52 protein-coding genes, 1 other RNA gene and 1 riboswitch are annotated in these 56,821 nt (G+C 58.7%); of the genes, 35 read left to right on the forward strand and 18 right to left on the reverse strand.

Annotation, left to right across the window (positions count from 1 at the left end; genetic code table 11):
- Positions 1-209: 209 nt before the first annotated feature.
- Positions 210-1,670 carry a MocR-like pyridoxine biosynthesis transcription factor PdxR gene (pdxR, locus tag ACR0JI_RS18725; RefSeq protein ID WP_480495982.1) on the reverse strand — a complete coding sequence of 487 codons (1,461 nt, stop codon included), beginning with the start codon at positions 1,668-1,670 and terminating at the stop codon, positions 210-212.
- A 133-nt stretch (positions 1,671-1,803) separates the two neighbouring features.
- On the opposite strand from pdxR, the gene ACR0JI_RS18730 reads away from it, so the two are divergent.
- Together ACR0JI_RS18730 and ACR0JI_RS18735 are read left to right on the forward strand one after the other, a co-directional pair.
- Complete coding sequence (locus tag ACR0JI_RS18730; RefSeq protein ID WP_209507696.1) at positions 1,804-2,112, forward strand: ArsR/SmtB family transcription factor; 309 nt, start codon at positions 1,804-1,806, stop codon at positions 2,110-2,112.
- Complete coding sequence (locus ACR0JI_RS18735; protein ID WP_480495980.1) at positions 2,105-3,136, forward strand: permease; 1,032 nt, start codon at positions 2,105-2,107, stop codon at positions 3,134-3,136. The genes ACR0JI_RS18730 and ACR0JI_RS18735 overlap by 8 nt, the downstream gene beginning before the upstream one ends.
- Before the next feature lie 54 nt (positions 3,137-3,190).
- Here the strand turns inward: ACR0JI_RS18735 and ACR0JI_RS18740 are convergent, their stop codons facing one another.
- Entirely contained in the window at positions 3,191-3,580 is a 390-nt protein-coding gene (locus ACR0JI_RS18740) for a hypothetical protein (protein WP_267363610.1), read from the reverse strand.
- A gap of 51 nt (positions 3,581-3,631) precedes the next feature.
- A complete protein-coding gene (locus ACR0JI_RS18745; protein WP_480484669.1) occupies positions 3,632-4,393 on the reverse strand; it encodes a DUF1013 domain-containing protein in 762 nt (253 codons plus the stop codon).
- Positions 4,394-4,523: 130 nt separating this feature from the next.
- On the opposite strand from ACR0JI_RS18745, the gene ACR0JI_RS18750 reads away from it, so the two are divergent.
- On the forward strand, positions 4,524-5,153 hold the full coding sequence (locus ACR0JI_RS18750; protein ID WP_480495978.1) for a ribonuclease T2 family protein: 630 nt from the start codon (positions 4,524-4,526) through the stop codon (positions 5,151-5,153).
- On the opposite strand, the gene ACR0JI_RS18755 is transcribed toward ACR0JI_RS18750, so the two are convergent.
- Positions 5,150-5,638 carry a hypothetical protein gene (locus tag ACR0JI_RS18755; RefSeq protein WP_480612248.1) on the reverse strand — a complete coding sequence of 163 codons (489 nt, stop codon included), beginning with the start codon at positions 5,636-5,638 and terminating at the stop codon, positions 5,150-5,152. The two genes, ACR0JI_RS18750 and ACR0JI_RS18755, sit on opposite strands and share 4 nt — an antisense overlap.
- 89 nt (positions 5,639-5,727) lie before the next feature.
- Here ACR0JI_RS18755 and ACR0JI_RS18760 point away from each other — a divergent pair, with 89 nt between their 5' ends.
- Positions 5,728-6,657, forward strand: coding sequence for a class I SAM-dependent methyltransferase (locus tag ACR0JI_RS18760; protein ID WP_480474100.1), 930 nt, complete (start codon positions 5,728-5,730; stop codon positions 6,655-6,657).
- Between the two features lie 59 nt (positions 6,658-6,716).
- On the opposite strand, the gene recR is transcribed toward ACR0JI_RS18760, so the two are convergent.
- From recR to ACR0JI_RS18775, 3 genes are all read right to left on the reverse strand, one after another.
- Positions 6,717-7,310 (reverse strand): recombination mediator RecR, encoded by a 594-nt coding sequence (gene recR / locus ACR0JI_RS18765; RefSeq protein ID WP_480474099.1) that lies wholly within the window; start codon positions 7,308-7,310, stop codon positions 6,717-6,719.
- A gap of 61 nt (positions 7,311-7,371) precedes the next feature.
- Complete coding sequence (locus tag ACR0JI_RS18770; protein ID WP_209507712.1) at positions 7,372-7,725, reverse strand: YbaB/EbfC family nucleoid-associated protein; 354 nt, start codon at positions 7,723-7,725, stop codon at positions 7,372-7,374.
- Between the two features lie 189 nt (positions 7,726-7,914).
- On the reverse strand, positions 7,915-9,678 hold the full coding sequence (locus ACR0JI_RS18775) for a DNA polymerase III subunit gamma/tau (RefSeq protein ID WP_480495976.1): 1,764 nt from the start codon (positions 9,676-9,678) through the stop codon (positions 7,915-7,917).
- Between the two features lie 172 nt (positions 9,679-9,850).
- Here ACR0JI_RS18775 and ACR0JI_RS18780 point away from each other — a divergent pair, with 172 nt between their 5' ends.
- Positions 9,851-10,363 carry a protein-tyrosine phosphatase family protein gene (locus ACR0JI_RS18780; RefSeq protein WP_480474097.1) on the forward strand — a complete coding sequence of 171 codons (513 nt, stop codon included), beginning with the start codon at positions 9,851-9,853 and terminating at the stop codon, positions 10,361-10,363.
- Here the strand turns inward: ACR0JI_RS18780 and ACR0JI_RS18785 are convergent.
- Complete coding sequence (locus ACR0JI_RS18785) at positions 10,355-10,762, reverse strand: hypothetical protein (protein WP_480474096.1); 408 nt, start codon at positions 10,760-10,762, stop codon at positions 10,355-10,357. The two genes, ACR0JI_RS18780 and ACR0JI_RS18785, sit on opposite strands and share 9 nt — an antisense overlap.
- Before the next feature lie 91 nt (positions 10,763-10,853).
- Positions 10,854-11,072: riboswitch (cobalamin riboswitch) on the reverse strand.
- Between the two features lie 133 nt (positions 11,073-11,205).
- Between ACR0JI_RS18785 and ACR0JI_RS18790 the strand changes: the two genes are divergently transcribed.
- Complete coding sequence (locus ACR0JI_RS18790) at positions 11,206-12,063, forward strand: alpha/beta hydrolase family protein (RefSeq protein WP_480474095.1); 858 nt, start codon at positions 11,206-11,208, stop codon at positions 12,061-12,063.
- A gap of 36 nt (positions 12,064-12,099) precedes the next feature.
- Here ACR0JI_RS18790 and rsgA read toward each other — a convergent pair whose 3' ends face one another.
- The 3 genes from rsgA to ACR0JI_RS18805 form a co-directional block, all read right to left on the reverse strand.
- Positions 12,100-13,128, reverse strand: coding sequence for a ribosome small subunit-dependent GTPase A (gene rsgA, locus ACR0JI_RS18795; protein WP_480474094.1), 1,029 nt, complete (start codon positions 13,126-13,128; stop codon positions 12,100-12,102).
- A 158-nt stretch (positions 13,129-13,286) separates the two neighbouring features.
- Positions 13,287-13,385, reverse strand: an RNA gene (ffs, locus tag ACR0JI_RS18800) — signal recognition particle sRNA small type.
- A gap of 39 nt (positions 13,386-13,424) precedes the next feature.
- Positions 13,425-15,293 (reverse strand): bifunctional 2',3'-cyclic-nucleotide 2'-phosphodiesterase/3'-nucleotidase, encoded by a 1,869-nt coding sequence (locus tag ACR0JI_RS18805; protein WP_480495974.1) that lies wholly within the window; start codon positions 15,291-15,293, stop codon positions 13,425-13,427.
- Positions 15,294-15,476: 183 nt separating this feature from the next.
- Here ACR0JI_RS18805 and nudC point away from each other — a divergent pair, with 183 nt between their 5' ends.
- From nudC to ACR0JI_RS18820, 3 genes are read left to right on the forward strand one after another with little or no spacing between them, the layout of a single operon-like run.
- Positions 15,477-16,460: an NAD(+) diphosphatase gene (gene nudC / locus ACR0JI_RS18810; protein WP_480495972.1), complete on the forward strand. Its 984-nt coding sequence runs from the start codon at positions 15,477-15,479 to the stop codon at positions 16,458-16,460.
- 39 nt (positions 16,461-16,499) lie between these two features.
- Positions 16,500-16,967 (forward strand): SRPBCC family protein, encoded by a 468-nt coding sequence (locus tag ACR0JI_RS18815; protein WP_480495970.1) that lies wholly within the window; start codon positions 16,500-16,502, stop codon positions 16,965-16,967.
- Positions 16,957-17,472 (forward strand): N-acetyltransferase family protein, encoded by a 516-nt coding sequence (locus ACR0JI_RS18820; RefSeq protein WP_480495968.1) that lies wholly within the window; start codon positions 16,957-16,959, stop codon positions 17,470-17,472. The genes ACR0JI_RS18815 and ACR0JI_RS18820 overlap by 11 nt, the downstream gene beginning before the upstream one ends.
- A gap of 120 nt (positions 17,473-17,592) precedes the next feature.
- Here the strand turns inward: ACR0JI_RS18820 and ACR0JI_RS18825 are convergent, their stop codons facing one another.
- Entirely contained in the window at positions 17,593-18,426 is an 834-nt protein-coding gene (locus ACR0JI_RS18825; protein WP_480495966.1) for a prephenate dehydratase, read from the reverse strand.
- A 120-nt stretch (positions 18,427-18,546) separates the two neighbouring features.
- Between ACR0JI_RS18825 and ACR0JI_RS18830 the strand changes: the two genes are divergently transcribed.
- The 5 genes from ACR0JI_RS18830 to ACR0JI_RS18850 all read left to right on the forward strand — a co-directional run bounded on the left by ACR0JI_RS18830 (position 18,547) and on the right by ACR0JI_RS18850 (position 24,911).
- Positions 18,547-19,059 carry a c-type cytochrome gene (locus tag ACR0JI_RS18830; RefSeq protein ID WP_480495984.1) on the forward strand — a complete coding sequence of 171 codons (513 nt, stop codon included), beginning with the start codon at positions 18,547-18,549 and terminating at the stop codon, positions 19,057-19,059.
- Between the two features lie 170 nt (positions 19,060-19,229).
- Positions 19,230-21,134 (forward strand): extracellular solute-binding protein, encoded by a 1,905-nt coding sequence (locus ACR0JI_RS18835; protein ID WP_480495964.1) that lies wholly within the window; start codon positions 19,230-19,232, stop codon positions 21,132-21,134.
- A 1-nt stretch (position 21,135) separates the two neighbouring features.
- Positions 21,136-22,230, forward strand: a complete 1,095-nt coding sequence (locus tag ACR0JI_RS18840) for a microcin C ABC transporter permease YejB (RefSeq protein ID WP_480495962.1) — start codon at positions 21,136-21,138, stop codon at positions 22,228-22,230.
- Positions 22,231-23,337, forward strand: coding sequence for an ABC transporter permease (locus ACR0JI_RS18845; RefSeq protein ID WP_480474086.1), 1,107 nt, complete (start codon positions 22,231-22,233; stop codon positions 23,335-23,337).
- Positions 23,334-24,911, forward strand: a complete 1,578-nt coding sequence (locus ACR0JI_RS18850) for an ABC transporter ATP-binding protein (RefSeq protein ID WP_480474085.1) — start codon at positions 23,334-23,336, stop codon at positions 24,909-24,911. Before ACR0JI_RS18845 ends, ACR0JI_RS18850 begins: the two co-directional genes overlap by 4 nt.
- Positions 24,912-24,935: 24 nt before the next feature.
- On the opposite strand, the gene ACR0JI_RS18855 is transcribed toward ACR0JI_RS18850, so the two are convergent.
- Complete coding sequence (locus ACR0JI_RS18855; RefSeq protein ID WP_480474084.1) at positions 24,936-26,864, reverse strand: elongation factor G; 1,929 nt, start codon at positions 26,862-26,864, stop codon at positions 24,936-24,938.
- 210 nt (positions 26,865-27,074) lie between these two features.
- Positions 27,075-28,430, reverse strand: coding sequence for an oxygen-independent coproporphyrinogen III oxidase (hemN, locus tag ACR0JI_RS18860; RefSeq protein WP_480474083.1), 1,356 nt, complete (start codon positions 28,428-28,430; stop codon positions 27,075-27,077).
- Positions 28,431-28,491: 61 nt separating this feature from the next.
- On the opposite strand from hemN, the gene fnrL reads away from it, so the two are divergent.
- Both fnrL and ACR0JI_RS18870 read left to right on the forward strand, forming a co-directional pair.
- Positions 28,492-29,235 (forward strand): transcriptional regulator FnrL, encoded by a 744-nt coding sequence (gene fnrL / locus ACR0JI_RS18865; RefSeq protein ID WP_480474082.1) that lies wholly within the window; start codon positions 28,492-28,494, stop codon positions 29,233-29,235.
- A 73-nt stretch (positions 29,236-29,308) separates the two neighbouring features.
- Entirely contained in the window at positions 29,309-29,563 is a 255-nt protein-coding gene (locus ACR0JI_RS18870; RefSeq protein ID WP_209507747.1) for a GlsB/YeaQ/YmgE family stress response membrane protein, read from the forward strand.
- Between the two features lie 39 nt (positions 29,564-29,602).
- Here ACR0JI_RS18870 and ACR0JI_RS18875 read toward each other — a convergent pair whose 3' ends face one another.
- Positions 29,603-30,442 carry a universal stress protein gene (locus tag ACR0JI_RS18875; protein ID WP_480495960.1) on the reverse strand — a complete coding sequence of 280 codons (840 nt, stop codon included), beginning with the start codon at positions 30,440-30,442 and terminating at the stop codon, positions 29,603-29,605.
- Positions 30,443-30,643: 201 nt separating this feature from the next.
- Between ACR0JI_RS18875 and ccoN the strand changes: the two genes are divergently transcribed.
- Genes ccoN through ccoP form a run of 4 tightly spaced genes read left to right on the forward strand, consistent with a single transcriptional unit; the run spans position 30,644 to position 34,054 of the window.
- Positions 30,644-32,251: a cytochrome-c oxidase, cbb3-type subunit I gene (ccoN, locus tag ACR0JI_RS18880; RefSeq protein WP_480495957.1), complete on the forward strand. Its 1,608-nt coding sequence runs from the start codon at positions 30,644-30,646 to the stop codon at positions 32,249-32,251.
- Positions 32,252-32,267: 16 nt separating this feature from the next.
- Entirely contained in the window at positions 32,268-32,996 is a 729-nt protein-coding gene (ccoO, locus tag ACR0JI_RS18885; protein ID WP_480474079.1) for a cytochrome-c oxidase, cbb3-type subunit II, read from the forward strand.
- 12 nt (positions 32,997-33,008) lie between these two features.
- Positions 33,009-33,194 carry a cbb3-type cytochrome c oxidase subunit 3 gene (locus ACR0JI_RS18890; protein WP_209507756.1) on the forward strand — a complete coding sequence of 62 codons (186 nt, stop codon included), beginning with the start codon at positions 33,009-33,011 and terminating at the stop codon, positions 33,192-33,194.
- Positions 33,191-34,054, forward strand: coding sequence for a cytochrome-c oxidase, cbb3-type subunit III (gene ccoP, locus ACR0JI_RS18895; RefSeq protein ID WP_480474078.1), 864 nt, complete (start codon positions 33,191-33,193; stop codon positions 34,052-34,054). Before ACR0JI_RS18890 ends, ccoP begins: the two co-directional genes overlap by 4 nt.
- 152 nt (positions 34,055-34,206) lie before the next feature.
- On the opposite strand, the gene ACR0JI_RS18900 is transcribed toward ccoP, so the two are convergent.
- The gene (locus ACR0JI_RS18900) at positions 34,207-34,365 is read right to left on the reverse strand and encodes a hypothetical protein (protein ID WP_480474077.1); all 159 of its coding nucleotides are present in this window, start codon (positions 34,363-34,365) and stop codon (positions 34,207-34,209) included.
- Between the two features lie 100 nt (positions 34,366-34,465).
- On the opposite strand from ACR0JI_RS18900, the gene ACR0JI_RS18905 reads away from it, so the two are divergent.
- The 7 genes from ACR0JI_RS18905 to nusG all read left to right on the forward strand — a co-directional run bounded on the left by ACR0JI_RS18905 (position 34,466) and on the right by nusG (position 40,703).
- Entirely contained in the window at positions 34,466-35,341 is an 876-nt protein-coding gene (locus tag ACR0JI_RS18905) for a LysR family transcriptional regulator (RefSeq protein ID WP_480495955.1), read from the forward strand.
- A gap of 102 nt (positions 35,342-35,443) precedes the next feature.
- On the forward strand, positions 35,444-36,871 hold the full coding sequence (gene ccoG / locus ACR0JI_RS18910; protein WP_480474074.1) for a cytochrome c oxidase accessory protein CcoG: 1,428 nt from the start codon (positions 35,444-35,446) through the stop codon (positions 36,869-36,871).
- A gap of 2 nt (positions 36,872-36,873) precedes the next feature.
- Entirely contained in the window at positions 36,874-37,332 is a 459-nt protein-coding gene (locus ACR0JI_RS18915) for a FixH family protein (protein ID WP_480495953.1), read from the forward strand.
- A gap of 3 nt (positions 37,333-37,335) precedes the next feature.
- Positions 37,336-39,513: a heavy metal translocating P-type ATPase gene (locus ACR0JI_RS18920; protein ID WP_480495952.1), complete on the forward strand. Its 2,178-nt coding sequence runs from the start codon at positions 37,336-37,338 to the stop codon at positions 39,511-39,513.
- Between the two features lie 5 nt (positions 39,514-39,518).
- The gene (ccoS, locus tag ACR0JI_RS18925) at positions 39,519-39,677 is read left to right on the forward strand and encodes a cbb3-type cytochrome oxidase assembly protein CcoS (RefSeq protein WP_209507770.1); all 159 of its coding nucleotides are present in this window, start codon (positions 39,519-39,521) and stop codon (positions 39,675-39,677) included.
- Between the two features lie 99 nt (positions 39,678-39,776).
- Positions 39,777-39,974 (forward strand): preprotein translocase subunit SecE, encoded by a 198-nt coding sequence (gene secE / locus ACR0JI_RS18930; protein ID WP_480474071.1) that lies wholly within the window; start codon positions 39,777-39,779, stop codon positions 39,972-39,974.
- 195 nt (positions 39,975-40,169) lie between these two features.
- Positions 40,170-40,703 carry a transcription termination/antitermination protein NusG gene (gene nusG, locus ACR0JI_RS18935; RefSeq protein WP_209507773.1) on the forward strand — a complete coding sequence of 178 codons (534 nt, stop codon included), beginning with the start codon at positions 40,170-40,172 and terminating at the stop codon, positions 40,701-40,703.
- A gap of 96 nt (positions 40,704-40,799) precedes the next feature.
- Here nusG and ACR0JI_RS18940 read toward each other — a convergent pair whose 3' ends face one another.
- Positions 40,800-42,011: a peptidoglycan-binding domain-containing protein gene (locus ACR0JI_RS18940; protein WP_480474070.1), complete on the reverse strand. Its 1,212-nt coding sequence runs from the start codon at positions 42,009-42,011 to the stop codon at positions 40,800-40,802.
- Between the two features lie 446 nt (positions 42,012-42,457).
- Here ACR0JI_RS18940 and rplK point away from each other — a divergent pair, with 446 nt between their 5' ends.
- Positions 42,458-42,907, forward strand: coding sequence for a 50S ribosomal protein L11 (gene rplK / locus ACR0JI_RS18945; protein ID WP_480474069.1), 450 nt, complete (start codon positions 42,458-42,460; stop codon positions 42,905-42,907).
- A 1-nt stretch (position 42,908) separates the two neighbouring features.
- Positions 42,909-43,607 carry a 50S ribosomal protein L1 gene (gene rplA / locus ACR0JI_RS18950; RefSeq protein ID WP_480495951.1) on the forward strand — a complete coding sequence of 233 codons (699 nt, stop codon included), beginning with the start codon at positions 42,909-42,911 and terminating at the stop codon, positions 43,605-43,607.
- A gap of 57 nt (positions 43,608-43,664) precedes the next feature.
- Here the strand turns inward: rplA and ACR0JI_RS18955 are convergent, their stop codons facing one another.
- Positions 43,665-44,435 carry a class II glutamine amidotransferase gene (locus ACR0JI_RS18955; protein ID WP_480474067.1) on the reverse strand — a complete coding sequence of 257 codons (771 nt, stop codon included), beginning with the start codon at positions 44,433-44,435 and terminating at the stop codon, positions 43,665-43,667.
- Between the two features lie 447 nt (positions 44,436-44,882).
- Between ACR0JI_RS18955 and rplJ the strand changes: the two genes are divergently transcribed.
- The 6 genes from rplJ to ACR0JI_RS18985 all read left to right on the forward strand — a co-directional run bounded on the left by rplJ (position 44,883) and on the right by ACR0JI_RS18985 (position 56,537).
- The gene (rplJ, locus tag ACR0JI_RS18960; protein ID WP_209507785.1) at positions 44,883-45,401 is read left to right on the forward strand and encodes a 50S ribosomal protein L10; all 519 of its coding nucleotides are present in this window, start codon (positions 44,883-44,885) and stop codon (positions 45,399-45,401) included.
- A 79-nt stretch (positions 45,402-45,480) separates the two neighbouring features.
- Positions 45,481-45,858 (forward strand): 50S ribosomal protein L7/L12, encoded by a 378-nt coding sequence (rplL, locus tag ACR0JI_RS18965; RefSeq protein WP_209507787.1) that lies wholly within the window; start codon positions 45,481-45,483, stop codon positions 45,856-45,858.
- Positions 45,859-46,108: 250 nt separating this feature from the next.
- Entirely contained in the window at positions 46,109-50,245 is a 4,137-nt protein-coding gene (rpoB, locus tag ACR0JI_RS18970; RefSeq protein WP_480495950.1) for a DNA-directed RNA polymerase subunit beta, read from the forward strand.
- 51 nt (positions 50,246-50,296) lie between these two features.
- A complete protein-coding gene (gene rpoC, locus ACR0JI_RS18975; RefSeq protein ID WP_480474064.1) occupies positions 50,297-54,538 on the forward strand; it encodes a DNA-directed RNA polymerase subunit beta' in 4,242 nt (1,413 codons plus the stop codon).
- A 211-nt stretch (positions 54,539-54,749) separates the two neighbouring features.
- Entirely contained in the window at positions 54,750-55,529 is a 780-nt protein-coding gene (locus tag ACR0JI_RS18980) for a hypothetical protein (protein WP_480495949.1), read from the forward strand.
- A 138-nt stretch (positions 55,530-55,667) separates the two neighbouring features.
- The gene (locus ACR0JI_RS18985) at positions 55,668-56,537 is read left to right on the forward strand and encodes a DMT family transporter (RefSeq protein ID WP_480495948.1); all 870 of its coding nucleotides are present in this window, start codon (positions 55,668-55,670) and stop codon (positions 56,535-56,537) included.
- Positions 56,538-56,821 lie beyond the last annotated feature (284 nt).

Genomic DNA, 56,821 nt, shown 5'->3' on the forward strand with positions numbered 1-56,821 from the left:
CGCCGAGCCAATGATCCCAAACGCATGCTCAATTCCATGCATCTGCAAAACCTTAACAAAGGCCTCTTCCGTCGTCATCTTCATAGGGGTGCTCTCCAAGCAAGAGTGAGGAAACCGGGCACCGGGGCCCGGGGGTTGATATGGTTTTGGCGTAAGGGTGCGACCTGCGTTAGGGCCAGACGCGTCTGCGGAATATGTCCAGTGCGACCTCAGGCAGCCCGGATGGCATCGGCGATAAGTTCGACACCGGGGGCTATGCGGTTGGTCGAAATAGAAGAGTACCCGAGGCGGTAGAAGTTCTGTGGCCTGTCGGGCCCCGAGAAAAACGGAGCTCCCGGTTCGATATGAACACTCTGGTTCTGCAGCTTTAGCGCAAGTTGCGTTGTGTTGACGTGCTCAGGGGCCGCCATCCACATTGATGAGCCGCCCATGACACCCCGCCCGGCCACTGTCAGCCCGCTTTCCTCGATGGCTTTGTCCATCGCATCGCGCCGCTCTTGCAGGGCTTTCGACATACGTCGGATCTGCGCGTCGTAATGGCCCAATGACAGAAAATACGCTGCCGTGCGTTGAATATGACCCGGCGGGTGGCGCAGGACCAACGAGCGAAGCGCACGTGCTTCGCGGATGAAAGGTTCGGACCCGACCATGTATCCAAGCCGCAATCCCGGAAACAGCGACTTGGAAAAACTGCCCACGTAAATCACGCGCCCATCCCGATCCATTGACTTGAGTGCAGGCGAAGGTGCGCTGCGAAAGGCCATTTCGAATTCATAGTCGTCCTCGACAACCATTGCATCCAGATCGCGTGCCCGATCCAGCAGCTTGTTGCGGCGGTCGATCGGCATCGTCGCGGTTGTCGGGCTTTGATGGCTGGGGGTGGTAAAGATGACATCCGCTTCGTCGGGGATCGCTTCGGGTGGCAAGCCGTCGCGATCGACGCTCAGGGGCGTCACAGCGCAATCCCAGTGGTTCAAAAGACTTCGCAGCGCGTAGTAGCAGGGATCTTCGATTACGGCCGTGCGATTGTGGGTCAGCAAAATGCGTGAGGCCAGCCAAAGCGCGTTCTGCGCGCCCAGGGTGATCAAGATCTCTTCGGGGCGGGCGACGATACCACGGCGCGGCAGGGTGTGGCGCGCGATGAATTCGATCAGCAACGGATCATCCTGATCCACGTAATCCCCTGTCAGCGAATCGAAGTCTTTGTGCCCCAAGGCGCGAACCGCGCATAATCTCCAGTTGGCGTGGTCAAACAAGGTCCGGTCGGCCTGGCCGTAGATGAACGGATAGCGGTATTCGCGCCAGTTGCTGGGTTTCGGCAGGACGTCGCTGTCCAGAAAGCGGCGTGCCAGTGCCTTGTCCCAGTCGACAGATTCCGTGCCGCGCTGCACGGGCGAGTATTTGGGCGGAACCGGCGCGTTTTGCGAGACGTAATACCCTGACCGGCCCTTTGCTGTCAGATAATCATTTGCCAGCAACTCGGTATAGGCCAGCGTCACCGTGATGCGGCTGACACCCAGATGTGCGGCCAGCTTTCGCGAGGATGGCAGTTTTTCCCCGACATGAAAGCGACCGGACAGAATGCCCTCGGCAATCATCTGCTGGATCTGGGCCTGCAACGTGCCCTGACCGTTAAGCTCAAGAAAGAATGTTTCGACCGATATCCCCATGCCTGCTTATAGGCTGGACTTAAGGCAGGGGCAATCTGGACTTACAGCGTCATGGAAAATTTTCCCAAGGTGGGTTGACCAGGGTCCTTTGTGAAACTACAAAACTAGAAATCTAGTTTAATGGAGGCAACTCATGTGGGAAACTGCTGCTGCCGGATTTTCCGCAATGGGCTCGGAAGCCCGGCTGAAAGTCCTCAAGACACTGGTGCGGGCAGGTGAGGCCGGTCTGACCGTTGGCGAAATCCAGAACCGGACGGGGATTGCCCCGTCGACTTTGGCGCACCATCTGCGGTTTCTTGCAGCCGGAGGTGTGGTTGAACAGGAAAAGATAGGTCGCACCACGATCAACCGGGCCTGTTATGACGAATTGAAGACGCTGGCGCAGTTCATTCTTAGCGAATGCTGCGCTGACGCGGTTGGAAAGGCGGCCAACGATGGCTGAATTGACGCAATCCCCCCGACTGACCGCAAAAGGTGCGATGGAGATGATCAAGACGCCCTGGGCATTGATCGCCGTCATTCTTGTGGCGGTGGCCGTTCTCGACCCCGGCAACCTGCGTGAGGTTGCGAGTTTTGCAGTCAGGGCCTTGGCGCATACAGGACAATACATCCTGTTTGCCGTGCTTCTGTTGTCATATCTCAAGGCAACCGGGGCCGAGGTGATGGTGGCGCGCGCCTTTGAAGGGCGCGAGACCCGGATGATCTTTCTGGCCGCCCTGTTCGGCGGCCTCGCACCGTTTTGTTCTTGCGAAGTCATTCCCTTTATTGCGGGCTTGCTTGCACTCGGAGCGCCGCTGTCGGCCGTGATGGCGTTCTGGCTCAGCTCGCCATTGATCGACCCGCCGACGCTTTTGATTACGGCTGCCGCGCTGGGATGGCCCTTTGCCATCGGTAAGACGGTTGCCGCCGTTGCGCTTGGCCTGTTCGGCGGGTTCGCGGTTCGGTTACTGATGCGGCAGGGGGCATTTGCCCAGCCCTTGCGCGAATACAAACCTGCCGGGTGTTGCGGATGTGGTCCGAAAGCGGATGACAAGCCGGTCTGGAAGTTCTGGCAAGAGCCCGAGCGTCGCGTTCGGTTTCGTTCGGAATTCGTACACAACGGGCTGTTCCTGCTGAAGTGGCTGGCACTGGCCTATGTGCTCGAAGCTTTGTTGGTCAACTATGTGCCTGCGGACCTGATCGCTGGCGTCGTTGGCGGAGAAGGCGTGCTGCCGATCATCGTTGCTTCTCTGGTGGGGATGCCGGCCTATCTGAACTCTTACGTCGCGCCGCCGCTGCTGGCGGGTCTGATCGATCAGGGCATGACCGCGGGGGCTGCGATGTCGTTCATGGTTGCCGGTGCCGTCAGTTCCATACCGGCGATGGCCGCAGTCTGGTCATTGGTCAAACCGCGCGTGTTTGCGACTTACCTGAGCCTTGGTGTGGGGGGCGCAATAATCGCAGGCATCATCTTTCAGGTGGTATGAACGAAAAAGCCGCCCGGTGTCAGCATCGGGCGGCTTTTTCGTTGGATATCTCGATCAACCGGATTCGCAGAGACGGGGCAGTTTGAACCGATACCGGGCTTCGCCGCTTTTGACGTAAATGCGTTTTTCCACGCAGGCCGTCGTTCCAACGGTTTGTGAAATCTGCGACTCGGTCGACGTAATCGACGTGGCCGATCCATCGGGCAGGCGAACCGAGGCTACGACGCCGTTCTTCAGGTCCCCGTTCACCGGGGTTGCGGACAGAACCGGTACGATCAGGAAAGCCTCGTGTTCGTGTTCGCCTTCGTCCCCCAGCAGAAACAAGGTGGTGACGATGGCGATCATGACAACACCACCCGCCAGACCCAGCCCCCATGTCCTGAGAAAGGCGTAGATCGTTACGGCGCGGTGCGGGCCGAAAATCGCAGAAAGAATGCTCAGCATGACAAGTCCGTCAAAAAAGCCCCAGCCGTTCCGACCGGGGCTGATTGTCTGTTACAGACGAGGATCATCCTCGTCTTCATCATCCGCCCCGCCTTTGGGCAGGTTGAAGAAACTGTCGGCGTCGATGATAGGCTCGTCGTCTTTTTCATCCGACCGATCATCGGACAGCGAGAAGGTTTCCAGACCTTCGATCGCGGTCGGGATTTTCGGCGCAGCGTCCATTTCCAGCGACTGCTCGGTCGAAACCAGCTTGCGACGCTCGTCATCGCTCATCACGCCGCCTTCGGCCGCTTTCTTGGCAGCGGCCTTCTGCACGATCGCATCCAGTTCGGACTGTTTGCACAGGCCCAACGCAACCGGGTCGATCGGCTGCATGTTTGAGATGTTCCAGTGCGTGCGCTCGCGGATCGACTGGATGGTCGGCTTGGTGGTGCCAACCAGCTTGGCGATCTGGCCGTCGCTGAGTTCGGGGTGGAACTTGACCAGCCACAGGATCGAGTTCGGACGGTCCTGACGCTTGGACAGCGGGGTATACCGCGGGCCACGGCGCTTTTCTTCGCCGGATGCCGCCGGGTTGAACTTGAGCTTCAGCTTGTGCAGCGGGTTGTTCTGCGCGGCGTCGATCTCATCCTGAGTCAGCTGGTTGTTTGCGATCGGGTCAAAGCCCTTTACGCCTGCGGCCACATCGCCATCGGCGATGCCCTGCACTTCCAGTTCGTGCATCCCTACGAAATCCGCGATCTGCTTGAAGCTGATCGTGGTGTTGTCCACCAGCCATACGGCGGTTGCCTTGGCCATAAGCGGTTTTGCCATCAGCCCGTCTCCTATACATACATCTTTCCCGTCGCCGGAATTCGGCGGCCCCTTGGTCTTGGGGCAGGTTTCCGTTGTCGGGGAACTTGGCCCGTATATAGTCGCCACGCAGCAAGAAGGGAAGAGGCGAATGCGCTGGGTCGTATTGTGTGTCTTCAGCGCGATGACAGCGCTGGCCGAAGGTGAAAAAGCAGGTGAGTTCGACTATTACGTCCTGTCTCTCAGCTGGTCGCCCAACTGGTGCGCCCGTGAAGGGGACGCGCGCGGGTCAGACCAATGTGACGACCGGCACGACCACGGATGGATCCTGCACGGGCTCTGGCCGCAATTTCATCAGGGCTGGCCATCCTTCTGCCGCTCGCCCGAGGCGCCGCCAACACGCCGCATGACGCGGGAAATGGAAGATATTCAGGGTAGTGCGGGCCTTGCATGGCATCAGTGGAAGAAACACGGCACCTGTTCGGGGCTATCTGCGCCCGACTATTTCGCCCTGTCCCGGCGTGCCTATGACGCTGTCGAACGCCCGCAGGTCTTCCGCAAGCTGGACGCATCCGTCAAACTGCCGGCTTCGGTGGTCGAGGATGCGTTTTTGAAAGCCAATCCGGAACTGGAGCGCGATATGATCACGGTCACCTGCAAACAGGGCTATATCGAAGAGGTCCGCCTATGCCTGTCGCGCGACCTTGATCCGGTGCCATGCGGCCGCGATGTAATTCGCGACTGCACCGCCAAGGACGCGCTGTTCGATCCGATTCGTTAAAGTTTTTTGTTCTGGCAGTCCCGCGCATAGTCCAGCGCCTTGGCGGTGCCTTTCAGATTAATCGCCATCACCACCTCGCCTGCGGGATTGTAAACCGTCATCGTCTTGTTCTGGGCAATCGCGGTGACGAAATTCCGGTCGGTGAAAAAAACCGTCGCACCGGGCACTTTGCGTTCATTGAACCCGATAGCGGTGGCATCAAAGCTCTTGCCGTCCAGTTCGAACCGGATGGGATAGCTTTTACCCTGTTCAATATTGCCCCAGGCCTTGTTGTAAACGGCGAAGTACCCGCGATTATCCAATGCGTCATAGCCCAGCCGCACGACCGAGAGGTCCTGATAGACCGTCTGGATCAGACACCCGTTCCCAAGCGCGGGGTCCATCATGATGTTCCAGCCTTCGACAAAGCCCTTGTCGACCAGCTCCTGCGACAGGGCAGCGGTTGCGGTGAAGGCGGCGAAGGTAAAGGCGAGAAGGCGGGTCAAGTTAAGCACTCCCATCTAAAAAACGTGGTTGGCTGTATCTAACTGTAACTCTGTTTCAGGCAAACAGTATTCTCTGAAACCTGGTCCAGATGCTTCAGCAGTTTCAAAGTACGACAGTTTTGCGCGGCAACTATGCTACAGTGATTGCGTTCAAGAATGTGAGAAACGCTATGACTGCCAACAAAGCGCAGGCGGATTACTGGAGTTCAGCTCCGGGACTTCAGTGGATCAGGTTCGAAGAAGAACTGGACGCTGTTTTTGAAGCGGTGGACCAAGAACTCATCCGGCGAGCGGGTGATATCCATGATGCGGATGTACTTGATGTTGGTTGCGGAACCGGCGCCACGAGCCGTGCTTTTGCGAAAAAGCTGACCCCAAATGGAACACTGACGGCGTTGGATATTTCCAAACCGCTGTTAGAGCACGCTCAAGAGAAAGCTGGTAAGCTTCCCGTAAAATCAAGGTATTTTTTGATGGACGCGCAACAAGGTGCGATCCCAAGCGCGCCATTCGATCTTGTGATTTCGCGCTTTGGCGTCATGTTCTTTTCCGATCCGAACGCTGCGTTTGCCAATATACGAAAACACATGCGGGCACAGGGGCGTTTGATTGCAGCGGCTTGGGCTCCAATGGCAATAAACCCTTGGTTCGATGCTCCATGCAAAGCGGCAGTTTCACGTTTGGGGCCACCTGATCCTGCTGATCCCAACGCACCGGGACCTCTGGGTTTTCAGGATATCGACTACGTTGTCGATGTGTTGAAAAAAGCAGGGTTCAGAAATGTGAAAGGAGAGGTTTCGGCGATCACACTAAAACATCAAGGACCGCTCAAGAAAGTTTCTGATTTGGCTTCCAACATAGGACCAGCAGCGCGAATTCTAAAAAAGTATTGTGGAACGGATGCGGATGTCGCGGCAATACAAGAAGCCGTTATGGAAAAATTCAGGGTATTCGAGAATCCGGAGGGCGTTGGTATTCCCGCAAAGTTAAACTTTTTTGAAGCAGTTAACCCTGAATAAGCTTACAAATGACAGCCAGGTGACAGACTCGTGCAGCTGGTATATCATCCTTCGTTAGGCTACATTTCCTTGCGCGCCCTGAGCGCCGCCGTAATCGTCCCATCATCCAGATAATCCAACTCTCCGCCGATGGGCACGCCTTGCGCCAGTGAGGTCAGGCGCACCTGACCTTCCAGCTGGTCCGCGATGTAATGGGCGGTGGTCTGGCCGTCGACAGTGGCGTTCAGGGCAAGTATCACTTCGGTGATCCCTTCGGCCAGAACCCGATCCCTGAGGCGGGGAATACGCAGCTCGTCCGGGCCGATGCCGTCCAGTGCAGACAGTGTGCCACCCAGCACGTGATAGCGGCCTTTGAAGACGCCTGACCGCTCCATCGCCCAGAGGTCGGCGACGTCCTCAACCACGCAGAGTTCGCCGTTCGCTCGGGCCTCGCTATTGCAGATATCGCAGATATCGGTGGTGCCCACGTTGCCGCAATTCAGGCATTCGCGAGCGGTGATGGCCACTTGCTGCATGGCGTCTGACAGGGGCGTCAGAAGCAGAGCGCGTTTGCGGATCAGATGCAGCACCGCACGGCGGGCCGAGCGCGGGCCCAACCCCGGCAGTTTGGCCATCAGGTCGATCAGATTGTCGATTTCGCTGTTCGTGCCCATGGCCTGCCCTGCTTTGCGCCGGAGGGAGCCTCCGGCGGGAGTATTTGGGAAAAGATGAAGCTCAGAACGGTAGCTTGATGTCCTTCGGCAGGCCCATGCTTTCGGTCAGCTTGCCCATCTCTTCCTGTGAACGTTCGGCAGCTTTGGCCTGAGCGTCCTTGATGGCGGCCAGGATCAGGTCTTCGACCACTTCCTTGTCGTCGCCGTTGAAGATCGACGGATCGATGTCCAGCCCCTTGAGTTCACCCTTGGCTGTGGCCGTTGCCTTGACCAGCCCCGCACCGGATTCGCCGACAACCATCATGTTGTTCAGCTCTTCCTGCATTTCGGTCATCTTGGTTTGCAGGTCTTGTGCGGATTTCATCATCTTGGCCATGTCGCCCAGTCCGCCAAGCCCGCCGAGTCCTTTCAGCATCAGTCGTCTCCTGTGTTTCTGTTTGGTTCTAAATACGGACCGCAGGCAGGCGGCACAAGAGGTCTCCCGCCTGTCCAGATCAGAGCGTCGCCGACCGATCAGTCATGCGCCTGCATTCCCACCCTCAGTTGTATCGTGGAGGGGCGTGAGTATGCCGGTTTCTTGAAACTTGGACCCACAAGCTTAGGGCTAATCCTCTTCGAAGGGGTCCCATTCATCTTCGACTTCGGGAAGGGCCTCGGTCTCAACCTTGGCGGCGCGCTGTTCAGGTGTTTCGATCCTAATGATCTTTGCCTTGGGGAATTGCGTCAGCACGGCCTGAACCAGCGGGTGTTCTTCGGCCTCGGCTTTCAGGGCCAGCTCGGCCCGGTCCCGCACTTCCGCGATGGTCGCGGCATCCCCGTCCGAGACAATGGAGACGGCCCATCGATTGCCGGTCCAGCGTTGCAGGGCAGAGCCCAATCGCGACGCCAGATCCGACGGTGCCTGAGGTGTCGGGGTGAATTCGATCCGGCCGGGCTGGTACGACACAAGGCGCACGCCGCTTTCCACCTCGACAAGCAGTTTCACATCGCGGTTTGTGCGGATCAGTTCCACCACATGCCCGAAGGTTGGATAGCGGGCCAGGGCCGTCTGTGCATCCTGCGACAGTGCGGCAACCGGTGCGCCACCCGCTCCGCGCGGGGGCGATGTATAAGCAGGCGGCGGGGTCGCGTTGGATTGCGTTGCCACCGGGGCCTGTCGCGACATTGACATGCCTCCGCCCGGCCCGCCGGGAGGCGGAGGTGGGGTGTCTTGCAGCCGTTTGATCAGTTCTTCGGGGCTGGGCAAATCAGCGACATGCGTCAGCCGGATAACAGCCATTTCGGCGGCCATCATCGCGTTGGGCGCGGCAGAGACTTCCTCCAGCGCCTTCAGCAGCATTTGCCACATCCGGGTCAGAACCCGCATCGGCAAGGCCTCGGCCATGTGCTGGCCCCGTGTGCGTTCGTCGGGGGAAACCGTCGGGTCCTGGGCCGCGTCAGGTGTGATCTTTACGACGGACACCCAATGCGTGATTTCGGCCAGATCGCGCAGCACGGCCAGAGGGTCTGCGCCTTCCGCATATTGACCGCTCAGTTCAGTGAGCGCCCCTGCCGCGTCACCGCGCAGGATCATGTCCATCAGGTCCAGAACCCGTCCACGATCGGCCAGACCCAGCATCGCACGGACCTGATCTGCCGTCGTCTCACCGGCCCCGTGCGAGATTGCCTGATCGAGCAATGAGGTCGCGTCGCGGGCCGACCCTTCTGCAGCGCGGGTGATCAGCGCCAGTGCGTCGTCGGCAATCTGCGCGCCCTCGGCCCCGGCGATCTTGCGCAGCAGACCGATCATGTCTTCGGGCTCAATCCGGCGCAGGTCAAAGCGCTGACACCGCGACAGAACCGTGACCGGCACTTTGCGAATCTCGGTGGTCGCGAAGATGAATTTCACATGTGCGGGCGGTTCCTCGAGCGTCTTGAGCAGCGCGTTGAATGCGCTGGTCGAGAGCATGTGAACCTCGTCGATGATGTAGATCTTGTAGCGCGCGCTGGCGGCGCGATAGCGGACACTGTCGATGATCTCGCGGATATCGTTGACGCCGGTACGGCTGGCCGCATCCATTTCCATCACATCGACATGGCGACCTTCCATGATTGCGACGCAATGCTCGCACTGACCGCAAGGCTCTGTTGTCGGCCCTCCGGTTCCATCCGGTCCAATGCAGTTCATGCCCTTGGCGATGATCCGCGCCGTGGTGGTTTTTCCCGTTCCGCGAATGCCGGTCATGATAAAGGCCTGCGCAATCCGGTCGGCCTCAAAAGCGTTTTTTAGGGTGCGCACCATAGCATCTTGACCCACCAGGTCGGCAAAGGTTTCCGGGCGGTATTTGCGGGCGAGAACCTGATAGGCGGGGCTGGGCGTGTCTGTCATGTCTACTCGCTCGGATTCGGTGCTTCGGCACAGCGTAGTGGCGGCGGCAGTCCGCGTCCACTGTGGGGCGAGATGATTTTTTGTTTCAGAAACGGACTGGTTTCCAACTAAACTGGACCAGCGGATTTAATGACTCATTTTGTAAAGAGTACCTTGGGGGAGGACGCACTTCATGTCGCAGCTGGTCATTTTTGCTCTGCAGGTCGGAGGCGGAACGCTTGCCCTTACTTCAATGCCAGGGCGTGGCGGGGATTACGCCACCGATCTGGATACGATTGCGGCGTGGAAACCAGGCCTTGTGATTTCAATGACGACGGATGTCGAAATGCTTCAGGATGGCGCGCAGCACTTTGGCAGTGACATCCAAAGCCGGGCCAGCCGGTGGGTTCACCTGCCGATCGAAGATTTTGGAGCACCGACGCAAGCGGTTCGGAAGGCCTGGCCAGAGGTCAGCGCCACGGCCCGACACGCACTGTCGGGCGGTGGCCGGGTCCTTGTACACTGCCGTGGGGGGTGTGGCAGATCCGGGATGATTGTTCTGCGACTGATGGTTGAATGCGGTGAACGCGCCAGCGACGCACTGGACCGCTTGCGGGCCGTGCGCCCCTGCGCTGTCGAAACCGATGCGCAGCTGGCCTGGGCGTCCCGGATCACCCCGGCACAGGTGGAAGTGGGATCAAGCTGAAAGCTGCTGTGGCGCGTAGCCGGTTTTTTGGGGGCGGATCGTCGAAACCTCGATCATGGCGCAAGGCAGGTTCGCGATGGTGCCCGAGGGCAGCGTGCTGAATGTAGGTCCAAAGATCAAATCAGCATAGGCATCCAGATCCCGAGTTGCCGTGTCAGGGTGTGTTCCACAGAAAATGCGAACGCTGCCGGATCGCGCTCTGATCGTTGCCATGCACCCTTCTGCGCAATGTGACAGCGCGCTGCTGCCTTCAAATTCGAAATCCTCGCTGGTGGCCGAAACCGCCTGCGCCATGGCTTCCGAAATCGAGCGGGCCAGTCGCGCCAAAGCCGGGCAGGTTTTCCCTGTCCGCTGGCACACCGTTGCGCTGTATTCGTGTGATTTTGTCTTCCAGATCATCCTGCGCCCTCCGCGCGTGGTGGGCTGGAATATTGGGGCAGGTGGGACAGCATTTCGCCGTCAGGACCTGCCCGGACACCCCGCCCGAGTTTCGGTTTCAGTTCCGATGGCAGGTCTCCTGACTTGCGGGTCATTGCTCTGCCGACCTTCCCAGCCCATAGGCCAGTGGTATTTCGGCATTGCTTACCGCTTACAGTTGCGGGGGCAGTCGCGGACTTGGTTGATGTCTGTGTGACCAGACAAACCGCACCGTGTTCCCTTTTCATCCCGACCTCTTGTAGGGGCCGGAAACCATCACACAACCGCTAGCGTCTGATCGCGTTCCGAGTCAAGCCGATCTTTAGGCCGGACGTTTGGTCATGCTGGATGCGGATTATGTTCCGGCCTAGTGTCGTCGGCATTGAAGGCAGGCAAACCGATTGTTTCAGTGAAAGCCGGGGATCATGTTGGATACGGAACAGACGGTGTTGATCGAAGATTTCAGCTTTCCGTCAGGGTCCGTGACCTTGTCGGCGCGGTTGTACCGGCCTGTGGGTGAGCCGGAAACCGTTGTTGTGCTGAACAGTGCTACAGGTGTGCCGCGTGACTATTATCGCCATTTTGCGCGATGGCTGACTACCAAGCGGGGGATGGCTTGCCTGACCTATGACTATCGGGACTACGGGCTTTCGTTGGTCGGCCGCCTGAAAGACGCGCGTGCAACAATGGCGGATTGGGCGTTGATCGATATGCCTGCGGCACGGGCCGAGATGCGCAGGCGGTTTCCAAAGGCGCAGCACTGGACCATTGGTCATTCGGTCGGTGCGATGCTGGGGCCGGTGCAGCCGGATATCAATCAGATCGACCGTATGATCTGTGTGTGTTCGGGGCTGGTGACTTTGAAAGATCACCCATGGCCCTATCGGGGGTTGGCGGGGCTGTTCTGGTATGGCCATGCACCGCTGATGGTGCGGGTGCTTGGCTATCTGCCTGGCAAAGCAATCGGGTTTGGCTCGGACCTGCCAGCCTCGGTATACTGGCAATGGCGCAAATGGTGCACAGCTCCTCTTAGCTACGTTCCCGAGATCGGGCAGAATTTGCCTGATGCGCATTGGGGCAGTTCTGGAACACCTGTGGATCTGTTCACGTTCGAAGACGACCAGATGGTTCCGCCCGAGGCGGTTTGGCGCCTTGCCGATCTGTATGGCCCCGGGGCCAGACGCTACCTTCTGAAGCCTGCCGAATTTGGGCTGCCGGAGATTGGTCACATAGGCGCATTTGCCCGGCGCAATGCAGCGGTCTGGCCGCGCCTGATCGCCTGATCAGACGCGACGCAGGTTTTCCATAACACCTTGCAGCTATGGCCGTTTGCGAAGCTTCTTGTCCTGCATGACACCGCGGACCATCTTGCCGAACGCCTTGTCCCGCGCCCGCGATTGCGCAACGGTTTCCGAGTTTCGTTGATCTTCGCGCCGCAGCTTGCGCCAACGGTCCAGCCGCGCCGGATCAAGAACGCCTTTGCCGATTGCGTTCTGCACGGCACAGCCGGGCTCGGTCTCGTGCTGACAATCCGAAAAGCGGCAGCTTTGGCCAAGCTCTGTGATGTCCGAGAACACGTTGTCGATTCCGTTCTGAGCGTCCAGCAAACGCAATGCGCGCATTCCCGGCGTGTCGATCAGCCAGCCACCGTTACCCATCCGGTGCAACGCGCGCACCGTTGTCGTGTGCCTGCCCCGTGCGTCGTCTTCGCGAATTCCAGAGGTGGCGAGGTTTTGATCCGTCATGGCGTTGCTGAGCGTCGTTTTACCCACGCCCGACGACCCGACCAGCGCGCCGGTCTGGCCTTTGGGGCACCATGCCAGAACCTTTTCGATATCTGCCGGGTCCAGCGCATTGATCGCCAGTACCGACAAAAAAGGGTCCAGAGATTGCACTTGTCCCGAGAAACTGCCGGGGTCATCCGACTGGTCAGCTTTCGTCAGGACAACGACAGGATAACATCCGGCCTGATGTGCCAGCGCCAGATAACGTTCCAGCCGGGGCAGGTTGAAATCGGCGTTGCACGAGCTGACGATGAACAACACATCGACATTGGCTGCAATCAGTTGTGTTGCGGCACCTGTACCGGCAGCCCTGCGTTGCAGCAGGCTGCGCCGGTCCAGAATGTGACGCACGCGGTTTTCGGCGTCGGCAAGGACCCAATCCCCAACGGCATATGAACCGGTCGGATTATCCGGTGTCAGCAAAGGGATATCACCATCCGGGCTCAGCCCGATCAGACGGTCCCGATGTACCGATGCGATACGAAAGGGCGTGTCAGAAGGAAAAACCGCATGCTGCGCGGCAAAGTAAGAGGACCATCCCAGGTCCGAAAGCGTATAAGACATTTATCTGCCTGTTTTCAGAAACAGCAATGCCAACGGATGGCATGCGCGCATCCGCAGGTCGTGTGTTCAGGCAGTCCGGTGATTCCGGTGAATCAGAACCAGTCTGCCCGAAGGGTTTTCACTACAATCATAAAGCCCTCCTGTGGCTGTGGTTCACGAAGTGAGAGGTTGGACATCGACCCAAGCGGGGCTCGTTGTGGCTGCTTCCTTCCGGACCTGACCAGGTTGGCGAGGCGCTCGCCCGCGCCAACCTCTCGAGTCCGGATATAGGGAAGGCAACGGGAAAAGACAACCCGTCAGAGCGTCAGGCGGATGCGTTCAAATCCCCTGCCATCCGAGCCCAGCAACACGGGATCGAACCTGCGCAACTCATCCAAATATTTCGGGGCGCCCGGACCTGTGCGAAGAATTGTTGTCACGCCCCGCTGCGGTATCAGCGAGAACGGGTAGGGCTGCGTGACGATCGGATCGGGCGGAAGGTGCTGCGCCAGGTAATCCCGCACAAGGTCCTTGATGCTCAGCGGTGGCAGGCTGATGAACTCAGACGTTGTCGCATGCGGGAAATGCCCGCCTCCGCTGGCGCGGTAATTGTTCAGCGCCATAACGAACATCTGCTCCGGTCGTACGGGGCGGCCTGCATATGTCAGATCGCTGATCCGCCTGTGGTCTGGATGGATCATTTTCCCCTGCGCATCGTATCGAGGCGGCTGAGTAGGGTCGATCTGATAAGACAGTCCAAACACGATGTCGAAATTGTACCCGGCCCGTTCAGGGTTGATCAGTTCGGGCTCGGAACCGGGCTTTAACTGGTTGAATACGCTGGCCGACATCTCCAACCAGTCCAGCAGATGCGCACCGCTGATCCGGATTGCGCGCAGCTCGTTGGGAAACACATGCAGATCTGCGACATGGCGCAAACATATTTCTCCGGCGGGTACCTCGGTATAATGGCGGGGGCCTGAGCGCCCGCCGGATTTGGCAGGCGAAACAACCGACAGAATCGGCAGATCCGCCAGGTCTGTTCCCTGCAAAAGCGGGCGCAGTGCGGCGGCTTGCGCCGCAGCTACAAGGTTCAGCCCGCGATCCGGCGCACAGCAACTGAAATAGCTGTGCAATGTATCCGGGATATGTGCCACCGGTGCCGCAACGGATTGACGGGTCATAGGATGCGCCACCTCACACAGACCCGCAATTTCACGGTCTTCCCCGACGGCTGTGCCGTTGCTGATAACCGGGCGCAGTTCGACGCGGCTATCCCGGATTCGCACTTTGCCGTCCGGCCCGGCGGTCACGGCCAAATCGATAACCCCCAGGTAAGAGCCCGCTGATCCCGGCATGACAACGGGCGTCCCATGTACCAGCCCCGTCAGGTGATCGACCATCGGGGTATTGGCGTGGCTCTCTCCTGGAAGTGTCAGGTGGGTGTGCCCGGCCACAACGGCATCGATGCCTTTGATCGCGGCCAAGGGTATCACGGCGTTTTCCATCCCCGCTACCGGCTCGCTGCCCCCAAGGCCGGAATGGGCAAGCGCCACGATGATATCACAACCCTCGTCGCGCAATGTCTGCGTCCGGGATTTAGCCGCAAGCAGGATATCCTCGACGACGATATCGTCATCCAGATTATGCGCCTCCCAACAGGCCGTTTGCGGCGGAAGAACCGAGAAGATGCCGATGCGAACGGGAATGTCTTCACCGTTCAAAGACACGGTGCGGTCCAAAACGATGTGCCGCTGCCAGGGCTGAGGTCCGCGCGTGCGATACAGGTTGCTACAAATAACTGGGCAGGGGGCTTGCGTCAGGATGTTGCCCAATGTCGCCAGCCCGAACCCGAAATCATGGTTGCCCAGCCCGATCGCGTCATAACCCAGGGCTTCGAACGCCGTCATCATCGGATGGGCAGTGCCACTTTTGGCGGCCCAATCGCCCATTGGGGTTCCCTGCAACGAATCCCCGTTGTCAAACATCAGCACCAGCGCGCGTTCGGCCTCTTGCCGGGCAGCGCGGATCAGGCTGGCGGTGCGCGTCAATCCAACCGTCTGGTCTGGCGTGTCGGTGTAATAGTCAAAACCGGTCAGGTTCATATGCAGGTCGGTTGTGGCCAGAATGCGAATTTTCCCAATGTCACCAATGGGCTGTACCTGCGTCGAGGAGGGGATCTTCACTTTGAGTATTCTGCTATTGAATGTGGGTATTGATTAAATCCATCAAAATTCACTCTAAATGATTTTTCCGAGGCCACCATGCGGCTTTTCAGCGGCAGGGAGGTGGATTTTCTATCCCTGAATAGCCATTGCAACACGGGCCGAGACGTGGCAGCCCTGTGCGCAAGACCAAAAGGAAATCCAATGAAAAACGCAGAGCAGGTAACCTTCGGGGGTTCGGGCCTTGATCGGGCGGCGCAGTATCGCGGAGATGCGGACAAGCTGGCCGAGGCGATGCACAACCCGGCCGCCCGCTGTGTCTTGCTGTGGCGTGGAAAGCTGCTGGTACAGGGTGAGGGGCTGGACCAGCTTGCCATGATCCCGATGACGCATCCGCTGATCAGCAGTGGTCCCGGTGGCGTCATTGAATCCCCGGTGTTTTTGGGTCTGAGCGCTGACAGCGCCCCCGTGTTTGCCGTTGATATTTCCGCATGGGCAGCCGAGGGGCTGGATCTGACCAGTCTGGGCGCCTTCGTGGACAAGTCCGAACAACAACACCCGGATTTACCGCAAGGCCACGTGTTTGCCGAACTGCGCCGGATCATGACACGGCTGTCGGCACGCGACGCGGAACTGGCGGCCACGTCTAAGGCAATAATCGGCTGGCATGAAACACATCGCTATTGCGCACGATGCGGTGCCGCCAGCGAGGTGTCGCAAGGGGGATGGCAGCGCAGTTGCCCATCCTGTGGCGGGCAGCACTTTCCGCGCACCGATCCGGTTGTGATCATGTTGATCACGCATGGTGACAGCGTGCTGATGGGCCGGTCTCCGGGCTGGCCTGACGGGATGTTCTCCTTGCTGGCGGGATTTGTTGAGCCCGGCGAAACGCTTGAGGCAGCAGTGCGCCGCGAAGTGATGGAAGAGGCGGGCGTGCCGGTGGGTGCGGTTTCGTACCTGTCCAGCCAGCCCTGGCCGTTTCCGGCCTCATTGATGTTTGGGTGTGCAGGTGAGGCGTTGTCACGCGACATCGTGATCGATCCGGTCGAAATAGAAGAGGCGATGTGGGTCAGCAAATCCGAAATGATGCAGGCCTTTGCAGGCGATCATCCTAGGCTATTGCCAGCGCGCAAGGGGGCAGTCGCTCATTTTCTGCTTCAGAACTGGCTTGCAGATACTCTGGACTGAGGAAACATTGGCTCAGTAATTACGACAGCAAAGGTCAGTATGCAGTTTTCAGCGCGCGAAGATATCGAAGCCCCCATCCAATCGGTATTCGACATGGTGTCGGATTTCGAACGGTTCGAGCGTATGGCAATGCGCCGCGGCATCGATGTGCGCCGTTTGGGCGGTGGCGCAGCGGTGACTGCCGGAACCGAGTGGAATACGGAGTTCAAACTGCGCGGAAAGCCGCGTCAGATGTCAGTGGTTATGACAGATTTCGACAGGCCTTCGCAAATGCGATTTGACGCTGCCAGCAAGGGCATTACCGGGTTCACGACCGTGGATTTTCTGGCCCTGTCCCCGCGCCGGACACGCCTGAGCGTTGAAATGTCACTCGCCGCCAGGTCCCTGCCGGCACGGTTGCTGTTGCAATCCATGAAGCTGGGGCAATCCAGATTTCGCAAACAGTTCCAGGTGCGTCTCAGCGAATTCGCACGCGAGTTGGAGCAAAGGCACCTGCATGGCGGGTAAGACACAAGATCGCACGGCAGGTGCGATGGGCCCGGACCACCTGAGTTTCAAACCCGCATCCGAAAGCGATGCCGAAGGGGTCGCTGGCGTTCTTCACGATCTGGTCTTGGTTGGCAAGCGGCGCAAAGCCCACGATGTCGATTTTGCCCTAAGGCACTATGTTCGCCACCCGGATCAATTGCGGTGTACAATCGCCACGGACCCGAATGGTCACGTGCTTGGGTTCCAATCCCTGAAATATGCGGTCGAAAACAACCCTTACGGCGTGTCAGTCGGGTGGGGCGTGATTGGAACCCATATCCGACCATCAGCCGCCCGGCTTGGGATCGGGCGCGCACTTTTCGCGCACACTCTGGACGCGGCCCTAGCGCAGGGTCTCCCTGCTATCGATGCAACAATTGGCGCAGGCAATACTGAAGGTCTGGCCTATTACGAAGCCATGGATTTCCGGACGTACCGCACACAAGATGGGTCTGTGTCAAAGGTCTACCGGATTAACCGCTAGAGAGCGACGATTCTAGGCGCAGCGGCGCGAAGAGTGAACAGGCCACCGGCATTGCCAAACAGCTTCGAAAAAACGGGCAACAACGCATCAAGCCCAAAGGAATGCCGTCGCGAACCGAGATTATCCGCGCGGATGTGCTGCCGGATAGACGCCCAGAACCTCGACATTGGTCGTGAAATGCTCAAGCTCGTCCATGGCCAGCTGCACGTTGCGGTCTTCGGGATGCCCGACAATATCCGCGTAAAACTGCGTCGCGGTGAAGGAGCCGTCGACCATATAGCTTTCCAGCTTGGTCATGTTGATCCCATTGGTAGCAAACCCGCCCATCGCTTTGTAAAGCGCGGCAGGGATGTTGCGGACCTGAAACACAAAGCTGGTGATCATTCCATGATCGCCCCGGCGGGACAAATCCGTTTCGCGCGACATGACAAGAAAGCGGGTCGTGTTGTCGTCATTATCCTCGATATGGCGGGCCAGAACGTTCAGGTTATAGATCTCAGCGGCCAGCTCGCTGGCCAGCGCGGCTGAATGCGGATTGCCTTCCTCAGCCACTTCGCGGGCGGCGCGGGCGTTATCGGGGCTGACGCGGCCGCGAATGCCGTGTTCCTTCAGAAAGCCCGCGCATTGCGGCAGCAGTACCAGATGCGAATGCGCCTCGGTGATGTCTTCCAGTTTTGCACCCGGTACGGCAAGAAGGTTGATATGAACCCGGACAAAGGCCTCATCGATGATATGCAGCCCGCTGTGAGGTAACAGCCGGTGAATATCGGCCACCCGCCCATAGGTCGTGTTCTCGACCGGAAGCATTGCCAGATCCGCAGCACCCGAGCGGACCGATTCGATCACATCCTCGAAAGTGCGGCAGGGCAGGGCTTCCATATCTGGCCGAGCGTTGCGGCAGGCCTCGTGACTGTAGGCGCCGGGTTCCCCCTGAAAGGCAATGCGATTGGTCATTTGGTCGATTCCATGCAACAAGTTCGCGATTTGGTCGTTTCGTCGCGGTGTCTATACCTTGCCTCTCGCAAGGGGAAGCCTTAGACAGCTGCCCAGACAGCTGAAATGGACTCGCGATCAATGTTCGACACGATGACAGTAACCAAGGCCGCCGCAGGCCTGTTCGGCACATTCCTGGTGCTGCTTCTGGCCAAGTGGGGGGCAGATGTCCTCTATTCTTCCGGTGGCCATGGCTCGGCTGAGGCCGCCTACATTATCGAAACCGAAAGCTCGGGCGAAAGCGCCGACGGTGAAGAAGTGGTCTTTGAAGACCTGCTGGCCGCCGCAGACATCGAGAGCGGCGCAAAAGTGTTCCGCAAATGCACCGCGTGCCACAAGCTGGAAGACGGCGCAAACGGCACCGGCCCCTACCTGTACGGTGTGGTTAATCGCCCGGTCGCCTCGGCCCACGGTTTCACCGGGTACTCGGCCGGTATGCAGGCGCATGGCGGCAACTGGACACCCGAAGCGCTGGATGCCTTCCTGACCAAGCCCGGCAATTATATCTCGGGCACTTCGATGAGCTTTGCCGGCCTGAAAAAGCCGCAGGATCGCGCCGACGTGATTGCCTATCTGCAGACAATCGGCAACTGATTGCCTGAGCGATCAGAACCATTCAAAGCCGCTGCCGCAACGCAGCGGCTTTTTTGTCTGAAGAAACCTTCACAAAGTGCTCACGCATTCTAAACTTGTATCTGCACGTGCTGGCACTTTAGCTAGCGGTTACGACATTGACGGTGACAATGACCGAGAGGATGAGCCACATGAAATCCCTGATGCCTGCTGCACGTGATCTCGAGGTAAGGCCATGGGTTGGCATATTGGGGCTCTGTGCCGCGCTGATTGCTCCGCATACAGCCCAGGCGCTGGATGAGGGTGTCACCCGCAGCCACGGGTATTCGTATTTCGGAAATCTGGATTACCCGGCGGACTATGCGCATCTGAATTATGTGAATCCCGACGCCCCCAAAGGCGGCGAGCTTTCGCTGGCAGCTTCGGGAACGTTCGATTCCCTCAACCCCTATTCGCGAAAGGGGCGTGCCGGTGCGCTGACCACATTGCAATATGACCGTCTGTTTGAAAGTGCCGAAGACAGTGTCGGGCAGTATTACGGCGTAGTTGCGGAAAGTCTGGAATATGACGAAGGGCGCAATTACGTCATTTTCCATTTGCGCCCCGAAGCAACTTTTTGGGATGGCACGCCTGTCACGGCGGAAGATGTTGTCTACAGCCACCGTTTGTTCATCGAACAGGGCCTGCCATCTTACGCGCAGGCCGTTGGCCGTATGGTGACAGGAGCCGAGGCGTTGGATGACCATACAGTAAAATTTACATTCAATCCCGAAGTCACTCGCCGCAGCCTGATCGAAACCGTCGGCTCAACTCCTGTTTTCTCAAAAGCATGGTTCGAGGCAGATGAGACACGGCGCCTGGATGAACCACGGCTGGAAGTGGCGGTGGGCTCTGGCCCCTACAAGCTCGACAGCTACGACATCAATCGCCGCATCGTTTACAAACGCCGGGACGATTATTGGGGCAAGGACCTGCCTTTCAATGTCGGACGCAACAACTTCGATACAATTCGGGTCGAGTATTTCGCCGATCAGACGGCAGCGTTCGAAGGTTTCAAGGCGGGTGAATATACATTTCGGATTGAAAGTGATCCCAAGCTTTGGGCGACCGGGTATGATTTCCCGAAGCTGGATGAAGGCACCGTTATTCGGGATGAGATCGCAGATGGCAGCCCGCCGACACCTTCGGGCTTTGTCTTCAACCTTGGAAAACCGCAATTCGCCGACAAGAATGTCCGCAAGGGCCTGGCCTTGGCCTTCAATTTCGAATGGACGAACGAGTCATTGTTGTTCGGCCTGAACACGCCGCGGAATTCTTTCACGCAAGGAACCCCGATCGAGGCGCAAGGCCTGCCCGAAGGGGCTGAGCTGGCGTTCCTGCAGGCGTTGGGCGACGTCGTTCCCGAAGATGTCCTGACGGAACCCGCTGTAGTGGCGCACGAATCAAACCCTGCACGCCTGAATGACCGACAAAACCTGCGCAAAGCTGCCAGGTTATTGGACGAGGCAGGCTGGACCGTCGGCGAAGGCAATATCCGCCGCAATACCGAAGGGCAGACTTTGAAGGTGAATATTCCATATCCTTCAAACCTGCCGACCTCGACCGCAACGATGATCGAAACCTATGTCCAAAACCTGCAATCCATCGGGGTGGATGCCTCGACCGAGAAAGTTGACCCGGCGCAATACACGTTGCGCAGCCGCGAGCGGGATTATGACATGGTCTATTCCACGCGCTACGGGTCGTTTTTGTCTACCGGGGGCGGTCTGAGCCAGATGTACGGATCGGAAGAAGCGGCTTTTAGCCTGTTCAATCCGGCAGGTCTGGCCAGCCCCTTGGTCGACGCGATCATCGAGGCGTCCTTTGAAACGGACAATCAGGCCGATCAGGACACGGCGTTAATGGCTTTGGATCGCGCCTTGCGGTACGAGTTTTTCGTAATCCCCGTGGGGTACATCGCAGAATACTGGACAGCATATTACGATATGTACGAATACCCGGAAAACCTGCCGCCCTATTCGCTGGGTTATCTGGATTTGTGGTGGATCAATCCGGAAAAACAGGCTGCGTTGAAAGCGAAAGGCGCGCTGCGATAACATGGGCGCCTATATTCTAAGACGCTTATTGCTGATCATTCCGACTCTTCTGGGTATCATGATCGTCAACTTCACGCTGGTCCAGTTCGTACCTGGTGGGCCGGTCGAACAGATCATCGCGCAAATCGAAGGTCAAGGTGACGTATTCGCCGGGTTTGCCGGAGGGGGCGACGCCGGAGCGGGTTCCGAACCGGCGGGCGGTGTCTTCGACGACAAATATGTCGGCGCACGCGGCCTTCCGCCCGAGTTTATTGCCGAGCTGGAAAAAGAATTCGGCTTCGACAAGCCTCCGCTTGAACGGTTCCTGAATATGATGGGCAACTATCTGACGTTTGATTTCGGCGAGAGTTATTTCCGCTCGATCAGCGTGATCGATCTGGTGCTTGAAAAGATGCCGGTCTCGATCTCGCTGGGGCTGTGGTCGACCCTGATTGCCTATCTGGTCTCGATCCCGCTGGGTATTCGAAAGGCGGTCAAGGATGGATCGCAATTCGATACCTGGACAAGCGGGGCGATTATTGTGGCCTATGCCATTCCGGGCTTTTTGTTTGCGATCCTGCTGCTGGTGCTCTTCGCTGGCGGATCATATTGGCAAATCTTCCCGCTGCGCGGTCTGACGTCGGACAATTGGGACAGCCTGAGTTTCTTTGGCAAGATCACGGATTATTTCTGGCACATAGCGCTGCCGACGATTGCGTTGACGATCTCGGCCTTTGCGACGCTGACCCTGCTGACCAAGAACTCGTTTCTGGACGAGATCAAGAAACAGTACGTCATGACAGCCCGCGCCAAAGGGTTGAGCGAGCGCAAGGTGCTCTATAATCATGTCTTCCGAAACGCGATGCTGATCGTGATCGCAGGGTTCCCGGCCGTGTTCATCGGTGTGTTCTTCGGGGGGTCGATCATTATCGAGACGATCTTTTCGCTGGATGGTCTGGGCCGATTAGGGTTCGAGGCTGCCGTTGCGCGCGATTATCCGGTGATCTTCGGCACGCTGTTCATCTTCGGTCTGATGGGGCTGGTCGTCGGCATCATCAGCGACCTGATGTATGTGCTGGTCGACCCGCGCATCGATTTCGAAAAGCGGGAGGGGTAAATGGCTTTGTCCCCGCTGAACCAGCGCCGCTGGAGCAACTTCCGCCGCAACAGACGGGCCTTCTGGTCGCTGATCATCTTCTCGATCCTGTTTGGCCTGTCGCTCTTTGCCGAGTTTATCGCAAGCGACAAACCCATCCTTGTGAAATATCGGGGAGAGTACTTTACGCCGATCTTCAACTTCTACGCCGAAACCGAATTTGGCGGCGATTTCCAGACCGAAGCGATCTATCGCGACCCCGAAGTTCAGTGCCTGATCGACAGCGGTGGATTGGAAGACTGTTTCGATGATCCCGAAGGCATCATCGAACAGATCGACGCCGGAACGTTCCAGGCTGAGGGTTTTGAACGCGGCTGGTCGCTCTGGCCGTTGATCCCCTATTCCTTCAATACCTCGGTGGACCGGCCCGGCGCGGCGCCCCTGCCGCCCAACGGCCAGAACCTGCTGGGTACCGATGATACCAAGCGCGACGTGCTGGCCCGCGTGATTTACGGCTTTCGTTTGTCGATCCTGTTCACGCTGCTTGTGACGGGCGCGGCAAGCCTGATCGGGATTTTCGCCGGGGCCATACAAGGGTTCTTTGGTGGGTGGCTGGACCTGATCTTTCAGCGGATCATCGAAATCTGGTCCGCAACCCCGTCGCTTTACGTCATCATCATCATGTTTGCGGTGCTGGGGCGAAGTTTCTGGTTGCTGGTCGCGCTGATGATCCTGTTCAGTTGGACCGGGCTGGTCGGAGTGGTCCGCGCCGAGTTCCTGCGGGCGCGGAACCTTGAATATGTGCGCGCCGCGCGGGCGCTGGGCGTGGGCAACATGACGATCATGTTCCGTCATATGCTGCCCAATGCGATGGTGGCCACGCTGACCTTCATGCCGTTCATCGTCACCGGAACCATCGGCGGGCTGGCTTCGCTGGATTATCTGGGCTTTGGCCTGCCGTCCTCGGCCCCCTCGCTGGGAGAGCTGACCTTGCAGGCCAAGCAGAACCTTCAGGCCCCGTGGCTGGCCTTCACCGCCTTCTTCACCTTTGCCATTATGCTGTCGCTGCTGGTCTTCATCTTCGAAGGCGTTCGCGATGCGTTTGATCCCAGAAAGACCTTCTCATGAGCTTGCTGGATGTGAAAAACCTCAAGGTCTCGTTCCGTCAGGATGGGCAGGTCAACGCGGCGGTCAAAGGCGTGTCCTTCACTGTGGACCGGGGTGAAACCGTCGCGCTGGTGGGCGAATCCGGATCAGGAAAATCCGTGACGGCGTTATCGACCGTTTCCCTGCTGGGCGACAGCGCGTTGGTCGACGGCTCGGTCACCTATGACGGGCAAGAGATGATTGGCGCCTCGGAACAGCGTCTGATGGATGTGCGGGGCAACGACATCAGCTTTATCTTTCAGGAGCCGATGACCTCGCTGAACCCGTTGCACACGATCCAGAAACAGATGGCTGAATCGCTGGCCCTGCATCAGGGGGTGGCGGGCGATGTGGCGAGAGACAGGATTGTCGAGTTGCTGACCAAGGTCGGTATCCGCGATCCTCAAGACCGGCTGGACAGCTATCCGCATCAGTTGTCGGGCGGTCAGCGGCAACGGGTGATGATCGCAATGGCCCTTGCCAACAAACCGGACATCCTGATCGCGGATGAGCCGACAACGGCTCTGGATGTGACCATTCAGGCGCAGATCCTCGAACTGCTGGCTGAATTGCAGAAATCGGAAAACATGGGGATGCTGTTTATCACCCATGATCTGGGCATCGTGCGCCGCATTGCCGACCGGGTCTGTGTGATGAAAGACGGCGAGATTGTCGAAACCGGCGTGACGGCCGAGATATTCGAAAACCCGCAGCACCCCTATACCCGCAAACTTCTGGCGGCGGAGCCGTCGGGTCGGCCTGAACCCGTTGCCTCAGATGCGGAAGAGGTCGCACGCACCGACCACCTTAAGGTCTGGTTCCCGATCCAGCGCGGGTTTCTGAAGCGAACGGTTGGATATGTGAAAGCGGTGAACGACGCGACCCTTAGCGTGCGCGCGGGTGAGACGTTGGGGATTGTTGGCGAAAGCGGGTCAGGCAAGACCACGCTGGCGCTGGCCATGATGCGGTTGATCGCGTCCGAGGGTGGCATCACCTTTCGTGATCAGGACGTGCGCAAATGGTCCACGCGGGAACTGCGCCGGTTGCGCAAGGACATGCAGATCGTGTTTCAGGACCCGTTTGGCAGCCTCAGCCCGCGGATGACCTGCCAGCAGATCATTGCGGAAGGTCTGGCCATTCACAAAGTCGACCCGGACCGCGCGCCACGCGAACTTGTGGCCGAGGTGATGACTGAAGTGGGGCTTGATCCGGCGACGATGGATCGATACCCGCACGAGTTTTCTGGCGGTCAGCGTCAGCGCATCGCCATTGCGCGCGCAATGGTTCTGCGTCCCAAACTGCTGGTTCTGGACGAGCCGACCAGCGCGCTGGATATGACCGTTCAGGTTCAGATCGTCGATCTGCTTCGCAATCTGCAACAGAAATACGGGCTGGCCTATCTGTTCATCAGCCATGACCTGAAAGTGGTCCGTGCCATGTCGCACAACGTGATCGTCATGCGAAACGGCGATGTGGTCGAAATGGGCGCGGCAGAGGATTTGTTCGAAAACGCCCAGACCGACTATACCCGCGAATTGATCGCAGCGGCGGGCTGAGAACAGCCCGCCCGGTGTCGCGCGTCAGGCGCTGGCTTTTTCTCGCGCCGATGACTGGGGCACAGGCCCGCGCAGTTCTTCATAGTGATCAAAGCTCAGCTTGACCCACCCAGTTCCACGTGTGGCACTGGCAAGGGTGCGGTGCAGCTCGTCCTCGGCAACGGCGGGCAACTGGGCGTTGAATATCTCCCAGCCCGTTGCATTCGGGTTGCCCTCAAATCCCAGAACCTGCCCCTGAAGGGTGCTGATCGTTGGTACGAGATCGCCCACAAAAGCCGAGGGTAAGTGTATCTCGGCGCTCAGGATCGGTTGCAGGACCACAGGTTTGGCTTGCGGCAATGCCTCGCGCACGGCGTTCTTGCCTGCGGTCCGGAAGGCGTAATCCGAACTGTCCACATTGTGGTGTTTGCCATCGCTCAGGGTCACTTTGACATCAACCACCGGAAAGCCCTCGGGGCCTTGTTCCAATGCGTCCTTGGCCCCGTGTTCCACCGACGGGATGTAGTTTTTGGGAACGGCACCGCCCTTGACCACTTCATCGAACTGGAACCCCGATCCGCGCGGCAATGGCGCGACCGATATTACCACATCCGCGAATTGCCCCGCGCCGCCGGATTGCTTGCGATGGCGATGGCGATGCTCAACCGTTGCGCGGATGGTTTCGCGATAGGCGGTTTCCACCTGTTCCGCCTCGATCTCGATCCCGAAATCCTCTGCCAGCTTGGCGGTCACGCGGCGCATATGTTGCGGACCTTGCGAGCCCAGAATCGAATGGCCGCTCATCTCATCCTGTTGCAGATGCAGGCCCGGATCGATTTCGGCCAGACGGCTCAGGGCGTTTGACAGGCGCACATCGTCCCGCTCATGCGCGGGCGAGACGACTTGACGATGCGCAACCGGATGAGAAGACGCCCATTCTGGCAACTCTGTCGCGGAGGAACTGTCATAAATGTATCCGGGGTTGAGGTGATCGGATTTGACCGCCAGTCCGATCTGCCCGGCCTCCAGCGCGGCGATCTGGGTCTTGGCGTCCAGTGTTGTCAGGTTGCCGACCGTTTCACCGCCCAACGCCTCATGGGCTTTTACCCCGTCCCCAAGGCCGCGCAGAACGATGATCTTTCCGATATGCTTTTTGACATCCGCAAAGCCCGCGATGGCACGGGCGTTTTCGGCGGCCTCGTCTCGTCCGGCGGCGATATCAAACTCGGGGGCCTCATGACGCAGTGCTTTCATCAGGCGCGTCAGCCCGTTGCCGTGGCTTGCGGCGCCCAGACAGGCTGGGATCAACTGATGATTCTGCAAAACCTGCGCGGCCAGCTCATAAACCTCATCGCTTGGGGGCTGTTTGTCTTCAATCAATTGTTCCAGCAGGTGGTCATCGAAATCGGAAAGTGTCTCAAGCAACTCGGTCCGGGCTTCCTGCTCGCGATCCTCGACAGATTTGGGCAGCTCTATCAGGGCCGACGGCTGGCCCTCCTGATATTTCCACGCCCGTTCCGAGATCAGATCGACCGCGCCGATGATCGTGTCCCCCTCGCGGATCGGAACCTGACGCAGGGCGATGTGGTGCGTGCAGTAGGTTTGCAGCGCCGCGATGATGTCGCGGATGCGGCCATTGGGGTTGTCCATGCGGTTGATGAAAAGAAAACAGGGAATGCCTGCCTCTTCCACCAGCCGAAGATACGGCGCACACAGCACGGCGGCATTTGGATCGGGCGGTACCACGATAACGGCTGCATCCGAGATCGCCATGGCTGGGCCGACATACGCGAGGGAATCGCCACCCCCATCCACGTCGATCGCGCACCAGGGCTCGTCCAGGTAAGAAAAACCGTGCAAGTGCACGGTTCCGGAAACATCGAATGTGGTCGGGCGCCCGTCGAGACGGCTGATGGCCTCGACCAGGGTAGATTTGCCCGACTGGCTGGGCCCGAGGACGGTGAATACGCGCATGAGTGTTGTCCCTCTTTCAGGTTGCAGAATGGCTGCACGAAAAGGGCCGTCCGACGCAGTCGCGTCAGCTAGGACTGTCTGTAATTTGCCCGCCTCAGGCCGCAGGGCGAAACATCACCCCACAGCTTGAGTGTGGGAAAAACCGCAGGCGTGCGTCAAGCCCCCGATGTGTTTTGTACTCAACGGGCTGAATGTTGCCCGAAAAAAAGGTCAGATCGCCGAGCTGTGCCCGGCTTTGCTGAGGTCGTATGCGTCAAAGCTGCGGGCAACCATCCGGGTCAGCGCCCTCGCCTCGGGGGGGATGAACAGCCCTTCCTCGCTGATTTGCAGCAGCCCGTCGAATGAGGCGTTGGCGGCACGATACATCTCATTCAGCGCTGCGGCCGAGATATCGTGATCGCGCAGGATTTCAGCCGAATCGATCCGGAAATCGCACATCAGCGCTTCGATCAGACGGGCGCGCAGAATATCCTGACCTTTGAACAAGTGCCCGCGGGACGTCGAAAACTGCCCGTTGCGGATGGCTTTTGTATGGGCGGATGTGGCCGGGGCGTTCTGCGCATAGCCCTGTGGAAAGCGCGAGATCGAGCTGGCCCCGACACCGATCAACACATCGGCCTGATCGTCGGTATAACCCTGGAAGTTCCGCTTCAGACGACCCGTGCGCAGGGCCTGGGTCAGCCCGTCATCCTGCGTGGCAAAATGGTCGATGCCGATCTCGGCGTAGTTGTCCCACAGGAACAGGCGGCGGGCGGTGTCGAACAGTTCCAGCCGTTGTTCGGGCGTTGGCAGTGCGTCCGACGGGATCAGCTGCTGCCGTTTGGCCATCCACGGCACATGGGCGTACCCATAAAGCGCCACGCGGTCCGGGCTGAGCGACAGAAGCTTCTGCACGCTTTCCGTCATCCGGGCCTTCGTCTGGTGTGGCAGCCCGTAAAGGATATCCGCGTTCAGGCTGGCAATGCCACGTGCGCGGATCATGTCGATCGCGTCGCGCGTGGTATCGTAGCTTTGAATGCGGCCAATGGTCTTCTGGATTTCATCGTCGAAATCCTGCACTCCAATCGAGGCGCGGTTCATGCCTGCCTCTGCCAGCGCATCCAGACGCGCCTCGTCAATCTCGTTCGGATCGATTTCAACCGAAAACTCGGCGTCCGGCCCCATGGGGATGATCCCCAGAATGTGCTGTGCCAGATCGCGCATCAGCTGGGCGTTCAACAACGTTGGCGTACCGCCGCCCCAGTGCAGGCGCGACAGCACCACATCCGCGGGCAGGCGCGCCGCCAGCAGGTCCAGCTCGGCTTTTAGAACATCCACATATGCAATCACCGGATTGTCGGTTTGTGTGCCTTGCGTCCTGCAGGCGCAGAACCAGCACAGCCTGCGGCAGAACGGGACGTGGATATAAAGGGATATGGCGCTGCCGGGCTCGATTCCCGAAATCCAGTCGCCAAACATGTCCGCCCCCACGTCATTGTTGAAATGGGGCGCTGTGGGATAGCTTGTGTAACGCGGTACTTTCGCGTCAAAAAGTCCAAGCTTTGCCAATTGTGGTTTCACTATCATGACGATACCCTTAGGGGGCAGGCGACTTAGGTGCTTTGACGGAGATCAAGTGGAAACGCAGATGACAATAAAAGCACAGTTCGATCATTCAAATTGCGCAGACTGCCCGATACGACATCGCGCGGTCTGCGCCCGCTGTGACGCTGACGAGCTGGAAGCGCTTGATGCCATTAAGTATTACCGCAGTTTCGAAGCGGGTCAGACCATCATCTGGTCGGGCGACCAGATGAATTTTGTCGGTTCAGTCGTCGCGGGAATCGCGTCGCTGACACAAACGATGGAAGACGGGCGCACCCAGATGGTTGGTCTTCTCTTGCCCAGCGATTTCGTCGGTCGCCCGGGGCGCGACATTGCGCCTTACGATGTGCAGGCGACAACGGATGTCGTGATGTGCTGTTTCCGCAAGAAACCATTTGAAGAGCTGATGAACGAAACGCCACACATCGCGCATCGCCTGCTGCAGATGACGTTGGACGAGCTTGATGCTGCCCGTGAATGGATGCTGGTTCTGGGTCGCAAGACAGCGCGCGAAAAAATCGCCAGCCTGATATCGATCATTGCCCGCCGGGATGCGTCGATTGGTCAAAAGGGCCTGTCGGGACCGATCGTGTTCGATCTGCCCCTGACCCGAGAGGCCATGGCGGATTATCTGGGACTTACGCTTGAGACGGTCAGCCGCCAGATCTCAGCTCTGAAAAAGGACGGTTTGATCTTGCTGGAAGGCAAACGTCACGTGACCATCCCCGATCTTGGCCGGCTCATGGAAGAAGCAGGCGACGATTCCGATGGCGGGTTTCTGGTCTGACCGGTCTTTCGCTCGGCAGAACTCGCTTACCGCGACCATCCGGTCGGTTCACGAACTAACATAGGAGTGTGGCATGGGGTTCAGCAGTCTGTTGGCAATGCTGTTCATTGGCGCAATCGCCGGATGGCTGTCGGGAAAGATCATGGAGGGCCGTGGGTTCGGCCTGATCGGCAACATTATCGTCGGCATCGTCGGTGCGTTCCTATCGGGCATGATCTTTCCGGCGCTAGGATTTTCTGTTGGCGGGGGCCTGTTGTCGTCGATCCTTTTCGCAACAATTGGGGCCGTGATCCTGTTGTTCCTGATCGGCCTCATTCGTCGGGGGTGAAAAAAGCCGCCTGTCGAGGCGGCTTTTTGCTTGTTTAGGTCAGTGCGCCAGGAACACCGGAACCGAGGATTGTTCCAGCATGTTCCGGGTCGCCCCGCCCAGAATGGCTTCGCGAAAGCGGGAGTGGCCATAAGCGCCCATCACAATCATGTCCGATTCGGTATCCGTCGCGTGGCGATTAAGGATATCCGAGACGCGGGTCATGGTCTTGCTGAGCACATCGATCTCGCATTTGACACCATGACGGGCCAGCATCTGGGACAGCATCCCACCCGGGTCCGACCGGTCTGGCCCATGCTGTGGTGGGTCAATAACCACAATACGGACGATCTCGGCCCGTTTGAGGAAGGGCAGGGCCCGCCGGATGGCGCACATGGCCTCGACGCTTTCGTTCCAGGCGATCATGATGTTGCCCGGCGCTTTCAACGGCGCGCCGCTGTCGGGAACCACAAGAACAGGGCAATGTCCTTCGAACATGGCCGCTTCGATAATGGGCTCGGCCTCGGCCCCCCGACCTTCACCATACGGATGTGGCAGGATCACAAGGTCGGAAAACCGGGCCCGGTGCGCGACGTGGCGCCCGATATCGGCAATTTGTGCAACGCCGTGTTCGGCGGACCAACGCACGCCGGATTTGCCGAGATAGTCATTGGCAAAGGCCAGCAAATCCTGTGCCTCGGCATTGGCCCGGTTCAGCGTTTCCTGAACGATCAAAGCATTGGCACCCGCATAATAGTAACCTGTCTGACTGCGATCGACGCCCAGACACAGGACTTCGGCATGGGCATCCTGAGCCTCGGCCAGGGCCACAATCTGCGCCAAAGCAGCCTGTGCAGTCTGCGTTTCGGTCATGACTGTGAGAAGAGATTTGTACGCCATTTTGACCTCATGGTTCGGGCAATTGGTCTCATGTGACCTGTTAGCCCTTTTCTACTACCATGCGTGTCATAGAAAACGCTGGACTGTCTTGATACAGATCAAAGCAATGAAGGTGGCCGTGCTTCAGAACGGCAGCCAGTCAAATGGGTTTCGCGCGTCATAAGAATCAAAAGCGCGCGGGGCATGGCAAAGGGACGCAATATGTCGAATTACATCAAGCTGATCGTGCTTGGTCTGATCGCGCTGTTTGCAGCGATCGGAACCAATTATGCACGCGATTTGGCGTATCAGGTACATGCGCTGCTGGTGATGCTCATCGCCGGTGGCCTGTTCATCTGGACGCTTCGAAACACAGACGAGCCAGATATTCAGATCGACCGCTCGGGCGAATACATGGATGGCGTGATCCGCTATGGCGTGATCGCAACTGCCTTTTGGGGCGTGATCGGGTTCCTCGCCGGGACGTTTATCGCGTTTCAGCTGGCGTTTCCGGTACTGAACTTCGAATGGGCGCAGGGTTATCTGAATTTTGGTCGTCTGCGTCCGTTGCACACTTCGGCGGTCATTTTTGCATTTGGCGGTAACGCATTGATCGCAACCTCGTTCTATGTGGTTCAGCGTACCAGCGCAGCGCGGCTTTGGGGCGGCAACCTCGCGTGGTTCGTGTTCTGGGGCTACCAGCTGTTCATCGTTCTGGCCGCAACCGGCTATGTGCTGGGCGGAACGCAGTCCAAGGAATATGCCGAACCTGAATGGTATGTCGATCTGTGGCTGACCATTGTTTGGGTCGCCTATCTGGCGGTCTACCTGGGTACGATCATCAAGCGGAAAGAACCCCACATCTATGTGGCCAACTGGTTCTACCTGGCCTTTATCGTCACCGTTGCCATGCTGCATCTGGTCAACAACATGACCATCCCGGTCAGCATCTGGGGTTCGAAATCGGTCATCGTCTGGTCAGGCGTGCAGGATGCCATGATCCAGTGGTGGTATGGCCACAACGCTGTGGGCTTCTTCCTGACCGCGGGTTTCCTGGGCATGATGTACTATTTCATCCCGAAACAGGCCGAACGCCCGGTGTTTTCGTACAAGCTGTCGATCATCCACTTCTGGGCGCTGATCTTCCTGTATATCTGGGCCGGTCCACACCACCTGCACTATACCGCGCTGCCTGACTGGGCGTCGACGCTGGGTATGGTGTTCTCGGTGATCCTGTGGATGCCGTCCTGGGGCGGTATGATCAACGGTCTGATGACGCTGTCGGGTGCCTGGGACAAGCTGCGCACCGATCCGGTGATCCGCATGATGGTCATCTCGGTCGGCTTCTACGGCATGTCCACCTTTGAAGGTCCGATGATGTCGATCCGTGCTGTGAACAGCCTCAGCCACTACACCGACTGGACCATTGGTCACGTGCATTCGGGCGCGCTGGGCTGGAACGGCATGATTACCTTTGGCGCGCTGTACTTCCTGGTGCCCGTGCTTTGGAAGCGCGAGCGTCTGTACTCGCTGCAGATGGTCAGCTGGCACTTCTGGCTCGCCACGATCGGCATCGTGCTTTATGCCGCGTCGATGTGGGTCACCGGTATCATGGAAGGCCTGATGTGGCGTGAAGTGGATGCAAATGGCTTCCTGGTGAACTCGTTCGCTGACACCGTGGCCGCCAAGTTCCCGATGTATGTGGTGCGTTCTCTGGGTGGCGTTCTGTTCGTCGCTGGCGCCGTGATCATGTGCTACAACCTGTGGATGACTGTGCGGAAAGCGCCGGCCAAAGAGGCCAGCCTGACCGTCGCGGTCCCTGCTGAATAGAGGGAGGGCCGGAGCAATGGCAATTCTCGACAAACATAAGATCCTCGAGACCAACGCGACCCTCCTGCTGATCTTCAGCTTTCTGGTCGTGACCATCGGTGGCCTGGTGCAGATCACCCCGCTGTTCTATCTTGAGAACACCATCGAGAAGGTGGAGGGCATGCGCCCTTACACCCCTCTCGAAATGGCAGGGCGTGAAATTTACATCCGCGAAGGTTGCTATGTCTGCCACAGCCAGATGATCCGCCCGATGCGGGACGAGGTCGAACGTTATGGCCACTACTCGCTGGCGGCTGAATCGATGTATGACCACCCGTTCCAGTGGGGATCAAAGCGTACCGGACCTGATCTGGCGCGTGTCGGTGGCCGCTATTCGGATCAGTGGCAGATGGACCACCTGCGCGACCCTCAGTCTGTGGTGCCTGAATCGGTGATGCCCAAATACGGCTTCCTCGAACATCGCAAGATCGACGGCAAGTATATCGGTGACATCATGGCGACCAATGCGGTTGTCGGCACCCCTTATACCGACGAGATGCTGGAAAACGCGGTTGCCGATTTCAGCGCGCAGGCCGACCCGGACAGTGACTACGACGGTCTGCTGGAGCGGTACGGTGACAAGGTCAACGTACGCAACTTCGATGGTCAGCCTGAACTGACCGAAGCCGACGCGCTGATCGCCTATCTGCAAATGCTGGGTACGCTGGTCGATTTCTCGACCTTTACCCCGGATGCAAGCCGTTAACAGGAGGGTGGGATGGAAGAATACACACTTCTTCGACAGTTCGCGGATAGCTGGATGCTGCTTGTGTTGTTTGCCTTCTTCGTTGGCATCGTGATCTGGGTTTTCCGCCCCGGTGCCAGCAAGGAATACAAGGACACTGCCAACATCCCCTTCCGGCATCAAGACAAACCCGCCACACCCAAGGAGGCGCGGCAATGAGCAAGACACCTGATAAACAGCCGGGCGATCCAAATACAACCGGGCACAGCTGGGACGGGATTGAGGAATTCGACAATCCCATGCCGCGCTGGTGGCTATGGACCTTCTACGCCACCATCTTCTGGGGCGTGATCTATACGATCATGTTTCCGGCCTGGCCCTTGGTCCACGGCGCGACAGCCGGTGTGCTGGGATGGTCAACCCGAGAAAACGTTCAGCAGGACATGGTTGCCTTCGAAGAGGCAAACGCGCCCTGGAACGCCAAGCTGGTGGAAACTTCGCTGGAAGACATCGCCAAGGATGCAGAACTGCAGCAATATGCCGTGAACTCGGGAGGTGCGGTGTTCCGGACCTGGTGCGCACAATGCCATGGTTCGGGTGCGCAGGGTGCGCCGGGTTTCCCGAACCTGTTGGATGATGCCTGGCTGTGGGGCGGAACGCTGGACGATATCGTTTACACCGTCAGCTACGGTATCCGGAACGAAGAAAGCGCCGATGCGCGCTATTCCGAGATGCCGGCATTTGGCGAAATCCTCGAACATGAGGAAATCACGCAGGTGGTCCAGTACGTCATGTCGCTGAGCAATGCCCAGACCGACGATGCGGCAGCGCAGGCAGGTAAAGTTGTCTTCGAAGACAACTGTGCGGCCTGCCACGGCGAGGATGGCACAGGCGATATCTTCCAGGGTGCGCCGAACCTGACTGACGCGATCTGGCTTTACGGTGGCAGTGAAGAAATGCTGACGGAAACCGTAACTTACAGCCGCTTTGGTGTCATGCCGAACTGGGATACCCGCCTGACCGAGGCGCAGATTCGCGCCGTATCTGCCTATGTCCACCAGTTGGGCGGCGGTCAGTAAGATCTAAAGAACACCTTCGGGCGGTTCGCCGCCCGAAGGCTGGGGCACCGGCTGTTCCATCTGTTCGCGCGTTTCCTGAACAGCCGGTGCTTTTTTCCCACAATAAGGCCACTTAAACCTGTGGTCCAGATTCAGGTTTACTGTTACCTGCGTCAAAAGTTGTTCGGATCCACCTCGCGCGGGTTTTTAATCCACCAATGACCTTCCGGCAGCCAACGGCGTTTGTGGCGACCCGGTTTTGGCACATCGCGAATATGCGGCGCATTGATCCGGGTTGCGGTCATGAAAGATCTGGCAAAAACGGTCAGCATGGTTGGTCTCCTCTGCAAGGGTATCTCTGCAATAAAGATTGACCTTTGAAGTGCTGAATGCGACTCAAATACCATTCCATAGTGTAAGTCAGGGTTACATATGAATTGGTTGTCGCTTCCCCCATTGGCCGCGCTGAGGGCGTTTGCGGCATTTGCTGAAAAACGCAACGTCGTCGAAGCTGGTGCTGCGTTGAACGTAAGCCATGCGGCGATTAGCCAGCAGTTGCGCGTACTTGAGAACCATCTGGGTGCTGCCTTGCTGGATCGAACAGGCAAGGCCCTGACCCTGACCGCCGATGGTGAACATCTGGCCCGAGCCCTGCAACTCGGGTTTGGCGCGATCGAGGCGGCAGTGGGGGATTTGGCGCGGTCTGGTCAGGACCGCCCGGTCCACGTGTCGCTGACATCCTCTTTTGCGGCCTCTTGGCTGATGCCGCGTCTACCGGCTTTTCGCGAAACCCATCCCGAGGTGAACCTGATCCTCGATCCCACTGCCGAAGTTGTTGAACTGCGACCGGGTGGGATCGACATTGCCATTCGATACGGCCCCGGCGGTTGGACCGGTGTGCAATCAGAGATGCTGTTGCAGTCGCCGGTGGTCATCGTCGCCGCTCCGAAACTGCTGGGTGAAAAGATGTCATGGACGCCGACCGAGCTGGCCCAACTGCCCTGGCTTGAGGAAATCGGCACCACCGAGGCGACGACCTGGCTGGCCGAACATGGTGCCGGTCCTGAACGCGGTGCGGGCCGGACCGAGCTGCCGGGAAACCTGGTACTGGACGGTCTGCGGGCCGGGCAGGGGGTCACTGTCACGGTGCGACATTTCGTCGAGCCTGACATCAAGGCCGGTCGTATTGTCGAGCTTTATGCAGAGCCGGATACGCGCGGATACCATATTGTGACGCCAAATTCGCCACTTAGACCAGCTGTCAGAACTTTTGTGACGTGGTTGAGGCGTCAGGCACGGGAAATGTGATAAAAGGTGTCTGTACGATGCGCGTTTTGACCCATGTCAAAGTTGCTATGCACGTGATCTGGAAGAACACACACTCAGAAGAGCCAGTACCGGAGCCAGCCTGTGAGCGATTCCAACCCCACCCCCAGCCTATACGCCGCACGAGAACCGATCTTTCCAAGGCGCGTTTCTGGGCCATTTCGGAACCTGAAATGGATCATCCTTATCGTGACACTGGGCATTTACTATGTAACGCCCTGGATAAGATGGGATCGCGGCCCCAGCTTGCCGGATCAGGCCGTCCTGCTGGATTTGGCAAACCGACGCTTCTATTTCTTCTGGATCGAAATCTGGCCGCACGAGTTCTATTTCGTGGCGGGCCTGCTGATCATGGCGGGGCTAGGTCTGTTTCTATTCACATCTGCGCTGGGGCGGGTCTGGTGCGGGTATGCCTGCCCGCAAACGGTCTGGACTGACCTTTTCATTCTGGTCGAGCGCTGGATCGAAGGCGACAGAAACGCCCGTTTGCGCCTGCATCGTCAGGAAAAGCTGGATTTCCGCAAGGCTCGGCTCCGGTTGACGAAATGGGTGACCTGGTTCCTGATCGGCCTGGCCACCGGCGGTGCCTGGGTGTTTTATTTTGCGGATGCGCCGACGCTGCTCCGCGATCTTGTGACGGGCAACGCGCATCCCGTCGCTTACACGACGATGCTGGTTCTGACTGGCACGACCTTCTTTTTCGGCGGGTTCGCCCGCGAACAGATTTGTATCTACGCGTGTCCTTGGCCGCGCATTCAGGCCGCGATGATGGATGAAGACACGCTGGTCGTGGGATACCGCGAATGGCGTGGTGAGCCGCGCGGCAAAGGCAAGCGAACAGCTGATTCCGAGTTGGGGGATTGCATCGACTGCATGGCCTGCGTGAATGTCTGCCCTGTCGGAATCGATATCCGCGATGGTCAGCAGCTTGAATGTATCACCTGTGCCCTGTGTATCGACGCGTGTGACGACATGATGGCCAAGATCGGCAAACCGCGCGGGCTGATCGATTATATGGCGCTCAGCGACGAGCCGCGCGAACGCTCGGGACAACCGCCCAAGAATGTCTGGAAACACATCTTCCGGCCCCGTACGATCCTGTACACCTCGTTGTGGTCACTGGTGGGGGTTGCGCTGCTGTTCGCCCTGTTCATTCGCTCTGACATCGATCTGACCGTAGCACCCGTGCGCAACCCGACCTTTGTCACCCTGTCGGATGGCACCATTCGAAACACCTATGACGTCAGGCTGCGCAACAAGCACGGTGAGGACCGCCTGTTCAAATTGTCTCTGGCGGGCGATCCGTCGATGCGATTGGAAATTGAGGGAACCAAGATAGATACTGTGAATGTCACGGCGGATACGGCACAATTGACCCGTGTATATATCGTGGCATCCCGTGACAGCGGTCCGGCGGCAGCAGAAGCGACGCCAGTGCGGATCTGGGTCGAAGACCTCAGCAGCGGCGAACGTGCTTACAAAGACACCACGTTCAACGGACGGGGGAACTGATCATGGCCGAACGTAAATTCACCGGAAAGCACGCTTTGGCGGTGTTTGTCGGTGCCTTTGGCGTGATCATCGCGGTGAACCTCGTGCTGGCTTATAATGCGGTGAAGACGTTTCCGGGACTGGAGGTCAAGAATTCCTACGTTGCCAGCCAGGAGTTCAACGATCGCCTGAAAGAGCAGCAGGCATTGGGCTGGACGGTTCGGGCAGAAACCAAAGGTGGCCTTCTGATCCTGCATATTACGGACGCGACCGGCGCGCCGGTTCAGGTCAGCGAATTGCAGGCGGTGGTTGGCCGCGCAACCCATGTGCGGGACGATTTCGCACCGGATTTCACCTTTGACGGCGCGGCCTATGCCACTCCGGCCATGCTGGGCAAGGGCAACTGGAATATCCGGCTGGTCGCGCGTGACGGCAATGGTGCCGAGTTTTCGCAGCGCGTTCCGCTGTATGTGAAAGGGTAACCGATGACGGCGCAGCTTTCATCCGGTACAGCGGCATGTCCGGGGTGTCTTGCAGCACCAGCAGAACCCGTGCGCCCGATTCCGGAAGATGTGCAGATTGCCTTGTCCTTGCCGGGCATCCACTGCTCGGCCTGTATCACGACGGTCGAACGTGAACTGAACGCCCATCCCGGTGTCGAAGACGCGCGGGTCAACCTGACTCTGAAACGGGCGATGATCAAAGCCGCGCCGGAAACCCGAGCGGCCGATCTGATCCCGGTGCTTGAACGGGCAGGTTTCGAAGCGCACGAGCTTGACCCCGGCGCTTTGTCGGCAACACAGGCGGACAAGGCGGGGCGTGACCTGCTGATGCGACTGGCCGTCGCCGGGTTTGCTTCCATGAACGTGATGCTGTTGTCGGTGTCGGTCTGGTCCGGCGCAACAGACGCGACGCGTGACATGTTCCACTGGATCTCCGCTGCAATCGCGCTGCCTGCCATTGCCTTCTCGGCGCAACCGTTCTTTGCCAACGCTTGGAGCGCCCTGCGGGTGCGGCGGCTGAACATGGATGTGCCGATCACGCTGGCGATCCTGCTGGCGCTGGTCACATCCCTGTGGGAGACCGCACTGAGCGGAGAGCATGCCTATTTCGATGCCGCGCTGACCCTGACATTCTTCCTGCTGGCGGGCCGATATCTGGACTACCGCACCCGCGCCGCAGCCCGATCCGCGGCAGAAGAGCTTACCGCTCTGGAAGTGCCGCGCGCCATCCGCATCGTGGACGGGCTAGAGGCCGAAGTTGCGGTGGCCGATCTGAAGGTTGGTGATCTGATCCTTGTGCGCCCCGGTGGCCGAATGCCGGTGGACGGTCAGATCGTGTCTGGCCAATCCGAACTGGACCGCTCGCTGTTGACGGGGGAAACCCTGCCGGTGTTTGCCGAAGCCGGCCAGCTGGTCAGTGCGGGCGAGGTCAACCTGACAGGTCCGCTAACCCTGCGCGCCACAGCAGTGGGGCAGGATACGTCGCTGCACCGGATGGCGGATCTGGTGGCCATCGCTGAATCGGGGCGGTCCCGCTATACCTCGCTGGCCGACAAGGCCGCCAAGCTTTATGCGCCCGGTGTCCACATCCTTTCGGCGCTCAGCTTTGTGGGGTGGTACATCTATTCGGGCGATTTGCGCACCGCTCTGAACATCGCCGCGGCGGTTCTGATCATCACCTGTCCCTGCGCCTTGGGTCTGGCTGTTCCGGCAGTGACCACCGCTGCCTCGGGCCGGTTGTTCCGCAAGGGTATGCTGATCAAGCACGCAACCGCGCTCGAACGGTTGTCCGAGACCGACACCGTGGTGTTCGACAAGACGGGCACGCTGACCTCGGGTGCGCCGGAACTGGTCAATCTTGGCGATCACGCCCGCGCGCAGGTCGAGGTTGCGCTGGCCCTGACCGAGGCCTCTGCGCATCCCTTGTCCGTGTCATTGGCCAAAGCCGCGCGACAGGCCGGGATCAAGCCTGCAAATGTTCGGGACATAACCGAAGTGCCGGGATACGGCACCCAAGGGGAATACCGCGGTCAACGCGTTCGTTTGGGCCGGGCCGCATGGCTCGGCGCACAGCAGGGCGCGGAAACGTCTGCCTGGCTTGCAATTGGCGACGATGCGCCCTTGGCGTTCCGCTTCTCGGACGCGTTGCGCCCAGGCGCGGCCGAGGCGGTGGAAGCGTTGCGCGCGTCAGGCAAGCACGTGCTGTTGATCTCGGGGGATTCGAAGGGCGCCGTGCAATCTTTGGCCGAGAAGCTGGGAATAACGGATTGGGTCGCCGAGGCTTTGCCGCAGGACAAGGCACAGCGCATTCAGGACCTCAGGGATCAGGGCCGCAAAGTTCTGATGGTGGGGGACGGCCTGAACGACACGGCTGCATTGGCGGCGGCACATGTGTCGATCTCTCCGGCCTCGGCGTTGGATGCGGCGCGGGTTGCCTCGGACATCGTTCTTCTGGGCAATGACCTTCTGCCCATTGCGGATGCCTGCGATACGGCCATCAAGGCCACCCGTCGCATCCGCGAGAACTTCCAGATCGCAACCGTTTACAACGTGATTGCCGTTCCGCTGGCCGTGATCGGACTGGCAACACCGCTGATCGCGGCCTTGGCGATGTCGACCTCTTCAATTACCGTATCGCTGAACGCATTGCGGCTGAGGTAACCCTGATGGAAGTGCTTGCCTATCTGATCCCGATATCCCTGTTTCTGGGGGGCGTTGGTCTGGTCGCCTTTATCTATACCGTTCGTTCCAATCAGTACGAAGACCCCGATGGCGACGCGCGCCGCATCCTGAGTGACGAGTGGGACGACAAACCCAAACCCTGACCAATCGCCCGATATGCGCAGAGTTCATCCAAGCGCCCTTGAAATTGCCGCAATGCCCGGCTATGTCCGGCCCATCCGCAAGCAGAGAGAACACGCCAAATGGCCACCACCAACCCGATCCAGTTCATTCAGCAAGTCCGTGCCGAAGTTTCCAAGGTCGTCTGGCCGACCCGGCGCGAAGTGCTGTTGACCACGGTCATGGTCTTCATCATGGCGGCGCTGACAGCTGTGTTTTTTGCTTTGGTCGATCTGGGTATCCGGGGCGGCCTTCAGCTGGTTCTGGGCGCTTTCGGCTAAGCCGGTTCAGGCGGGGGCAAATACGACTGCCCCTTGCACCTCGCGCGATGTCAGAGTAGGTGACGCATATTCGGAATGGGCGTGTGGCGATTCGGGCCGCGCGCCGCTTTTTATTCCGGATAACGTGACAGGATTTAAATGACGGGTGTGTCCGCAAGATGTGATACCCCGAAGACAAACAAGGACGACAGGTTCATGGCGAAACGGTGGTACTCGGTCAGCGTTCTTTCGAATTTCGAAAAGAAGATCGCAGAGCAGATCCGCACGTCGGTGGCTGAACAGGGCCTTGAGAACGATATCGACGAAGTTCTGGTGCCCACCGAAGAGGTGATCGAAGTGCGCCGGGGCAAGAAGGTCACCACCGAACGCCGCTTTATGCCGGGTTACGTGCTGGTGCATATGGAAATGTCGGATCAGGGCTATCACCTGATCAACTCGATCAACCGCGTCACCGGCTTTCTGGGCCCGCAAGGTCGCCCGATGCCGATGCGCGACGCCGAGGTGAACCAGATCCTCAACCGCGTTCAGGAAGGCGAAGAAGCGCCCAAGCTGATGATCACTTTCGAGATCGGCGAAAAGGTCAAGGTCAACGACGGCCCGTTCGAGGATTTCGACGGCATGGTCGAGGGCGTTGACGACGAGGCGCAAAAGCTGAAGGTTTCGGTGTCGATTTTTGGCCGCGAAACCCCGGTCGAGCTGGACTTCACGCAGGTCACCAAGCAAAGCTAAGCGTTCTGCCAGAGAAATTCGAAACGCCGCGATGTCAAAGCATCGCGGCGTTTTCAGTTTCAGCCCTACACGGGCCGATACAGTTTTCAAATGGGCTTACTGCGACTGAACCATGGCTGCGCGCAAAAGCTGCGGGCGGTCGGTCTGGGATGGCAGGAAAACCGCCTGCGACCCGGAATCCAGCGCCGAAAGGCTTGCATCATACCACTGCATCGCAAGGTCGCGGCGCGCCTGGACACCAAAGCCTTCGCGCAGGTGGTGACCGACCAGTTCTCCGTATGCGGGTTCACCCATGGCAACCAGCATCAGCGCGGAGCCAACCGCGGTATCCATGTTGTCCTGACGATATCCCATCGCAAGGCAGACCTTGCTGGTCGCGGCAAGATCAGCAGGGCTTAGACCCGAATCCAAGGCAAGCTTGCGCACTTGGGTTTCAGCCTCTGATTTCGAGTTGATAGACAGCGCGTCAACTTGCGGTGCCAGCATGTCGCCATAGGCGGCGCACTGGGCTGCGACCTGATCGGGTGTAAGGCCCTGGATGTCCTGCATCAGTTCTTCACCCTGTGCCATCGCATAGCTGCGGGCAAGGCAGAATTGCTCGCTGAGCGCAAAGTCAGGATCGGACATGTTCGACAGGGTCGTATAGCCGCCATTGGTCGACGTTTGCAGCATGACCCCGCTGCACCGATTGGCTAACGATGGGCCTCCGGTACCGCCGGAAAACAGGCTCGGCAGGCTGGCTGTCGTAGCTTCAGCGGCGCTTGTTGCGGGTTCGGCCTGTTGAGGCGTGATAACCGGGATGGCCGGGGCCTGGGTCTGAGGCGCCGCCGCCAAGGCAGAGCCGGTTTGCACCTGTTGCCGATAGGCCATCAAAAGCGGTTGACCCGAAAGCTGGGTTGCCGCCTGCCCACCGCTTGTCGCCCAGTAATAGGCCTGCATCAGAAAGTCATACTGATAGGGCTGGAAGTCATAGCCATTCACAGGATAGCCCATGGACACCTGATAGCGTTCGATCGCCGACCGGGTCCCATGCCCGACCTGCCCATCGACACGCCCGGCATTATAGCCGAAATAGTTGAGCGCGGTCTGTGTCTGCGCCCCTTGCGAGGTGGACGGAATGCCTGACCGGTAGGTCTGGCTTGAAGACCGGGACTTTTTCTTTTGCTGGTCCTTGCCGATCGCGTATCCGACGACCCCGCCAACGACAGCGCCGCCGATGAAGTCGCCCGCATCGGCCCGTGCGGTCTGGGGAACGGACGCCGCAAAAGACAGTGCGGCGACAAGCATAGTTAATAAACGAATAATCATGACGAACCTCCGAACAAATTTGTTTTCCCCGATTATAGCACAGCCACAGCATGGCGCGGTTATTTATGCGGCGCAAGGAACGAAGCCACAGCAGTCTGTCGGTCGGGCGCCGGGTTCGCTCCGGTTTTTTCAAGCAAAATAAACCCTTAATATAGCGCGAAACCTCGTTTTACAGGCCACCTGGGATTTCCTGGGTTTGACCGGAATGACCAGCAATTTCCCGCCATGGCGCGTCGACGCCGGTGTTTATCGATTTGAAACTCGATTCGGTGATCCCGAATTGAATGGCGGGCCACTTGCCAACCCCCATGATCCCCTGTAAACGCCGCCCCATCGTCTTCGGGCGAGATTCTCTCGTGGGAGGTTACCGGGATCGCGATCCCGGGCCGGACCACGCAACATAATCTGGGTGAGACGCGTTTCACCTTAGTTGAAAGGAAAACCAAATGGCCAAGAAGCTTGCTGGTACAATGAAACTGCAGGTTCCTGCAGGTCAGGCGAACCCGTCGCCGCCGGTTGGTCCGGCGCTGGGTCAGCGCGGCATCAACATCATGGAATTCTGCAAGGCGTTCAACGCCAAGACCGCAGATATGGAGCCCGGCGCGCCGTGCCCGACCGTGATCACCTACTATCAGGACAAGTCCTTCACCATGGACATCAAGACGCCGCCGGCGTCTTACTACCTGAAAAAAGCAGCTGGTCTGAAGCCGGTTGGCAAGCGGAACCGCCCTCGTGGAGCGGAAAATCCCGGTCGTGAAACGATCGCAACCGTGACCTCGAAGCAGGTTCGTGAAATCGCCGAAGCCAAAATGAAAGATCTGAACGCCAACGACATCGAAGGCGCAATGCAGATCATCCTGGGCTCGGCCCGCTCCATGGGCATCGAGGTGAAGTAAGATGGTAAAACTCGGTAAACGTACCCGCGCTGCGCGCGAAGCCGTCGCTGGCAAGGAAAACCTGTCGGTGGACGAAGCTGTTGCTCTGGTCAAGGCCAATGCAACTTCGAAATTCGACGAGACCATCGAAATCGCGATGAACCTGGGCGTTGACACCCGTCACGCAGACCAGATGGTGCGCGGCGTTGTCGGCCTGCCGAATGGCACAGGCAAAGACATGCGCGTTGCTGTGTTCGCACGTGGCGCGAAGGCTGACGAAGCGAAAGAAGCAGGCGCGGATATCGTTGGTGCAGAAGACCTGATGGAAACCATTCAGGGCGGCACCATCGAATTCGATCGTTGCATTGCAACCCCGGACATGATGCCGATCGTCGGTCGTCTGGGTAAGGTTCTGGGCCCCCGTAACCTGATGCCGAACCCCAAGGTTGGCACCGTGACCATGGATGTGAAAGCAGCCGTGGAAGCAGCCAAAGGCGGTGAAGTTCAGTTCAAGGCGGAAAAAGGCGGCGTTGTGCACGCAGGCGTTGGCAAAGCATCGTTCGATGACGCCAAGCTGGCCGAAAACATTCGCGCCTTCGTCTCGGCTGTTGCCCGGGCCAAGCCGTCGGGCGCCAAAGGCACCTACATGAAGAAAATCGCGCTGAGCTCGACCATGGGCCCCGGTGTGACCGTTGATGTGGCAGAAGCTTCGGGCGAATAATCCTGATCTACGCCAAAGCAATGTTGCGGGCGGTCCAATCGGACCGCCCGTTTTCGATTAGCTGAACGGCAACGCGGTATGGCTGGCAGTTTCGCCGGTCAGGGTAAAGAAACTCCGGTCTTCTATGGGCGTCCATTTTCCTATGCCCTTGTCCAGAGGTTCGGATGCAATGACCTTGCCGCCGTGGTCCAGCCCTTCCCCGAAATACAGGGACGGGCTGCGCTGGTCGCTGGAATATCGAAACGCATACAGGCTCTGTCCATCTGAAAAGGCGACGGCCATGCGATCCGGTTGCGTCCGATGACTGTCAAGCGCATCGATCTGACGCAGAGTTGCGACAACAGCGTCCTGCGGCGCATCATCCAGCCCGTTGGCCAGCAGCAGCAGAAACAGAAGCTCTGAATCCGTCGACCCGCGCCGCGCCGCATAAAGCTCGTCCGGCAGTGAGGATTCTAGCCGTCTGCGCAAACGCCCGAACTCTCCGATCTGACCATTGTGCATGAAGGACCATTTGCCAAATGTAAAAGGGTGGCAGTTTGCGCGCGACACTTCGCCGAATGTCGACGCGCGGACATGGGCCAGAAACAGCGAGGATTTTATCATCCTGCAAAGATCGACCAGGTTACCATCCGACCACGCGGGCAGGACATCCCTGTACAGGCCGGGACGATCCTGATCCGCGTACCATGCCATACCGAAGCCATCGCCATTGACGGCAAGCTTTGCCTCGGCCGCGTGCTGGCTTTGCTCCAGCAATGAATGCTGGGGCCGGATGACGATGTTTTCAAGCGGAATACTTGGTCCGCAATAGGCGGCAATTCTACACATTTTTTCTGCTTCGTCTTGTTTCTGAGAAAAATTGTCGGGTTATAGTCTTGAAGTTGGAACAATGTCACGAACTATTTTGCGCTCAACCCTGTAATTCGACCTAATCAATTGCTCGTCAGCGCACTTTATCTTGTTGTCTTGGTCATCCCTTGTTGCGTTTGATTTATCACAATTTACCTCTTGGAAACCCCGGCCATCTGTCCTAAGTAGACCTGCGGAATAAAGCGTGCGATTCGTCGTGCGCTTTATTTTGTTTCGTCCAAGACGGTGGGTGGTGCCATATGGCCCCTTAATTCCCTGCCTGAGACGGGTAAGACCAAAGAATTCTGAGGGTCCCACCCTCGGGCGAATTTTGGCCAATCCCGTAACAACGGACCTGAACGCCGGGGCGCAAGCCGCGGCAAATATGAGCCGGGGTGAGATCTCACCCCTAACTTGGAGAGAACTGTGGATAGAGCCCAGAAAGAGAAAGTGGTCGAGGAACTCGGCCAAATCTTCGAAAGCTCTGGCGTCGTAGTGGTTGCTCACTACGCCGGTCTGACAGTTGCCGAGATGCAGGACCTTCGCGCACGTGCCCGTGACGCGGGTGGTTCCGTGCGTGTTGCCAAGAACAGGCTCGCCAAAATCGCCCTCGAGGGTAAGCCGTGTGCAAGCATGGCCGACCTGCTGACAGGGATGACCGTTCTGACCTATTCCGAGGACCCCGTGGCAGCAGCCAAGGTGGCCGAGGACTTCGCCAAGGATAACAAGAAATTTGAAATCCTCGGCGGTGCTATGGGCGAGAACGCTCTGGACCGCAAAGGCGTTGAAGCCGTTTCGAAAATGCCGTCTCGCGAGGAGCTTATTGCTTCGATCGTGGGCTGCATTGGCGCACCTGCTTCGAACATCGCCGGCGCGATTGGCGCACCTGCAAGCAATATCGCAAGCATCCTTTCCACCATCGAAGAGAAGGCGGAAGCTGCGTAAGCGGTTGGCACTGAATGATCTGCGTAGGGTACCTACCCTGACGTTGGAACACACATTGTAAACGGAAAGAGCTGATAAAATGGCTGATCTGAAAGCACTCGCAGAAAGCATCGTGGGTCTGACCCTGCTGGAAGCACAAGAACTGAAAACCATCCTCAAAGACGAATACGGCATCGAGCCCGCAGCTGGCGGCGCCGTAATGGTCGCAGCAGCTGGTGGCGACGCCGGTGGCGCAGCTGAGGAAGAAAAAACCGAATTCGACGTCGTTCTGAAGAACGCCGGCGCTTCGAAAATCAACGTGATCAAAGAAGTTCGCGGCATCACCGGTCTGGGCCTGAAAGAAGCCAAGGAACTGGTCGAAGCTGGCGGCAAGATCAAAGAAGGCGTGTCGAAAGACGAAGCCGAAGACGTCAAAGCCAAGCTGGAAGCAGCTGGCGCCGAAGTCGAGCTGGCCTAAGCCTGGTCTCAGGCGCATCGCTGATGCGCCGAAAATTTTGGCTGGATCCGGAGAAATCCGGGTCCAGCCGAACCTGTCTTAGAAAGGGCCTCACGGAATGGGGAGTTTTCTAAGACACGGTTTTCGGATCGGGAGGCCGCCTTCGGGACGGTGGCCACGAATTGATCCGGACGTGTTGTCTCGATTGTGCAAGATGCCGGGGCCCGACGGTGTCTTTGCCCGCTGAGAACATCGAAAGGTGACATCTGACATGGCTCAAACGTTCCTTGGCCAGAAACGTCTTCGTAAATATTACGGCAAAATCCGCGAAGTGCTGGAGATGCCGAACCTCATTGAGGTACAGAAATCTTCTTATGATCTTTTCCTGCGCTCCGGCGATGCAGAACAGCCCACAGACGGCGAAGGCATCAAAGGCGTGTTCCAGTCGGTTTTCCCGATCAAGGATTTCAACGAAACCTCCGTTCTGGAGTTCGTGAAATACGATCTGGAAAAACCCAAATACGATGTCGAAGAGTGCATGCAGCGCGACATGACCTACAGCGCACCGCTGAAGGTTACACTGCGCCTGATCGTGTTCGATGTTGATGAGGACACCGGCGCGAAATCGGTAAAAGACATCAAAGAACAGGATGTCTTCATGGGCGACATGCCCCTGATGACCCCGAACGGCACCTTTGTCGTCAACGGCACCGAGCGTGTAATCGTCTCCCAGATGCACCGTTCGCCCGGCGTGTTCTTTGATCACGACAAGGGTAAAACCCATTCCTCGGGCAAGCTGCTGTTTGCCTGCCGCATCATCCCGTATCGCGGAAGCTGGCTGGACTTCGAGTTCGACGCCAAGGATATCGTGTTCGCCCGTATCGACCGCCGCCGCAAACTGCCTGTGACAACCCTGCTATATGCGCTGGGTATGGATCAGGAAGCGATAATGGACGCGTATTACAACACCGTTTCCTACAAGCTGGAAAAGAAGAAGGGCTGGGTCACGCCGTTCTTCCCCGAGCGTGTTCGCGGCACCCGTCCGACCTATGACCTGATCGACGCAAAATCAGGTGAGGTGATTGCCGAGGCAGGCAAGAAAGTCACCCCGCGCGCGGTCAAGAAGCTGATCGACGAGGGCACCGTCACCGAACTGCTGGTTCCGTTCGATCACATCGTTGGCAAGTTTGCCGCCAAAGACATCATCAACGAAGAAAACGGCGCGATCTATGTCGAAGCCGGTGACGAACTGACGCTGGAATATGACAAGGATGGCGACCTGATCGGCGGTACCGCGAAGGAACTGATCGACGCGGGCATCACCGATATCCCGGTTCTCGACATCGACAACGTCAATGTTGGTCCCTACATGCGCAACACCATGGCCGCAGATAAGAATATGGGCCGTGAAACCGCGCTCATGGATATCTACCGCGTCATGCGTCCAGGTGAGCCGCCCACCGTCGAAGCGGCGTCGGCCCTGTTCGACACCCTGTTCTTCGACAGCGAGCGGTATGACCTGTCCGCTGTTGGCCGCGTGAAGATGAACATGCGCCTGGCTCTGGACGCACCGGATACCCTGCGCACCCTGCGCCGCGAAGACATCGTGGCCTGCGTCAAGGCTCTGGTCGAACTGCGCGATGGCAAGGGCGACGTGGACGACATCGACCACCTCGGCAACCGTCGTGTGCGTTCGGTCGGCGAACTAATGGAAAACCAGTACCGCGTCGGTCTGCTGCGTATGGAGCGCGCGATCAAAGAGCGTATGTCGTCGGTCGAGATCGACACCGTCATGCCGCAGGACCTGATCAACGCGAAACCGGCTGCTGCTGCTGTGCGCGAATTCTTCGGCTCGTCGCAGCTGTCGCAGTTCATGGACCAGACCAACCCGCTGTCGGAAGTCACCCACAAACGCCGTCTCTCGGCGCTTGGCCCCGGTGGTCTGACGCGTGAACGTGCGGGCTTTGAGGTACGCGACGTGCACCCGACCCACTATGGACGGATGTGCCCGATTGAAACGCCGGAAGGCCCGAACATCGGTCTGATCAACTCGCTGGCCACCTTTGCCCGCGTGAACAAGTATGGCTTCATCGAAACACCTTACCGCGTTGTCAAGAACGCCGAGGTGACTGATGAGGTTCACTACATGTCCGCGACCGAGGAAATGCGTCATACCGTGGCGCAGGCGAACGCGACGCTGGACAAGAACGGCAAGTTCATCAACGATCTGGTTTCGACCCGTCAGGCAGGCGACTACACCCTTGCCCCGCGCGAGAATGTGGACCTGATCGACGTGTCGCCGAAGCAGCTGGTCTCGGTTGCTGCATCGCTGATCCCGTTCCTTGAAAATGACGACGCAAACCGCGCTCTGATGGGCTCGAACATGCAACGTCAGGCGGTTCCGCTGCTGCGGGCCGAGGCACCGCTGGTCGGGACGGGCATCGAGGAAAAGGTTGCGATCGACTCGGGCGCTGCGATTCAGGCGAAACGCGCCGGTATCATCGACCAGGTCGATGCCCAGCGTATCGTTATCCGCGCCACCGAGGATCTGGAACTGGGCGACGCTGGCGTTGACATCTATCGTCTGCGCAAATTCCAGCGTTCGAACCAGAACACCTGCATCAACCAGCGTCCGCTGATCAAGGTGGGTGACACCGTCCAGAAGGGCGAGGTCATTGCCGACGGTCCGTCGACCGATATGGGTGAACTGGCCCTTGGCAAGAACGTGGTCGTCGCGTTCATGCCGTGGAACGGCTACAACTACGAAGACTCGATCCTGATCTCGGAACGTATCGCGCGTGATGACGTCTTTACCTCGGTCCATATCGAGGAATTCGAAGTTGCCGCCCGTGACACTAAGCTGGGCCCGGAAGAGATCACCCGCGACATCCCGAACGTCGGTGAAGAAGCGCTGCGCAACCTCGACGAGGCGGGCATCGTTTACATCGGTGCGGATGTCGAGCCGGGCGATATTCTGGTCGGCAAGATCACTCCGAAGGGCGAAAGCCCGATGACCCCGGAAGAAAAGCTGCTGCGCGCCATCTTTGGTGAAAAAGCATCTGATGTGCGCGACACCTCGTTGCGCGTGAAGCCGGGCGATTACGGTACGGTCGTCGAGGTTCGCGTCTTCAACCGTCACGGTGTCGAGAAAGACGAGCGTGCGCTGCAGATCGAGCGTGAGGAAGTCGAACGTCTGGCCCGTGACCGGGACGACGAGCTGGCGATCCTTGACCGCAACATCTATGCGCGTCTGCAAGGTCTGATCCTGGGTAAAACCGCTGTCAAAGGCCCGAAAGGTGTCAAGGCAGGGTCGGTGATCACCGAGGATCTGCTGGACACCCTGACCCGTGGTCAATGGTGGCAGCTGGCGCTGGAAGACGAGCAGGACGCACAGATCGTCGAGGCCCTGAACGAGCAATACGAAGTGCAAAAGCGCGCTCTGGACGCCCGTTTCGAGGATAAGGTCGAGAAGGTCCGCCGTGGCGACGACCTGCCGCCGGGTGTGATGAAGATGGTCAAAGTCTTCATTGCCGTAAAGCGCAAGTTGCAGCCGGGCGACAAGATGGCCGGTCGTCACGGGAACAAAGGTGTGATCTCCAAGGTTGTTCCGATGGAAGACATGCCGTTCCTGGCCGATGGGACCCCGGTTGACTTCTGTCTGAACCCGCTGGGTGTGCCTTCGCGTATGAACGTCGGTCAGATCCTTGAAACCCACATGGGTTGGGCCGCGCGCGGTCTGGGTCTGAACATCGATGAGGCTCTGGGTGAATACCGCCGTTCTGGCGACCTGACCCCGGTGCGCGAGGCGATGAAGCTGGCCTATGGCGAAGATGTCTACGAAGAAGGCATCACCGGCATGGACGAGGAGACGCTGATTGAGGCAGCGGGCAACGTGACCCGCGGTGTTCCGATCGCAACCCCCGTCTTTGACGGTGCCAAAGAGGCTGACGTCAACGACGCGCTGGTGCGTGCGGGCTTCTCGCAAAGCGGTCAGTCGATCCTGTTCGACGGTCGTACGGGTGAGCAATTTGCGCGTCCGGTCACCGTGGGCATCAAGTACCTACTCAAACTGCACCACCTGGTGGACGACAAGATCCACGCGCGTTCGACCGGGCCCTATAGCCTGGTGACCCAGCAGCCGCTGGGTGGTAAGGCGCAGTTCGGTGGTCAGCGCTTTGGTGAGATGGAAGTCTGGGCTCTGGAAGCTTATGGCGCCGCCTACACCCTGCAAGAGATGCTGACGGTGAAATCGGATGACGTCGCCGGTCGGACCAAGGTCTATGAGTCGATCGTCAAGGGCGAGGATAACTTTGAAGCGGGCGTACCGGAATCGTTCAACGTTCTGGTGAAAGAAGTCCGCGGCCTCGGCCTGAATATGGAACTCCTGGATGCGGAGGTTGAGGAGTAAGGGCTCAGCCCTTCCTCCCGTCCCCCCTTCCGCAAAATTTGAGGTATCAAAATGAACCAGGAAATCACCAACAACCCGTTCAACCCGCTGACGCCCCCGAAGGTCTTTGACGAAATCAAAGTCTCGCTGGCGTCGCCCGAACGGATCCTGTCTTGGTCCTATGGTGAGATCAAGAAACCCGAAACCATCAACTACCGGACGTTCAAGCCTGAACGTGACGGTCTGTTCTGTGCACGTATCTTTGGCCCGATCAAAGATTACGAATGTCTGTGCGGCAAATATAAACGGATGAAGTATCGCGGCGTTGTCTGCGAAAAATGCGGCGTGGAAGTCACCCTGCAAAAAGTCCGCCGCGAGCGTATGGGCCACATCGAACTGGCCGCGCCCGTTGCACACATCTGGTTCCTGAAATCGCTGCCGTCCCGCATCGGTCTGATGCTGGACATGACGCTGCGCGATCTGGAACGCGTTCTGTACTTTGAAAACTACGTCGTTATCGAGCCCGGTCTGACCGACCTGACCTACGGCCAGATGCTGACCGAAGAAGAGTACATGGACGCGCAGGATGCCTTTGGCATGGACGCGTTCACCGCCAATATCGGTGCCGAAGCCATCCGTGAGATGCTGGCCCAGATCGATCTGGAAGCCGAAGCCGAGCAGCTGCGCGCTGATCTGGCCGAAGCCACAGGCGAACTGAAGCCCAAGAAGATCATCAAGCGTCTGAAGGTTGTTGAATCCTTCCTCGAGTCGGGCAACCGACCTGAATGGATGGTCATGACCGTGATCCCGGTCATCCCGCCGGAACTGCGTCCGCTGGTTCCGCTGGATGGTGGCCGTTTCGCGACGTCGGATCTGAACGATCTCTATCGCCGTGTGATCAACCGGAACAACCGTCTGAAACGTCTGATCGAACTGCGCGCGCCTGACATCATCGTCCGCAACGAAAAGCGGATGTTGCAGGAATCCGTGGACGCTCTGTTTGACAACGGCCGTCGTGGCCGCGTGATCACCGGCGCCAACAAGCGCCCGCTGAAATCGCTGTCGGACATGCTGAAAGGCAAGCAGGGCCGCTTCCGTCAGAACCTTCTGGGGAAACGCGTCGACTTCTCGGGCCGTTCGGTCATCGTGACTGGTCCGGAGCTTAAGCTGCACCAGTGTGGCCTGCCCAAGAAGATGGCGCTGGAACTGTTCAAGCCGTTCATCTACTCGCGCCTTGAAGCCAAGGGTCTGTCTTCGACCGTGAAACAGGCGAAGAAGCTGGTCGAGAAAGAGCGTCCCGAAGTGTGGGATATTCTCGACGAGGTGATCCGCGAACACCCTGTCATGCTGAACCGTGCGCCGACGCTGCACCGTCTTGGCATTCAGGCGTTCGAACCGGTTCTGATCGAAGGCAAAGCCATTCAGCTGCACCCGCTGGTCTGTTCGGCCTTCAACGCCGACTTCGACGGCGACCAGATGGCCGTTCACGTCCCGCTGAGCCTTGAGGCACAGCTGGAAGCCCGCGTTCTGATGATGTCGACGAACAACGTTCTGTCGCCTGCAAACGGCGCGCCGATTATCGTTCCGTCGCAGGACATGATCCTGGGCCTGTACTATGTGTCGCTGGAACGTGCCGGCATGCCGGGCGAAGGCAAGGTCTTTGGTTCGATCGACGAAGTTCAGCACGCGCTGGACGCGGGTGAGGTGCATCTGCACACCAAAATCACCGCGCGGATCACGCAGATCGACGAAGAAGGCAACGAAGTTCAGAAGCGCTATGAAACCACTCCGGGCCGTCTGCGTCTGGGGGCCCTGCTGCCGATGAACAACAAGGCGCCGTTCGATCTGGTCAACCGCCTGCTGCGGAAGAAAGAAGTGCAGCAGGTGATCGACACCGTCTACCGCTACTGCGGTCAGAAAGAGTCGGTTATCTTCTGTGACCAGATCATGTCGATGGGCTTCAAAGAAGCGTTCAGGGCGGGCATCTCGTTCGGCAAGGACGACATGGTCATTCCTGATGACAAGTGGGGCATCGTTGATGACACCCGCGATCAGGTGAAAGATTTCGAACAGCAGTACATGGACGGCCTGATCACTCAGGGCGAAAAGTACAACAAGGTTGTCGATGCCTGGTCGAAGTGTAACGACCGCGTGACCGAGGCGATGATGAGCACCATCTCGAACGTCGCCAAGGCCGAAGACGGGTCGGACATGGAGCCGAACTCGGTTTACATGATGGCTCACTCCGGTGCGCGGGGCTCGGTCACTCAGATGAAACAGCTGGGCGGTATGCGGGGCCTGATGGCCAAGCCGAACGGTGACATCATCGAGACGCCGATCATCTCGAACTTCAAGGAAGGTCTGACCGTTCTTGAATACTTCAACTCGACCCACGGTGCCCGTAAAGGTCTGTCGGATACCGCTCTGAAAACCGCGAACTCGGGTTACCTGACCCGTCGTCTGGTGGACGTGGCACAGGACTGCATCGTTCGCGAGATCGACTGCGGCACTGAACGCGCGATCACGGCCGAAGCTGCGGTCAACGATGGTGAAGTTGTCGCCTCGCTGGCCGAGCGTATTCTGGGCCGCGTGGCTGCCGATGACATCCTGCGTCCGGGCACGGAAGAGGTGCTCGTGGCCGCGGGTCAGCTGATCGACGAACGGATGGCGGACATCATCGATGAGGCTGGCGTTCAGTCGACCCGTATCCGCTCGCCTCTGACCTGCGAGTCCGAGGAAGGCGTCTGTGCCACCTGTTACGGTCGTGACCTTGCTCGCGGTACCATGGTGAACACGGGTGAGGCTGTCGGCATCATCGCCGCCCAGTCCATCGGTGAACCCGGTACACAGCTGACGATGCGGACCTTCCACATCGGCGGTGTTGCGCAAGGTGGTCAGCAGTCGTTCCAGGAAGCAAGCCAAGCCGGCAACGTATCCTTCGAGAACCCGCAGATCCTGGTGAATGCCGCAGGCGAAAGCCTCGTCATGGGCCGGAACATGAAGCTGGTGATCAAGGACGATCACGGCGAAGAGCGTGCCAACCACAAGCTGGGCTACGGCTCCAAGCTGTTCGTCAAGGAAGGCGCGAAAGTGTCCCGTGGCGACAAGCTGTTCGAATGGGATCCCTACACCCTGCCGATCATCGCCGAGAAAGCCGGTACCACCAAATACGTCGACCTGGTTTCGGGCCTTGCCGTCCGTGACGAGACCGACGAAGCAACCGGCATGACCCAGAAGATCGTGATTGACTGGCGCGCGGCCCCCCGTGGCAGCGACCTGAAGCCCGAGATCATTCTGGTCGGTGACGATGGCGAACCGGTCCGCAACGATGCGGGCAACCCGGTTCACTATCCGATGTCGGTGGATGCGATCCTGTCGGTCGAAGATGGCCAGAAGATCGAAGCCGGTGACGTTGTCGCGCGTATTCCGCGTGAAGGTGCCAAAACCAAGGACATCACCGGTGGTCTGCCGCGTGTGGCCGAACTGTTCGAAGCCCGCCGTCCGAAAGATCACGCGATCATCGCAGAAGCCGATGGTTACGTGCGCTTTGGCCGCGACTACAAGAACAAGCGCCGCATCACCATCGAACCGGCTGACGAGTCACTGGAGCCCATCGAGTACATGGTACCCAAGGGCAAGCACATCCCTGTTGTCGAAGGCGACTTCGTACAGAAGGGCGACTACATCATGGACGGTAACCCGGCTCCGCATGACATCCTGTCCATCATGGGTGTCGAGGCGCTGGCGAACTACATGATCGACGAAGTGCAGGATGTGTATCGTCTGCAAGGCGTGAAGATCAACGACAAGCACATCGAAGTCATCGTGCGCCAGATGCTGCAGAAGTGGGAGATCCTGGATTCAGGCGACACCACCCTGCTGAAAGGCGAACATGTCGACAAGCAGGAGTTCGACGCAGCCAACGAAAAGACCATCGCTCGCGGTGGTCGTCCGGCACAGGGCGAGCCGATCCTTCTGGGGATCACCAAGGCCTCGCTGCAAACGCGTTCGTTCATCTCGGCCGCGTCGTTCCAGGAAACCACCCGCGTACTGACCGAAGCGTCCGTGCAGGGCAAAAAGGACAAGCTGGTTGGTTTGAAAGAGAACGTCATCGTTGGTCGCCTGATCCCTGCCGGTACAGGTGGGGCCACACAGGCCGTCCGCCACATCGCGCAGTCGCGCGACAATGTGGTGATCGAAGCCCGCCGGGAAGAGGCCGAAGCGGCCGCTGCCCTGGCTGCGCCGATCATGGATGATGATCTGGTCGGGGATGAGCTGGATGTTCTGGTGGAAACACCCGAAAGCCGCGAGTAATCGCCCGATTGACAAGTTAAGGAAGGCCCCGCGATTTCGCGGGGCCTTTTGTTTTTGCAGGGTTGAAACGCGCGCCACACTTAGGGCAGTTCCAGACCACTGGCATATCGCGCTTGCTGTATGAGACCTGCAATAACAGCAGGGTTTTTCTGATTTAGCCTAAACTGTGCTACCATCCGCCTTGAATTCACACAGGTGACGGGGGTGGATGATGAGAGCTGTCACAAAGCTGTCGCGCGTAATTTCGGTTTTCGGTCTGGGCCTGATGGCCGCCTGCACGGATTATGCCTATGTAGGGATGCCGCCGGGCCAGCCATCGCGCGAGATCGTGATCCCGAACGGCACGACGCGCCTGATCCCGATATCCGGCTCGATCGTCGGGCTGGCTTATGATGAGCCGAGAAGGCGGATCTTTCTGCGCAATCTTCCCGGTACCCAGCTACAGGAGCTTGACCGAAATGGCCGTGTCCTGCGTACCTTTGCGGCACAGCGGGTTCCGGCCGGATGCGGTGGCATCACACCTGACGAGTTCCCCATAAAAGAATGCGGGCTGGCCATTCGGGGAGGCGATGGGCATCTGTTCCTCGACCATCCGAACGGGGTGATGATCGCGGAACTGACCCGCGACGGGCAATTCGTGCGCAACATAACCCTCAGCCAGCCACAGGGGCCGATTGGCGGGCTGGCCTTTGATGAAACGACCGGCACGCTTTATGTGCTGTTCATCCGCAATCGCCTGATCGCCGAGGTGGATTTGAACGGCACGGTTCTAAGGACGATCCGCGCGACCAATCCATCGGTCGGCGCAGCGGTGCAGATCGAACGCTTTGGCCTTGGCATCAACTCCAAACGCCGCGAGCTTTATGTTGCGCTTCAGAACGGCAACCAGCTTGGCGTTCTGGACATGTCCGGTGGGTTGATTGCAACGCACACGCTCAGCGCCGGGGTGGCTGTGGAAGGTATCGGAGGCGGTCGGGTATCCGGTCTTTGATACGGGCACAGCGGGCGGTTTCGACACGCTCCGCACGCGTCAGAGCGCAATTCTTGCGTTGATCTGATTTGATGCGTTGACAGGCGGCTGTCCGATTGGGCCAATGGCCCGATCACTCTGCGCAGGGCCATATCTGACATGAACCCAAACACCAAAGGTGCCTTGCTGATGATGGGCAGCATGGCGGCCTTCACCCTGAACGACACTTTGGTCAAGGTCGCGCTTCGGGAACTGCCTTTGTTCCAACTGGTGGCCATGCGGGGCGTACTGGCCGTTTTCCTTGTCTACGGTCTTGCCCGCTATCTGGGGGCGCTGCACCTCAATTTCTCAAACCACGACCGGTGGCTGGTTGCGCTGCGCAGCCTGACCGAACTGTCGGCCACCTTCTTTTTCCTGACAGCGCTCAAGAACATGCCGCTTGCCAATGTGACGGCCATTCTGCAGGCGCTGCCCCTGACCGTGACGCTGGGCGCGGCGCTGGTCTTTTCCGAACAGGTCGGCTGGCGGCGCATATTGGCGATTGCCATTGGTTTTGGCGGCATGGTTCTGATCGTCAGACCCGGTCCTGACGGCTTCAGCCTGTATTCCATCTACGCGCTGATCGCAGTGGCTTCGATCACGGTTCGCGATCTGATGACGCGACGCATGTCGCCCCAAGTTCCTTCAATGGTGGTGACACTGGCGACGTCTCTTTCCATCACGGTGGCCGCCGCGATTGCTTCGGTGTTCGAAGGATGGGTTCCGGTTTCCGGCGCTGCGGGTTCTTTGGTTGCAGCGGCGGCCGTGTTCGTCCTGATGGGCTATCTGTTCAGCGTCATGGTCATGCGTCAGGGCGATGTCGGGTTCATCGCGCCGTTTCGCTATTCCAGCCTGATCTGGGCCCTGGGGTTGGGCTGGGCCGTATTCGATGAATGGCCCGACGGCCTGACCATGCTGGGTGCGACACTGATCGTGGCCGCCGGACTGTTTACGCTGTTCCGGGAACGCGCGCGTCGGGAAGCGGCGTGAACCTGCGTGACAAAGCTCTGAACACTGGTTATCCGAAGGCGAAACCCGGCCTCCGGTTGCGGGTTCAGCTTAACATTGGCGCTTCTGGTGCAGGACGGTTTATGAACCCGGTTGAGCCTGCGCACCCATATCGGCACGGCCCGGATCAGCCAATTGCCGGGCAACCGGTATCGTGCTGTTGACACTCGGGCCGACTCCCCCTATTACGCGCGTCATCTCGGTGCCGGGGGCCGCCCCATAGCCGATTCCAGTAATGAGCTGGTCAAGGCCCGGACAATTTTGCA

The organism is Ruegeria sp. N10 (genome assembly GCF_056531545.1).

Coding starts and splice junctions, on each gene's coding strand:
- pdxR (WP_480495982.1), bottom strand. CDS start 1,670: ATGGGGATATCGGTCGAAACATTCTTTCTTGAGCTTAACGGTCAGGGC.
- ACR0JI_RS18730 (WP_209507696.1), top strand. CDS start 1,804: ATGTGGGAAACTGCTGCTGCCGGATTTTCCGCAATGGGCTCGGAAGCC.
- ACR0JI_RS18735 (WP_480495980.1), top strand. CDS start 2,105: ATGGCTGAATTGACGCAATCCCCCCGACTGACCGCAAAAGGTGCGATG.
- ACR0JI_RS18740 (WP_267363610.1), bottom strand. CDS start 3,580: ATGCTGAGCATTCTTTCTGCGATTTTCGGCCCGCACCGCGCCGTAACG.
- ACR0JI_RS18745 (WP_480484669.1), bottom strand. CDS start 4,393: ATGGCAAAACCGCTTATGGCCAAGGCAACCGCCGTATGGCTGGTGGAC.
- ACR0JI_RS18750 (WP_480495978.1), top strand. CDS start 4,524: ATGCGCTGGGTCGTATTGTGTGTCTTCAGCGCGATGACAGCGCTGGCC.
- ACR0JI_RS18760 (WP_480474100.1), top strand. CDS start 5,728: ATGCTTCAGCAGTTTCAAAGTACGACAGTTTTGCGCGGCAACTATGCT.
- recR (WP_480474099.1), bottom strand. CDS start 7,310: ATGGGCACGAACAGCGAAATCGACAATCTGATCGACCTGATGGCCAAA.
- ACR0JI_RS18770 (WP_209507712.1), bottom strand. CDS start 7,725: ATGCTGAAAGGACTCGGCGGGCTTGGCGGACTGGGCGACATGGCCAAG.
- ACR0JI_RS18775 (WP_480495976.1), bottom strand. CDS start 9,678: ATGACAGACACGCCCAGCCCCGCCTATCAGGTTCTCGCCCGCAAATAC.
- ACR0JI_RS18780 (WP_480474097.1), top strand. CDS start 9,851: ATGTCGCAGCTGGTCATTTTTGCTCTGCAGGTCGGAGGCGGAACGCTT.
- ACR0JI_RS18785 (WP_480474096.1), bottom strand. CDS start 10,762: ATGATCTGGAAGACAAAATCACACGAATACAGCGCAACGGTGTGCCAG.
- ACR0JI_RS18790 (WP_480474095.1), top strand. CDS start 11,206: ATGTTGGATACGGAACAGACGGTGTTGATCGAAGATTTCAGCTTTCCG.
- rsgA (WP_480474094.1), bottom strand. CDS start 13,128: ATGTCTTATACGCTTTCGGACCTGGGATGGTCCTCTTACTTTGCCGCG.
- nudC (WP_480495972.1), top strand. CDS start 15,477: ATGAAAAACGCAGAGCAGGTAACCTTCGGGGGTTCGGGCCTTGATCGG.
- ACR0JI_RS18815 (WP_480495970.1), top strand. CDS start 16,500: ATGCAGTTTTCAGCGCGCGAAGATATCGAAGCCCCCATCCAATCGGTA.
- ACR0JI_RS18820 (WP_480495968.1), top strand. CDS start 16,957: ATGGCGGGTAAGACACAAGATCGCACGGCAGGTGCGATGGGCCCGGAC.
- ACR0JI_RS18825 (WP_480495966.1), bottom strand. CDS start 18,426: ATGACCAATCGCATTGCCTTTCAGGGGGAACCCGGCGCCTACAGTCAC.
- ACR0JI_RS18830 (WP_480495984.1), top strand. CDS start 18,547: ATGTTCGACACGATGACAGTAACCAAGGCCGCCGCAGGCCTGTTCGGC.
- ACR0JI_RS18835 (WP_480495964.1), top strand. CDS start 19,230: ATGAAATCCCTGATGCCTGCTGCACGTGATCTCGAGGTAAGGCCATGG.
- ACR0JI_RS18840 (WP_480495962.1), top strand. CDS start 21,136: ATGGGCGCCTATATTCTAAGACGCTTATTGCTGATCATTCCGACTCTT.
- ACR0JI_RS18845 (WP_480474086.1), top strand. CDS start 22,231: ATGGCTTTGTCCCCGCTGAACCAGCGCCGCTGGAGCAACTTCCGCCGC.
- ACR0JI_RS18850 (WP_480474085.1), top strand. CDS start 23,334: ATGAGCTTGCTGGATGTGAAAAACCTCAAGGTCTCGTTCCGTCAGGAT.
- ACR0JI_RS18855 (WP_480474084.1), bottom strand. CDS start 26,864: ATGCGCGTATTCACCGTCCTCGGGCCCAGCCAGTCGGGCAAATCTACC.
- hemN (WP_480474083.1), bottom strand. CDS start 28,430: ATGATAGTGAAACCACAATTGGCAAAGCTTGGACTTTTTGACGCGAAA.
- fnrL (WP_480474082.1), top strand. CDS start 28,492: ATGACAATAAAAGCACAGTTCGATCATTCAAATTGCGCAGACTGCCCG.
- ACR0JI_RS18870 (WP_209507747.1), top strand. CDS start 29,309: ATGGGGTTCAGCAGTCTGTTGGCAATGCTGTTCATTGGCGCAATCGCC.
- ACR0JI_RS18875 (WP_480495960.1), bottom strand. CDS start 30,442: ATGGCGTACAAATCTCTTCTCACAGTCATGACCGAAACGCAGACTGCA.
- ccoN (WP_480495957.1), top strand. CDS start 30,644: ATGTCGAATTACATCAAGCTGATCGTGCTTGGTCTGATCGCGCTGTTT.
- ccoO (WP_480474079.1), top strand. CDS start 32,268: ATGGCAATTCTCGACAAACATAAGATCCTCGAGACCAACGCGACCCTC.
- ACR0JI_RS18890 (WP_209507756.1), top strand. CDS start 33,009: ATGGAAGAATACACACTTCTTCGACAGTTCGCGGATAGCTGGATGCTG.
- ccoP (WP_480474078.1), top strand. CDS start 33,191: ATGAGCAAGACACCTGATAAACAGCCGGGCGATCCAAATACAACCGGG.
- ACR0JI_RS18900 (WP_480474077.1), bottom strand. CDS start 34,365: ATGCTGACCGTTTTTGCCAGATCTTTCATGACCGCAACCCGGATCAAT.
- ACR0JI_RS18905 (WP_480495955.1), top strand. CDS start 34,466: ATGAATTGGTTGTCGCTTCCCCCATTGGCCGCGCTGAGGGCGTTTGCG.
- ACR0JI_RS18915 (WP_480495953.1), top strand. CDS start 36,874: ATGGCCGAACGTAAATTCACCGGAAAGCACGCTTTGGCGGTGTTTGTC.
- ACR0JI_RS18920 (WP_480495952.1), top strand. CDS start 37,336: ATGACGGCGCAGCTTTCATCCGGTACAGCGGCATGTCCGGGGTGTCTT.
- ccoS (WP_209507770.1), top strand. CDS start 39,519: ATGGAAGTGCTTGCCTATCTGATCCCGATATCCCTGTTTCTGGGGGGC.
- secE (WP_480474071.1), top strand. CDS start 39,777: ATGGCCACCACCAACCCGATCCAGTTCATTCAGCAAGTCCGTGCCGAA.
- nusG (WP_209507773.1), top strand. CDS start 40,170: ATGGCGAAACGGTGGTACTCGGTCAGCGTTCTTTCGAATTTCGAAAAG.
- ACR0JI_RS18940 (WP_480474070.1), bottom strand. CDS start 42,011: ATGATTATTCGTTTATTAACTATGCTTGTCGCCGCACTGTCTTTTGCG.
- rplK (WP_480474069.1), top strand. CDS start 42,458: ATGGCCAAGAAGCTTGCTGGTACAATGAAACTGCAGGTTCCTGCAGGT.
- rplA (WP_480495951.1), top strand. CDS start 42,909: ATGGTAAAACTCGGTAAACGTACCCGCGCTGCGCGCGAAGCCGTCGCT.
- ACR0JI_RS18955 (WP_480474067.1), bottom strand. CDS start 44,435: ATGTGTAGAATTGCCGCCTATTGCGGACCAAGTATTCCGCTTGAAAAC.
- rplL (WP_209507787.1), top strand. CDS start 45,481: ATGGCTGATCTGAAAGCACTCGCAGAAAGCATCGTGGGTCTGACCCTG.
- rpoB (WP_480495950.1), top strand. CDS start 46,109: ATGGCTCAAACGTTCCTTGGCCAGAAACGTCTTCGTAAATATTACGGC.
- rpoC (WP_480474064.1), top strand. CDS start 50,297: ATGAACCAGGAAATCACCAACAACCCGTTCAACCCGCTGACGCCCCCG.
- ACR0JI_RS18980 (WP_480495949.1), top strand. CDS start 54,750: ATGAGAGCTGTCACAAAGCTGTCGCGCGTAATTTCGGTTTTCGGTCTG.
- ACR0JI_RS18985 (WP_480495948.1), top strand. CDS start 55,668: ATGAACCCAAACACCAAAGGTGCCTTGCTGATGATGGGCAGCATGGCG.